Consider the following 57,671-nt stretch of genomic DNA (forward strand, 5'->3'; position numbering starts at 1 on the left):
AAGAGCTTAATCTAGTGGGTGTACCCTTTGGGGAGTGTCCTGAAGAATTGAAGAGTCAAGTTCCAATCCTTCTGAGAGAGAAATTTGAAGTCTTATGGGGAGAGATCGAGGCTGCCTCACTAGAAATTTCGAGACTAGATTTAATGTTAGCGAAAGAAAACTGGTGGCGAAAGTTAAATCGGTGGTGGCAAGCAGAAAGGAAGCACTTTTGGGATAACCCTCAATTAGCTGCAATGAAAATTCATGCTTTGGAATCCTCGGTTAGATTAGAACTTGAAATAGAGGGAAATAAAATCCTCACGTTGACTGGGAAAGTCGATCGTGTAGATGTCGATGATTCTGGCTTTGCGATATATGATTACAAGACCGGGTTTGCTCAAGTTAAGTTAGAAGAAGAGGTGCGAAGTGGCCTTAAGCTTCAATTGCCTCTTTATGCTAGAGCAATGAGAGCGGGATTAACAACTGCTGAGAATGAAATGAGGGCCCATGGTGCTTCCTATATTTCTTTGCGGGAACCAGAAAAAAGAGCAGGTAACGGAATTTGGCATTCAGAACATATTGGTAAAGGATCTAAATTTCTCGTTCATCATTCTTGTAAAAATAAAGAAGATGATCTTGGGGGAGATCCGTTTATGGATACGTATGAATTGAAAGAGAAGGTTGGTCAATTATGGAAGGGGACACGAAGCGAATTTCCAGTTAGACCACTTGATTGTTCAAGTCATTGTCCCTATCAATCAGTCTGTCGAGTAACAGAAGATCAAAAGGAGGGACTATAGGAAAATGGATTTTAATGATGCTCAAAAACGGGCGATTGAAAATGAGCAGTCTTTAGTCGTTATCTCTGCAGGAGCAGGTTCCGGTAAGACACGTGTTCTCACAGAGCGTATGATGTATCTGTTAGAAAAGAACTATCTCGATCAAGAGTCGTCTATAGGTGCAACTATAGAAGAGATTGCCGCGATCACATTTACGGAAAAAGCGGCTCGTGAAATGAAAGATCGTGTCCGTAAGAGACTTTCCGAAAAAGTGGATGAATCTGAAACAGCACATGAAGCTAGCTATTGGAGCGAACAAAAAGAGTTAGTAGAACGGGCGCATATCTCGACCTTTCATAGCTTTTGCCAACAATTATTAGGCCAACATGCAATAGCTGCTAAGTTGCCACCTAAAATTCGTATTATAGATGATCTCGAATCAAGGCAATTAAAGAGAGATGTATTGAAAAAACAGCTCCAAGATGTCGAGTTTACAGCCGTAGCAAAAGAGTTTTTTCATTATATGAGTAAAGATCAATTGATTGTCACAATAGAGGAGATTCACGCCGCTGTTTCAGAGTTAGTAGTGGGGGAAGATGCGATTCTCGAACTACAGCCTGAAGAAATGTTACGTGCTCAAGTGGAAGCAATCCTAAAGAAACAACAGGAAAAAGTACAAGCTTTTCATCAAGTGGCAACTCAGCTTATACAGGAGTTGCCGAGTGGTGAAGGCTTAACAAAAGCTCAATTTGCTCACGTAGAGAGATTACAAGAGGCATTTGCAGCTCCAATGTCCACTGAATCACCTAATGATTATATCAAGTGGTTGCAAGAGGTTATGCCAAAGCGTACGGATAAAAAATGGCAAGACACTCTCCCTTCACTGTTCCAATTATTTGAAGGATACTGGAAGCCTCTAAAAGAAGAATGGAAATCAATTGGTGGGGATGTTGTGGTTGAGGAGAAAGCGGCTCATTTACTTAACCAATTGATGTATCTTCTAGGTAAGTTTCATCTTTCTTATAAAAAAGAAAAAAACTATAGAGGTGTAGTAGATTTTAGCGATCTTCAACAAAAGGCCGTTTCCTTACTTACCAATTCAGCTATTCAAAAAGCCGTACAGAAGCAATTTAGACATATGCTAGTTGATGAGTTTCAAGATACCAATCGATTGCAGCTAGAAATGCTCAATCAAATTCAGCCTCATTATCGATTTATTGTAGGGGATACGAAGCAATCCATTTATCGCTTCCGTGGTGCAAATGTCCGGTTGATGAATGAGCTAGAAGCGGTCGCTAAAGAACAAGAGAATGCAGATGCTATTGATATGAATATCAATTATCGTACGTGCAAACCGATTATAGATGGAATCAATGCCCTCTTTGCTAGTGCGATGACAGATGAAATCACTGAAAGCTATCAAACTCGCTATACTGCACTAGATGCACACAGGCAGCCGGAAATAAGTAACCAAAAGCAAATTGAACTTCTTGTCCTACAAAAAGAAGAAGAAGAAGTAGATTCCTATGATCAATTAGCCAATCGAATAACCGAAATCATTCATACAAAACAACCTAGAGTGTTTAAAGAAGGGTCTTGGCAGGCTCCGGACTTTAAAGACATCGCCGTCTTGATCCCTGCAAGAACAGAACTCTTGCAGTTAGAAAGGGCATTTTTAAAGAAACAGGTTCCATATACCGTTTATGGTGGAGTGGGATTTTATGATCGTCAAGAAGTGGTCGATATCATTACGTTTTTAAAGTGGTTAAATAGACCGTTTGAAGATGTGTATTTACTTTCGATATTAAGAAGTCCTTTAATTGGTCTTACAATGAACGATTTCTTAACAATCTCCGAACAAAAGGAAACCGTTCAAAGTTTTGCTGATTATATCTACAACTGGTCAGAGCAAGATTGGGATGCCCCTACTCCTATTGCTGAAGCACTTCGTAAAATCAAAACATGGTTAGAGCGATGGGTCCCGTTTACTTGGCAAGAATCATGTGCAGTAACGCTTAACGAATTAATTATTGAAACAGGATTTTTAAATAGTTTACTCCTACAATCAAACGGTCTTCAAAAGGTGAAAAACGTAGAAAAAGTGATTCAACTAATTGAGCAATCGATGTCTAATAGCTTGGAAGAGATCGTTGAGCTTATTGATGAGAGAATTGAATTAAGTGATAAAGAAGGAGAAGCAGAAATGGAAAGAACAGAGGGCGATGCTGTTCATATCATGACCGTGCATGCTTCAAAAGGGTTAGAGTTTCCAATCGTTTGTTTATCTCAACTAGAGCGACCTGTACGTGGGGATAAAGGCTCTGTTCGTTTCCATCATCAACTTGGAATTGTGATGAGTCTTGAAGAAGAGGGAGATAATCTAAATACGAAGCCAGAAAAGCAAGTGACACCCGGCTATGATTTGGTTAAGGACGAAACAAGCAAGGAGGCAGAAGAAGAGGCTAAACGTCTTTTTTATGTCGCAGCCACAAGAGCTAAAGACTATTTAGTCATGATTGGTGAGCAGCCGGGAGCAAAAAAATCATGGTTATATCTTGTAGAGGATGCTAAGGCGGAAGGGGAGCTTGAACATTATCTTATTGAGGTAGATGGTGTTTCTGAGCAGCAACCACATAGCCCTTCTATAGAGCACTATACAAAAGCGCCTCTTCATCCAAGAAAAAATGTACCTGTACCTCTTTCTGTTTCTGAAATTATGACGTTTATCCATGATCCTAAAGAGTATTATGAGGATTATGTATTAGGCATGAACCGATTAAAATGGAGAGCAGAAGTAAGAGAGAGTATAGGGAAGGAAGAGAGAAAGCTAGATCCTACAGTAGTGGGGACGATCGTACACAGAGCTTGTGAATTAAGAGATCATGGCTTCTCCTCTAGCGATGCGATTAATGAAGCTCTTTTGCAAATAGAGGATCTTCCTAATACATTGCTCTATCAACAAGAGGTTGAGGGATTAATGGATATGTATAGCGAGGCACAGCAGGAAGAGTTGGGTAAACCTGTAGCAAATGAGTGGTCGTTTGCTGTTGAGCTGTTCGGGGCAGAGGTGATCGGTGAGATTGATAAAGTTGTTCATAGAGATGGAGTGCTCCACCTAATAGACTTTAAAACGAACCGGATCAAAAACTCTGGACAAGAATGGCTCGAAGTCTATGATATTCAATTATACTTGTATAAGATGGCTTATGAAAAAGTAACAGGAGATAAGATCACTTCCATGTCTTTGTATGTATTACGAGATAAAACCCAACCTTTGCATACAATTGTTGCAGACAAAACGAGAGAATTATACATTGTAAAAATGATTGAAAGGCTTGTTTATTTGCGTCAGTCGAATGCAAATCTTGAAGAGTACGTATCTTTAGATTTTTAAATAATGAGTAAAGCGGACAAACTATTAGGGTATGTCCGCTTTATATGATTATACAATTCTTTTTCTGATCATCGCACTTAATGTATCGATGATCGTAACGACGACGACAATCACAAGTAAAATCATCCCTACTTCATCCCAATTACGGTTTTGCATAGCGATTGTGATGAGAGTTCCGATTCCTCCAGCACCAATAATCCCTAAAATAGTAGACGCTCGTACATCAATTTCAAAACGATAAATGGCATAGGATAAAAATTCAGGAATAAATGATTATGGTATAGATGAGGTTGAAGACTATTTATCTGACATGATAGTGCCATGATCCCTGGGACAAACACCATAAATCCCAACAAAAATAACGACAAGTAAGACATCTAGGATGTGGCGTAAGACGTTCATCATGAAGCGAACAGGTTTGTGAATCCATTTATTGGGAAATGAATTAACTACTGATAATTGAAAAATGAGAACACTAAAAATCGCTCCAAAAGTGATGATGATAATATCCATTTGAAGCGTTAGAGAGAAGGCAGCATGAAAGTGGAGATGAAAATGATACGATATAATGGGATATAATTTTGAAATAGAGGAGAGTGTCTCGTGTTCAAACAATATAAATTAGTCATCTTTGACTTAGACGGAACGTTATACGAAGGAACGGATCATTTTGACTATTATGCTGAACACCTAAAGAAGAAGGTCATCGTTCATAAACAATTGGACTTTCAACGGGATTATGAACAAATGAAAGCAGGCAATCATTCTGTGATGATAGGAAAAGCCTATGACATTAAGGAAGATCTCATCCTAACCATTGACCCTATGACACTTTCAGTTACAGAAGCATCTAAGTGGAACGGGGAAACTTTATCAATAGAGGAAGTAAAAAAGAAATACCAAGAGCAGCTATCATTTGATTTTGAAACGATGATTGCTATTGGTGATGGCTGGTGGTTGCCATTTGTCTGTGCGAAGCATTACGGAGTGGAAGATTGCTATAGCAGCTATGTTGCAACGAAAGAATATATGGTATCAGAATCGTTTCAGCTAGAGCCGTTGCCAGGTTTGAATGAGGCACTTGTTGATCTTAAAACTCAGTCTACTATCGTCCTTGTGACAAATAGTGATGCAGATGATGTGAATCGTTTATTGAATGAGTTACAGTTAAGAGGCTTATTTGATAAAGTGATTACTTCAGCTGAAAAACCAACTTACACTTCTAAACTCTTTACAGACCTGCTCGAGGAGTACCAAGCTTCTGCAGATGAAACCCTCTCGATTGGAGACAATTTTATAAATGATGTCGCACCAGCTGTTTTATTAGGGATGGACGGAGTATATATTCATACTGAAAATAATCAAGAAGAACTTCATAAGAATGTACAAATTGTTTCATCTGTTATGGACTGTTTTTCTAAGAGCTGACCTCCTAGGTTGGCTTTTTTTGATCACTATAAGTAGTGGTATAATAGGGATTATAAAAAAAAGATGGAAAATTTTTCTATGAAGCGAGTTGAAACGACTATGGTTTTTGAGCAAGCGAATTCATCCTTTTCCGAGTTAGAGCAAGAATACCGTTCTCTTTTTAATCAGAGCCCATATATGATGATCGTGGTTAATGCAACAGGTCACATTCTTCGTATAAATCATGCTGGCTTGTGTATATGGGGGGTAACAGAAACGGATGCCTTGCAAAAACATTTATGTAGCCTATTCTCTCTTAATGTGGATGACTTCTTACCGCATGTATTGAATGGAAAAGTATGTACTTGTGAGGCTACTATTAATAGAGGAGAAACGCGGATTCAGTTACGGCTAGTTTGGATACCAAGTAGGATAAACGGGGAAGTGGTCGGGGCGATTATTGTGGGTGAACTGAATACCCCATCCGATGCATTGTCCGTTGATGTGAATATGTATCGCCTTGCAAATGAAGATCCTCTTACCAACCTCCCAAACAGGCGCTATTTTATGCATCATTTAGAATCTGAATTACAAAGAGCAAAAAAACAAAAACAAAAGCTTGCAGTCTTGTTTATAGACTTGGATCGATTTAAGTATGTAAATGATACATTAGGCCATTTATTTGGAGATCGTGTACTAGTGAAAATGGCAGAGCGATTATTAGCTAAGCTCCCTAATCAATCGATGATTGCACGTATGGGTGGAGATGAATTTGTCGTACTCATGTCTAATATTTGCTCAAAGGATGAGCCTCTTAAATTAACTGAAAAGCTACTAAAGGTTATTAGAGAATCATTAGTGATGGATGGATATGAGTTTACCTTAACTGGAAGTATTGGAATTGGGCTTTATCCTGAAAGTGGTCGCGATACCGAAGCTATACTCACATCAGCCGATGCAGCTATGTATAGAGCAAAAGCTAGTGGAACGAATCGAGTTGAATTTTACGATAGAAGGGTTAATCAAGAATTTTATGAGTATTTTCATGTTGAGAATGATCTACGAAAAGCACTAGATCGTGGCGAATTTGAATTGTATGTTCAGCCCCAATTTCATACTACGACTGGAGAACTTTGTGGAGAAGAAGTTCTCGTCCGTTGGCAACATCCTACTCAAGGTATGATTGGTCCTTCAAAGTTTATTTCAATTGCTGAGGAAACAGGGCTTATTGTACCAATAGGTGAGTGGGTATTAAGAGAAGCTTGTAAGCTGAAGGCAAAATGGATTAAGGCAGGATTTCCTAAGGTGCCAATGTCAGTCAACCTTTCATTAAAACAATTCCTCCAAAAGAACATTGTTCAAACAATCGAAATGATTTTAAATGAGACAGGCTTACCCCCTGAATATCTTGATTTGGAAGTGACAGAGAGTGTCACTGTTGATCTAGATCGAACTCTTGATGTATTAAATCGTTTAATACAGCTGGGCGTCAGAATTAGCTTGGATGACTTTGGTACAGGTTACAGTTCGCTGCAATATGTCGGGCAACTTCCGATTCATGAATTGAAAATAGACCAATCCTTTGTAAAGAAAATTGGTGATGGCAAACATGGTGAAGCCATTATTTCTATGATTATTCACCTCGGACACTCACTTCAATTAAAGGTGATAGCAGAAGGGGTAGAAACGAAACAACAATTAGCCTTTCTTAAAAACAAAGGTTGCGATTACGTTCAAGGGTACTATTATTCAAAACCTTTGACTGTCGACCAATACAAGCAATTTTTAAGGGTATAAAGAACTATTTTATTAAATGCTACTATCTTGTCTAAAAAAAGCTGTTTATCTGCCTGTTTAGCTATCATTATCCCTATTAATCGCTATATCTCTCTTTTGAGAAGAGGAAACGACGTCTTAAATATATTTAATTTTTACTATGAATAAATGCTTATGTTTTCGTGAAATGTGCTATGATGAAAGAAATAATTTAGTTAACATAAATGTTATGTAGGAACTAAGAGAACGTCGAGGTGAATAAGATCTTGATCAATTCAGAGTATTTAGATGTGTTCCTTGATGAGAGTCAGGAACATATACAATCTATTAATGATCATTTACTAAAATTAGAACAAGCGCCAGAAGACTTATCCATTGTCGGGGAGGTCTTTCGTTCTGCCCATACATTAAAAGGTATGGCAGCAACGATGGGTTTTGAAGACTTAGCTCACCTGACGCATAACATGGAAAATGTTCTAGACCTAATTCGTAATCAAAAGCTAAAGGTGACATCTCAAGTAATGGATGTTGTATTTGCTGCGGTTGATGACCTAGAGGCAATGGTAGAAGATATTGCCGCAGGTGGAGAAGGAAAAAGAGATGTGTCTGAGGTTGTGGGGAAGCTTGAGAAAATTGAAAAGGGCGAAAGTATAGAAGAAACAAGCACGGTAGTACAAGAAACAGCAGCTACAATCGAATCTCCAGAACGGTTAATAGAAGTATATGATGAGTTTGAGCGTACGGTGCTTGAGCAATCATTTGAACAAGGGTACAGCGCCTTTCAAATTGAAGTGACTTTAGACGAACAAGCGATGTTAAAAGCAGCGCGTGTTTTTATGGTTTTTGAAGTATTAGAACAAGTTGGGGAAGTGATCAAGTCTACCCCATCAGCTGACCAGTTAGAAGAAGAGAAGTTTGATGAAACGTTCCTTGTTACAGTCGTCTCTAAAGTGAATGCTGAAGAAGTTAAACAACGTATTTTAAACATATCAGAAATTGTAAATGTAGTTGTTCAACCATTGACTGGGCAAGATTTGATTAGCAAAGAAGATGCAACAAAAATGCCAATAGAAGAGATAGTAGAACAAAAGCCAAAAGTAGTAAAAGCTCCTAAAGTGGAGCAAGCACCTGCTGTGAAACAAAAAGACCCACAACAAACGTCGGTCCAAAAGAAGTCTTCAAGCGATTCACATAAAACCATTCGCGTTAATATTGAACGACTTGATGTATTAATGAATCTCTTTGAAGAGTTAGTTATCGATCGTGGACGTCTCGAACAGATCGCAAGTGAACTTCAAAACAATGAATTAAATGAGACGGTTGAAAGAATGTCACGTATTTCTGGTGATTTACAAGAAATTATCTTAAACATGCGAATGATGCCGGTTGAACAAGTATTTAACCGATTCCCACGTATGGTACGTAGTCTATCTAAAGACTTAAAGAAACAAGTGAACCTTGAGATTATAGGTGCAGATACGGAGTTAGATCGTACAATTATTGATGAAATCGGAGATCCACTTGTGCATCTTTTGAGAAACTCGATTGATCATGGAATTGAGACTCCTGAAGTACGTCGTACCCAAGGAAAGCCAGAAGAGGGAACCGTTAAATTAAAGGCATTCCATAGTGGGAATAACGTATTTATTGAAATTGAAGATGATGGTGCAGGGATTGACCGACATAAAATACTTCAAAAAGCTTTAAATAATGGTGTGGTGACTGAAGAAGAAGCTGAGAAGATGACTGATCAACAAGTGTTCGGACTATTATTTGCTTCAGGATTTAGCACGGCTGAGAAGATTACTGATGTGTCAGGTCGCGGGGTTGGCCTTGATGTGGTTCGGAATACATTTGAGTCACTAGGTGGTATTGTGACGGTTAATTCGATCCTAGGTCGCGGCTCTGTGTTTTCTATTCAGCTACCATTAACCCTATCGATTATTGATGTGATGCTTGTGGAAGTTCAAGATGAGAAATATGCAATCCCTCTTTCTTCAATCGTTGAAACAGCGATTGTTAACAAACAGGATGTATATAGTGCTCACAATCAAAAGGTAATTGATTTCCGCGGGAAAGTGGTTCCTCTTGTGTTCTTAAAGGACATCTTCGAAGTGCCAGGTGATCCACAGAAAGAAGACTTTTATTCTCTTGTGATTATTAATAAAGGTGACAAAGTGGCAGGGCTCGTTGTTGATTCTTTAATTGGTCAGCACGATATCGTGTTAAAGTCTTTAGGCAATTACTTAACAAATGTCTTTGCTATTTCTGGGGCAACTATTTTAGGGAATGGCCAAGTGGCACTTATTGTAGATACAAATGCGCTAATCAAGTAATGACCGAGGAGGCTTAAGACGGTGTCTAACGAAACAGCTACTAAAACTGAGATTAAAGTGATTGTGTTTCAACTGAAAGATGAAGAGTACGCAATTGAAGTTGATTACATCCAATCGATTGAGCGGATGCAGCCAGTAACAAGAATTCCAAGTACATATCCTTTTGTTACGGGTGTAATGAATTTACGTGGGGTCATAACTCCTATTATTAACCTTAGAAAACGTTTTGGGATTGTGGAAAAGGAATTTGATGAAGCAACTCGAATTTTAGTCATATCTAAGGAAGGCATTGAAATCGGTTTTATTGTTGATGGGGCAAACGATGTCATTGACATACCTCTTGAAAAGATTGAACCGACTCCTGAAGTGGTAGGTGGAGTAGAAGCCGAATACTTGCGTGGAGTGGTGAAGCTTAATAAGAGGTTATTCACCCTATTAAACTTAGAAAAAGTTATTCAAGTATCCTAATTACATTCCAACATGCAAATGATGAAGAGGTGATTTTATGGCGTCTGTATTAATAGTAGATGATGCAGCTTTTATGCGTATGATGATTAAAGATATTTTGTCAAAAAATGGGTTTGAAATTGCTGGAGAAGCAGCTAATGGGGCAGAAGCAGTTGACCAATATAAGGAATTAAAGCCTGATTTGGTCACAATGGATATTACAATGCCTGAAATGGATGGTATTCAAGCACTTAAGGCTATTAAAGAAAGCGATTCCGAAGCAAAAGTCATTATGTGCTCAGCGATGGGGCAACAATCGATGGTGATTGATGCGATTCAATCAGGGGCGAAAGACTTTATTGTAAAACCATTCCAAGCAGATCGTGTGTTAGAGTCAATTAATAAAGTACTAGGATAAAGATGAAGTGAAACCATGACCATTTTCTTGCGTCATGGTTTTCTTTTTGCTGTATACTATATTTTTATGACTGAACAGTGAAATACTAATTTAAGGTGGATGAATAACCATGAGAGTTATGTTAATTGCTTTTTGTATTGCCTTGCTTGTTGCCTGTGATGCCACAAGTCAAACCGAGCAAGAAAGAGTTAAAACCGAATTTCAAGAGGGAGAGCTATTGGTCTCTTTCTTAAATGTTGGTCAGGGCGACGCAACTTTGTTACAAACAACGGATACGACGATTTTAATCGATGCGGGCAGACATGACCGAAATGATGTGATTGACCTTCTAGAAGGAGCTGGTGTGAAGGAGGTTGATTTATTTATTGGTACACATCCACATGCTGATCACATTGGACAAGCCGATCAAGTTTTGCTTCACTTTCCGGTAGATGAAGTATGGATGTCTGGCGATTTACATACGACACGAACGTTTGAACGGACAATTCAAGCGATAGCTAGTTCAGGTGCTAGTTATTATGAACCCCGTGCAGGTGAACAATTTAAGATTGGAGCTTTAGAAATAGAAGTATTGAACCCAACTGAGTTAACCGGTGATTTTCATGAGGGGGCAATTGCCTTGCGTGTACAGCATGGAGAGGTTGTTTGGCTCTTTATGTCTGATATTGAAGAAGACGTTGAACGCAAGTTAGTCGATTCTAAAGTAAATATCGAAGCTGATGTTCTACGACTAGGTCACCACGGGTCTTCTACTTCTAGTCATGAAGCTTTTTTGCAGGAAGTAGATCCATCGTATGCTATATACTCATCTGGGGTTGATAATGAATATGGTCATCCCCACCGCGAAGTAATAGAGAGGCTTGATCGACTTGAAATCGAATGGTTTGGGACAGATGTTCATGGTCAAATTGATATGGTGAGTGATGGTCAAGAAATCATAGTGAAATCTGAAAAGGAATTCTCTCAACAATCATCTCCAGATGCGACAGCTTCTACTTGCATTCATCTAAACGAGGCAACGATAGAAGAACTTGTAACCATCGTTCACATTGGAGAAGAGCGAGCAGAGCAAATAGTTGCCATGAGGCCTATTAATCAGATTGAACAACTAACCGATATTCAAGGAATTGGTCAGGGCAGACTTTCAGATATCGTAGCAGAAGAACTAGCGTGTTTAGATGGAGGATCTTAAAATGAAAGCAATACTAGATCGAATCGTAGATGGGGAAAAAGCTGTTTTATTAGTAGGGCCAGATCAGAAAGAAGTTATACTACCTATTTCATCACTCCCACAGGACGCTTTAGAGGGTGACCACTTTCAGGTTACGTTTGTTAATGATCGAGTTGTTTTTATGGAGAAGAATCAAAAAGAAGAACAGGCTACTAAAAAGCGAATAAACAATACTCTAGAGCAATTGCGAGCAAATCAAAAAAGTAAATACAAACGTAAGTAAGGGGTGAGTCATTGATGACTCCCTCTTTTTTGTTAAAATAAAGTTAAGAAGGCTTTCGAAAAGAAGTGAAGCAGGAGGTCACATAATCATGTACTTGATTTTTTAGGTGAGTATTTAAAACTCGGGTCACCCCTTCATAGCCTCTATGGCGATAGTAATATTCACTAAATAAGCCATCGTTTGTTCTGTTATAAATATCAATCTGATGAGCTCGTAAGTATGATTTTAAAGTAGAGAGCTCGTGGCTAATCTGATCAAGTGCAGATTTTGTTAATTCAAGGTATGGTTCAGCCATTTTTAATTTTGCTTGCTCCAAATAAGTGAAATCACGCTCGAGAACTTGCCTAGCTACAAGAAGTAAAATGTAATGGTGAACCGCTTTATATTCATTTCTTGTTAGCGTGGCCATTTTTATTCATCTCCCTAATACGAACTTATGTTCTTATTATATGCGAGCGATTCATGGAATACAACTGGATAATGATAGAAATGATTAACTCCAAAGTCTTTATTAAAAGTTATTAGGGTTTAGGTGAGAGTTTTTCTAACGTTAAAAGTATTACTTTTCTTTTTATATAAGTTAAACTTGATATGAGATAGTTTGAACGAAAACAAAAATTTTTAGAGTGGAAAGAAAGGAGTTAAGAGGAAATGGATAAAGCAATAAAAGACCATTTGAAACAAACATTTTTTCTTACAATAGATCAACTTCATACCGAGGCTATTTATTACTATAGACAAAGAGAACTTGAAAAAGAAACAACGATGAAACAAGTTATTGAAGAGCGTACAACGGCTTTAAAAGGGCGTGACGAGAGGGTAGCAGGAGCGAATATGATGAAGTGGATTGCTTACTTATGTACAGCTCATCAGTATGCCACCTCGATTCACGATCATTGGCTTTCTTATGAGGATGTCGCATTTTTTAAGACTGATGAAGAAGTAGGGTTTACCCTCATTAATAGTGAATGGCAGCCTCTTCCTGAGGGTGGACGTGAACAATATATAACAGAAAAGTGGATACATCTGTATACGCAACTACGTCCAATGGTTGAGAAGGTAGCACTAGCTTCAGGGTTACCAATTCAGCAGACATGGGGACTCCTTTGTAATCCTTTTTATAAGCAACAGGAAGCTTGGATGGTTACGGCTAGTGATACTAGAAAACAGCAAATAAATGAAGACCTTCATGTATTAAGAAATATAAAGAGTGATGTATTCGGTTTAAAGCGGAATCCCTATCAAGTTTCTTTTCGCTATGTAGATAGTTGGTGGGAGCCAGTTGAACCTGTTAGAGTAAAAGCTGCTTGTTGCATGAGTTATGTAAAAGAAAGTGGTAAGAAATGCTATGCTTGTCCAAAGCTAACAAATGAAGAGCGCGAGTTTCGCGGTAAAGAAATAAAAAAAGAAAAAGCACAGTAATAATGAAACAAAGCTTAGATTTTAAAAACTAAGCTTTGTTTTTTTTTTTGACTTAAGGTCATTTCAGTGAAGAAAGATTGTCTTATAGGCAGGAGAAAAGACGGTTCATCAAGAAAGATAAAACCAGCCACTCTTTTCCAAATAAAGGATAATTAAGTCGGTTTGGAAATAGGAAGAGAAGGTATATATAACTAACTCTATTAAGAGAATTACAACTATAAAAGAAAGGCTAGGTGTGTGATATTGCCCACAACTAAACACAACAACAATAGCCACCTAACGCCCCTATCGAATTATATTGTTGGAATCGGCGCTTCGGCAGGAAGCTTAGAAGCTTTGGAGCAATTTTTTGAGCCCTTTCCGCCACATTCCGGAATGACATTTGTTGTTATACAACATTTATCTCCTTCATTTAAAAGTGATATGAAGGAACTATTATCTAAAAAAACAACCATTCCAATTAAGCAATTAGAAGAGGGTATGCCAGCTGAGCCTGATTGTATTTATCTTGCTCCACCCAGAACACTAATAGAAGTAACAGAAGGACTTTTTCACTTAAAGCAAATAAATGAAACAGATGGCATGCATTATCCGATTGATCATTTCCTTAATTCCCTTTCAAAAACGTATAAAAATCGTTGCGCAGCCATCATTCTATCAGGGAAAGGAAAGGATGGATCCAAAGGGATTGCCTCTATTTATGATAGAGGTGGATCCGTCTTTGTACAGCAAGAATCGACGGCAAAGTTTATTGAAATGCCAAATCATGCAGTGGAAACAGGTAAAGTAGATGCAATGTTAGCTCCTGATAAAATGTCTGCTCGTCTAATAAGAGTGAAGAAAAGTATAGATTCGAGCTCCAATACACCAGAGCATTCTAAGGATGTAGATCAGTCAGAAAAAGAAATAATGGATGATATATGTGCATTAATTGAAAGGAAAAGTGGTAGTGATTTTGGAGACTATAAACCGAATAGCTTATTTAGGAGAATAGAGAACAGGGTCTTCATGCATAATCTTCCTTTTAATACGTTACTTGACTATAAAGAATACTTAATCAGACACCCTGAAGAATTAATTGAACTACAAAATGATCTTCTAATTATTGTAACCGAGTTCTTTCGAGATAAAGAAGCATTTGAAGGACTAGCTACACAAGTAATTCCGAATCTAATTCAACAAAAGGTAGAGGCAGGAGAAAAAAGTGTTCGCGTATGGACTGCGGGTTGTTCTACAGGAGAGGAAGCTTATTCAGTTGCGATGTTATTTGCTGAATATCTTGAGGGGGAGCCAGAGTTTGATATCGGTGTCAAGATTTTCGCAACTGATTTAGATAGAGAAGCTCTAGCCAAAGCAAGCAAGGGGTCTTACACGAAACAAGCTTTAAAGAATGTATCAGGAAAAAGAATGCAGCAATTTTTTGATGTGAATGGTGATCACTATCGGGTGAAAAAGTCATTAAGGGAAATGATTATATTCGCTCCCCATAACATTACAAAGGACTCTCCTTTTGTTAATTTAGATTTGATTACTTGTCGTAATATGCTCATTTATTTTCAAGGTAAACTCCAACAAAAGATTCTATCGATGTTTCATTTTGCGTTGCAACCAGAAGGCTATTTGTTTTTAGGACCAAGTGAATCTCTAGGGAAGTTAGTGGATTGGTTTCAACCGGTTAATTCAAAGTGGAAGCAATTTAGTAAAAAAGAAATTGATAAACAAAATGTCATAAACACGATGAGAATGAAAAAATCTATAGATATTAATGTGACAAAGGAAGACAAAAGAGCTCTTCCTTACATGAGTCCATCGCCGCATCTTAATTTGGTGTACGAAACACTGCTTATGGAATACACGAGCCCATGTATTGTAGTAAATGAACTGAACGAAGTGATTGTATCTGCTGGCAGTGTTCATCACTTGATGAAAGTTCCAAATGGGCATATGACGACCAACATATTAAAGATGGTTCCTGCTTCCTTGTCCGTAGCAATCAGTTCGGCTCTTAAGAAGAGCCGAACTGAACATAAAGAAGTGAACTATCAGCAAATAAATTTAGAGATTGCCTCAGAAAAAAGATGGGTTGATTTAACTGTCAAACCTTTTATGTTATCAAACATAGCTGGAGCTGGATTTTCGATTATTATGATTGATGAGGTCAAAGAAGAGGTCGGTCATAATGAATCCGAAGAGATGATCCCCTATGACTTAGAAAGTCAGGTTCATCAATTGATAAATGATCTTGAGAATGAAGTGAACTATACAAAAGATTGTTTACAGGCAACTATTGAGCAGTTAGAAACTTCAAATGAAGAATATCAATCCACAAATGAAGAGCTGATCGCGGCGAATGAAGAATTACAAACTTCAAACGAGGAACTTCAATCAGTCAATGAAGAGTTAGGGAATGTAAATGAAGAACATGAAAAGAAGATTCAAGAATTAATCGAGGTAACGGATGATTTTGATAACTTGTTTATCAGTACAAATATTGCAACCGTGTTTTTAGATGAAGAATTAAGAGTGAAACGGTTTACACCAGCAGTGACAAAATTAATTCATTTAATTCAAATAGATATTGGACGACCTCTCGCTCATTTTTCACATCAACTATACTACACAAACTTAATCGAGGATGCCAAAAAGGTTTTACTTGAACGGAGAAAAAGACAGATTGAAATTTCGAGTAAGGATGGCAATTGGTACAAAGTTTCCTACCATCCATATCGCACAAAGGAAAACCATATAAAAGGTGTAGTCATTACCTTTGTTGATATGACCGAAATGAAGCAGCAAACAGAAAATATGTTAGTGCAATCGTATGCTTTAGAACAAAGTCCTTCTAGCATTTTACTTGCTAATGAAAAAGGCGAGGTTAATTATGTTAATCAATCCTTTGAAGCATATACAGGAGTAGAGAGGCACGATATTTTAGGAGAATCGATCTTTTCGTTATATGGAGATGAAGCAAAAAAACAACTGCATCTAGCTTGGGATCGAGTGAATCGAGGATTACGTTGGGATGGGACATTAACATTTACAGATGGTGTAAACAACCAAAAATGGGAAAAGGTCACGTTTATGCCAATCTTTAATGAGAAGCAACAAATCCTTCAATTTTTAAGGATGGCAGAAGATATTACTGAAAAACATCAAACAGATGAATTACTAAGAAAATCTGAAATGTTATCTGCTCTTGGAGAAATGGCTGCAGGAATTGCTCATGAAATACGCAATCCATTAACAGCCTTAAAGGGTTTCCTGCAACTTATGCAAGCAGAGCGAACAGGCAATGAAAAGTATTTAGACATAATGGCTGGTGAGTTTGACCGAATAGAATTGATTATTAATGAATTATTAGTTTTAGCAAGACCTCATGCTATAAAATATGAGAAAAAGAATCCGACTCTCATTGTAAGGGATGTATTGCTACTGCTAGAAACGCAAGCTCTGATGAATAATATTGTGATAGAAGACGACGTAGATCCATCTCTACCATTGGTTTCATGTGTCGAAAAAGAATTAAAGCAAGTTTTTATCAACATTTTAAAAAATGGTATGGAAGCGATGTCTAGCGGAGGTAAAATCTCTGTATCAACTAAAATAAAATCTCGAAATATCCAAATTATTTTTAAAGATCAAGGAAAAGGGATACCTGAAGAGCGGCTTGAAAAAATGGGGGAGCCATTTTATACCACAAAAGAAAAGGGGACAGGTCTTGGTTTAATGGTAAGCTATAAAATTATTGAAAATCATATGGGCAAAATGGAGTTTGAGAGCAAGGTGGATGTAGGTACAACTGTAACGCTCTCCCTACCAATAGCTGAATAAAAGGAAAGAAGGTTTACCAAATGGGAAGATTTCTTCCTTGCTTACTTAGAAGCTAGATGTTCATCTACAACTGTTAACTCATTATTTTCCCAGCGGTCTCCTATTAATTGCATGGCTTGGGCAATCAAATTATTGTAAATGAAAAAGCTATCATGTTGCTGGTGACCTAATTGATTGGTGATTTGCCAACTTTCATAAAGATCCCCTTGCAGCAAATGGTTACTAAAATCTAGTACTCGTTGGTTCATGGATCAATACCTACTTCTAGTATAGTGAGGTCGATTGTCTCTACAACGTATCATAGTTACCATGTTCTGTCACCAATAGAGCCTAGAAGCGCCAAATGAGGAACACCAAGATAAAATGTGTGAATGGTTTGAATAGAAGAAATAAGGGTATAGTAGAACAAAGAGAAAGCTAAGGAGGGATACGCAATGAATAATCAATTTGCGATGGATAATAACATTTATAGACAGTTGGAAATTATTAAGTCATTACAAAAGCGTACAGAATCTACAGTCCAGTCTCTTTATGCCCAGGCCGTTTTGGAATACTCAAAGTATCACTTTAAGAAATCTCAACTTCTGCAACTGATAGACGAATCATTAGAAGCAGGCGACAAAGAAGCATTCTATCGCCATACACTCGAATATAATAATCACATAAATGACCATATAGATGGGAAAATGATCATAGAAAATGGTTATGAGCTTCATCTAACTTTTGAATAGTAGGGCTACTTGAAAAAGCATCTTATCTAGTAATGGATGATGCTTTTTCAAGCTGTACGAAGCTTTAATAAGCTGCCCTTATAATTTTTTCTGCACCTCTTCTAGCCCCTGAAATATTCCGCGCTACAGGGCCTAATGATAGTTCAGCTAAAGCGCCCATAACGAAAAGTTGATCATCCCATTTGAGTGAATGATCATCTAAAATGGGATAGCCACAAGTATGGCACTGCAAATGTCTGGAGTTGATTGTTTGATTAAGCCAATCCATTCCAGGAGCAGTTGAATGAAACCCTGTTGCTAGAATAATTTGTTTTCCACTCCACACTGTGCCGTCCTTAAATGTGAGGTGTACTAATTCTCCATCAAAATGACTAGTATTTAATTCACTCACAAAAGAATGGACTCTTCCTTCACCTTCAAATCTTCTTATTTTCGCTCTTAATTCAATAGGAATAGAACCACGGTTTCTGGCTTGTTTAATCTTGTCTCGTCTCTTTTCTATCGACTCTTCTTTTATAAAAGCACGCATATATTTAGGTCCTAGCCAACCTGGATGGGAATCGAATTGTTTTGTCCTAAGAGGGTGTCTAGTAGCAAGATGTACTTTTTCTGTAGATTGTTGACTGATCTTCAATGCCACTTGAACAGCACTAATGCCTCCGCCGATTACAATGGATTTATTAAATGTAGTGTTTGTCAGAAAAGACTCTTCAAAAACATGATGAACCTCTGCGCCTTTTTCCTTTAAGTCAGTAGCCCATTCAGGCCATAAAGGATGTTCTCCGAGGCCAATTGCAATAACCACCCGTTTGCTAGTCATTTCTTTTCCGCTTTTTAATTGAACATTCCAACCAAAGGATGTTTTAGATAATCCACATACACGATCTTCTACCCAACTACTCTCTATCTCAAATTTTTCTACAAGTTTATCACTATGTTGATTAAATAAAGAAAGAAGTGGACGGTCATAGGGACGGACAAACGCATCTTCCTTTTTGATCTTTTGCTTTTTTATAAATGCCTCTAAGCCAAAAGCTTGTGGTTCTAAATGATGAATAGAAGGAGACCTTAGATAGTTCATTCCAACATTCTCCGTACAATGTTTCCACATGGTTAAAGGCTTTTTATGTGGGTCGATAATCGTAAGTTGCTTAGCGTGAACTTTTAATGTTTCTTTAAGGTAACATGCAAGAGTTATACCTTGAATGCCTCCGCCGATAATTAGCCATTCTTTCATAGATAGACACCTCTTTAAAACGTAATTATTTCGATTTAGTTTCTTATCATACAGAAATAAGGTTGATTTGCCAAGAGGAAAATGATAGAGTTTAAATCGTAATAATTACGAATTAGGACGTGAAAAGATGAAGAGAAAATTACCAGTGACGGTGTTAAGTGGATATTTAGGAGCAGGAAAAACAACTATATTGAATCATGTTTTACATAATCGCGAAGGTCTAAAACTTGCCGTAATAGTAAATGATTTAAGTGACGTGAACATTGATGCCTCCATGATTAAAGATGGGGGAGGCGTTTCAAGAGTAGATGAAAAGCTAGTTGAAATGTCTAATGGCTGTATTTGCTGTACTTTAAGAGAAGATTTGATGGTGGAAGTGAAAAGGTTAGCACAGGAAGATAAATACGATTATATCTTAATTGAATCAACTGGCATCGGAGAGCCATTACCTGTAGCTCAAACTTTTTCATATGCCGATGATGAGAGTGGTATTGATTTAACAGAAATATGTCAATTGGATACAATGGTTACCGTTGTGGATGCTTATAGATTTTGGCATGATTTTGAATCAGGGGAATCTTTACTCGACCGAGGTCAAGCCGTTAACGAAGAAGATGAACGTGAGATTGTGGATTTATTAATTGATCAAATTGAATTCTGTGACGTCTTACTTTTAAATAAATGTGATTTATTAGATGATAAAGATCTTGATGAAATAGAGAAAGTGCTTCGAACATTGCAACCACAAGCTAAGTTTATCAGAATTTCAGAAGGAAAAGTAAACCCAACGGAGATTATACACACAGGCTTATTTGATTTTGAGCGCTCAAGTCAATCAGCTGGTTGGTTAAAAGAACTTCAAACAGAGCACATTCCAGAAACAGAAGAGTATGGTATTTCTAGTTACGTATATAGAAGCCGTAAACCTTTCCATCCAGAACGATTGATGAACGCTATTCAAGATTGGCCAAGTAATATTGTGCGATCAAAAGGAATTTGTTGGCTTGCGACCAGAAATGATGTTGCTGCGCTGCTTAGCCAAGCTGGTCCATCAATGGTGTTTGAACCTGCAGGCCTTTGGGTTGATGCAATGTCTGAGGACGATAAGAGGGAAGTCCTTGCAGAAGAGCCTGAAATAAGGTCGAAGTGGGATGTACGTCACGGAGACCGTATGACAGAACTTGTAGTTATTGGACTTGAGCTGATTCCAAATGAGATAGATGCTTATTTTAATTCATGTTTATTAACAGATCTTGAAATGAGGAATGAAGATTGGTCAAGCTTTGAAGACCCACTGCCAGAGTGGCCAGAGCTTGAAGAATTAGTTGAAAAATAATTGGAGAAAGTAAGTCGCATCCATATGCGACTGCTTTTTTATGTTTGAAAATAAAATGAGTAGGGAAGTAAAAGAGTAAACATATACTGAGATGAGAAGGAGTGAAGGATGTTATGTGGACGATTCTAATTATTATCTTAATACTATGGCTATTAGGATTCAGTTTCGAAATTGCTGGAAACTTGATTCACATTTTATTAGTTATCGCACTAATTGTCTTTATAGTTCGCATGTTAACAGGTAGGAGGGCTTAGCCAAACCAAACAAGGTGATGGTGAATCTTCTAAACAAAAGGTGGCTGCTGTGCTCAATACAGCAGCCTTTTGTAAACCATAAATTTAGTGAAAGATTAACTATCTTTTGTTTCAATCGTTAGATGATTGTATGCATTTAATAAGATTGGCTCAGACTGTACATATACAAGAAACATATAATGGAGAGCTTCTTCTTCAGTTATCGATTGGCTAATTAACTCATTAAAAGTGGACAATAAAAATCGATCATGTTCTATTAGTTTTTTCATTCGAGTTGTTTGGAATCCCATCGCCCATTTAGCCTCCTTACGTCCTCATTCCTCATTATCATATGAGAAAAGAGGCGTTACGTGCTCTTACATACATTTAAAAATAGTAAAAATTCATATGAAAACAAGAAAGGTGAGAAGTGAATGAACACAACAAGTACAGGTTGCCGCACAGAATATGATCCATTACAGACCGTTTTACTATGTGAACCATTATATATGAAGATTGAGGAGGCAATTAATGATACACAAGAGCACTACAAAGAAGAAAATATTGATGTAGACAAAGCAATTGAACAACACAAAAACCTTGTACATGCATTAAAAGCTGAGGGAGTAGACGTTCATTTATTACAAGCAAAAGAAGTTTTTCCAGAACAAGTTTTCACAAGAGATATTGGATTTACAATAGATAAAACCATTTATGTAGGTGCATTGAAACGTTCTATTCGTCAAGGAGAAGAGAAAGTATTAAAAGAGTTTTTGATGGAAAATGACTATTCATTTAAAGAGATTCGAGGAGGCACAATTGAAGGAGGAGACGTCATCATTGATGGCGCCCATATTTTTGTAGGAGATAGTAGTCGGACTTCCACTCTAACAGTAGATCAGCTTCGAAAAGATCATCCTCATCATCAAATCCATTTAATTCACTTTGATGAAAAATACCTTCACTTAGATTGCGTGTTTAATCCTCTTTCTAGGGATGTAGCACTCATTTATAGAGATGCGATTGAAGCTGAAGCTGTGAAGAAATTAGAACAACAGTATCATTTAATTGATGTTTCAGAAGAAGAGCAATTCACTCTTGCTACAAATGTATTAAGTATCGGGAACAAAAAAATTGTCGCCCTCCCGCTTAATAAACATACCAATCAAAAGATTAAAGAAGCAGGATTTTCTATAATCGAGGTTGATTTATCAGAAATTATTAAATCAGGCGGAGCATTCCGCTGTGTGACAATGCCTTTATATCGTTCATAAAATTGGTGAAAAAAGGGCTATTTCCTCGGAAATAGCCCTTTTTTCAGTTTAGTAGATAAAGAAGAAATAAGAATAATAAAATATATTGCAAGCGATTACAGAAACAATATTGACAATAGTCGGAACGTTTCGTACAATTCTCATAACAGACTGAACAGTCGGTCGAATTTATGGGGAGAGGTGAAGTGCACAAGATGAATGTAAAACCGACAAAAGATCGCATCATAGATGCTGCCTTATTGTTATTTGAAGAGCAAGGATTTCATGCGGTTACTGTTGATAAGATTGTAAAACAGAGCGGAACGTCAAAAGGTGGATTTTATCATAACTTTAAATCAAAGGATGAACTGCTCTACACGATCCATGATTCTTTCATTACATACATCCTAACAAAAGCAGAGGATGCATATGAAAGATATGACACACCAGCTGAACGTTTGTTTGAGACGGTAAAGTCGTTTGTTATGATGTTTGAATTGTATCGTCCCCACGTTACTGTATTTTATCAAGAATCTCTTTATTTAAGTGAGGATTACTTTCAAACGATAAAAGTAAAGCGTGACCGTTATAAGAAAATGATGTTTCGTGTTGTAGAAGAGGGAATTCAGCAAGGGGAATTCAGAAAAGAGATTCCTGTTCCTATTACGTCCATGGCGATATTTGGAATGACCAACTGGACCTATAAATGGTACAAGGATACAGGTGAATATTCGATTAATGATATTGCTTTAATTTATGCTGATCTTGTCATGCACTCAGTGCTTACACCTGAGGCCCTGCAAAAATCAGAAAATCAACGGTTCTTTTTGAAACCGGATTCATTAAAAGGAGATGATCTACATGTATAAAGTTAGTGAAATTAAGGAATTAATTCGTGCACTCGATCGTTCAAATCTTTCTGAGGTTACTGTTAAAGGGGAAGGGAAAACACAGCTTACTTTAAAGAAGAATGAAGGAGTTGCAGAAGAACCAGCAACCAATGTTGCTACCACTACATCAGAACAAATCACTCCCGCTCCTGTAGTCAAAGAAACAACCTCACCCCAAAATGAATCACCAAAAGTGACTGAAGGAAAGAAAGAGAGTGAAGAAACACCAGTTGATGATGTGGAGCATATTCTTTCTCCAATGGTCGGAACATTTTACACGGCTCCATCACCTGACTCAAAACCATATGTTGAGGTTGGAGATGAAGTGAAAGAGGGAGAAGTTGTTTGTATCGTTGAAGCTATGAAGCTTATGAATGAACTAGAAGCGGAGTTAAATGGAAAGGTTGTTGATGTACTAGTTGAAAATGGAGAACTTGTTGAATATGGTCAACCTCTATTCGCACTTCAAGCTAGTAAGTAGTATCTAGTAATTCAACCACAGAAATAGGAGGATGATGATCGATGGATATGCTTGACCATATTAACGAGTTAGAAGAACGAAGAGAAAAAGTGAAATTAGGTGGCGGAGAAGCTAGAATTGATGCCCAACATAATCGAGGGAAGATGACTGCAAGGGAGCGAATTGACCTATTAGTAGATGAAGAGACGTTTGTAGAATTAAACCCATTTATTGAACATCGCGGCTTAGATTATGGCTCAGCTGAAGCACCCGGTGAAGGGGTCGTCACTGGCTATGGGAAAGTAGAAGGAAGATTAATTTTTGTGTTCGCTCAAGATTTCACCGTCTTTGGAGGAGCTCTTGGCGAGATGCATGCCCAAAAAATTGCTAAAGTAATGGATTTAGCTGCTGAAAATGGTGCGCCTATCATCGGTCTTAATGACTCTGGTGGAGCGAGAATTCAAGAGGGTGTCCTTTCGCTTGATGGATATGGACATATCTTTTACCGAAATGCGATTTATTCAGGAGTTGTACCGCAAATCTCTGTGATCATGGGACCATGCGCAGGTGGGGCAGTGTATTCGCCAGCCATTACTGACTTTGTATTCATGGTTGAAAAGACGAGTCAAATGTTTATTACAGGTCCAAAAGTAATTGAGAGTGTAACGGGTGCTAAAATTAACAGTGAAAATCTTGGAGGAGCAAAAGTACATTCAAGTGTAAGTGGAAATGCTCATTTCACGGCAGCCTCTGAGGAACAAGTTCTTAAGGATGTTAGAAAATTAATTGCCTTTCTACCGCAGAATCATAGTGAAAAAACACCAATAAAAAAGCCAAAGCAATCCAAGCCTCTAGATGAGCGTATTGAAGAATTAATTGATATCGTGCCAGTAGACGGCACGAAAGTATACGATGTACGACATGTGATTGAGAAAATTGTTGATGATGAAGATTTCTTAGAAGTGCAACCTAAATTTGCTAAAAATATCGTTTGTGGTTTTGCTCGAATTGAAGGAGAAACGGTAGGAATCGTTGCAAACAATCCTAAAATGATGGCAGGTGGACTTGATATTGATTCATCCGATAAGTGTTCACGTTTCATTCGTTTTTGTGACTGTTACAACATTCCATTGATTACATTTGAAGATGTGAGCGGTTTCATACCGGGCGTGCAACAAGAGCATGGTGGCATTATTCGACACGGTGCGAAAATCCTCTATGCATACTCTGAAGCAACGGTACCTAAAATTACTGTCATTTTAAGAAAAGCATTTGGAGGAGCTTATGTAGCTCTAAATAGTAAAGCGATCGGTGCAGATGTTGTCTATGCATGGCCAAATGCAGAAATAGCTGTAATGGGTCCAGAAGGTGCTGCAAATATTATTTTTGCTAAAGAGATTAAAGAGAGCGATAATCCTGAAGCAACGAGAGCGGCAAAAATTGCTGACTATCGTGAACGTTTTGCCAACCCTTATGTTGCTGCAAGAAATGGAATGGTTGATGATGTCATTGATCCAAGAGATACACGAAAGAGTCTTGCTCAAGCATTAGATATGTTGAGAAATAAGAAGAAAGAATTACCTAAGAAAAAGCACGGAAATATTCCACTATAGAATGGATAAGAAGGGAGTGAGTGGGTGAGCCTTTTACAGGCTCCCTATCGCTATGAAGCATAAGGACCTTGATAAATTCAGTGAATTTCCGATACCAACATATGAAGAATGGCGAGAAGTAGCAGAGCGCTCATTAAAAGGTGGGTCATTTGATAAAAGATTAGTCACACATCTCTATGAAGGCATTGCGATAGAGCCAATGTACCAAGAAAAGGATGTTGATCATTTACCGACCCTTAAAGAGCAACCTGGAGCGTTTCCGTTTACGCGTGGAACAACCCAAAAGCGTGCTAAATGGAAAGTGAGTCAAGAATTAAGTGGAGCGACTCCAGTCATTTTAAACGAACAAGCTCATCATGATCTTAAAAGAGGTCAAGATGTTCTACATATTGTCGCTAATGAAAAAGCAAAAGGAAATAATGTGAATGAAAATGATCGCGGAGTGTCGATTGAAGGTGTTACGGATTTTAAAACAATCTTTGAAGGTATAGACACAGAAAAATACCCGATTCATTTATATACAGGTGTATGGCTTAAGCCTTTGTTAGCAATGGTCATATCTGCAGTTGAAGAGAAGAAAATAAGTGGAATCATTGCAGCAGACCCACTTTTTGAATTAGCGAAAACAGGGGAACTTCCTAGTACACTAGCTACTATTTACGATGATATAGCAGAAGCAACTTTATGGGTTGGGAACCACCAAAGTGGCTTACGTACAATTTTAGTTCAAAGTGCGGCTTATCATGATGGGGGAGCTTCTGCGACGGATGAGTTGGCATGCGTGCTCTCAACGGGAGTAGAATACGTGTCTGAACTGATGGATCGCGGTCTTTCTGCAGACGATGCAGGTAACTCAATTGCCTTTTCATTTTCAATCGGAAGCCAATCATTTGTGGAAATAGCAAAGGTTCGAAGTGCTAGATTGTTGTGGGCAGCCATTATGAAAGAGTTCGGTGCAAGTGAAGCCGGTCAAAAAATGGTTATTCATGCGAGAACTTCCGCATTCACAAAAGCCAAGCTAGACCCATATGTCAACATGCTGCGTAGTACAAGTGAGGCATTCAGTGCAGCAATAGCGGGGGCTGATAGTATTCAAGTAAGTCCGTTTGATGAACCGATTCAACCATCTACGGCTTTTTCAAGACGAATTGCAAGAAACACCTCTTTAATTTTGTTAGAGGAAAGTCATCTAGCGGCCACTCAAGATCCGGCAGGAGGGGCTTGGTATGTTGAACATCTTACAAATGAAATTACGCAAAAAACGTGGAGTCAATTCCAAGTTCTTGAAGCCAATGGTGGCATGAGCCAGGCGTTAACAGCGGGAATTCCTCAAAGTTGGATTAATGAAACATGGAACGCTCGGATAAAAGATGTGGAAACAAGAAAGCAGACGATCGTTGGCGTGAATCAATACGCTAATCTTGATGAAAAGCTACTTCACGAAAACAAACAAACAGATGAGTGGAGAGTAGAAGAGACAAAGTCCGAATTGAAAGCAGTAGAGACCTTACCAACATCATTTAACGAATGGATTCAAGTTTCAAGTGAAGGTTTTTCACTAACGAGCATGTATCGTGTCCTTTCTAAGCTAAATAATCTAGAACCTACAATGATTAAAGAGCCGCTTAGCCGAAGACGTATTTCAATGCCGTATGAACAGATGAGGGATCTAAGCAAGCAATTTGAAAGAGAAACAGGAAAACGTGCTGAGGTAACCTTAATAGGGTTAGGACCATTAGCTAAGTTTAAACCACGTGCTGATTTTGCTGCAGGTTACTTTAGGGCAGGGGGCTTTGAAGTGGGTTCTCCAATCAGTGTTGATGCTCTAGAGCGTGATCAGGTACAAATGGAGTGTTCAAATGTAATCGTCATTTGTGGAACAGATGAAGATGTCCACCAAGAAGGTGCTTCCCTAATAAAAGAATTAAAGAAAGCCAATTCAGAAGAGGTTCGGATCTATGTCGCAGGTAAACAAAAAGGTGAGGTAGCTGATCAATTAAATGAATCTGGAGTCTTTGATTATATCCATATGAAATCGAACCATTATGAACAACTCATGAATTTATGGAATTGGAGGGCAGGAAAATGACAAAACCATCTTTTGATAAAATGACGTTTCCTGCATTTGAACAATCACAAAGCGAAGGTTATCAGCCAGATCCTACGATTGATACAATGGAGAAAATCTCAATCCAATCAACCTATACGAAAAATGACACGAGTGGAATGAAGCACCTTAACTACGTAGCAGGGATCGCACCTTTCTTCCGAGGGCCTTATCCCGCTATGTATAAAACGAGACCATGGACAGTGCGTCAATATGCCGGATTCTCTACAGCTGAAGAGAGTAATGCGTTTTACCGTCGTAATCTTGCAGCAGGGCAGAAGGGTTTATCGATTGCGTTTGATTTAGCGACTCACCGTGGATATGATTCTGATCATGAACGAGTTGTGGGAGATGTTGGAAAAGCAGGTGTTGCTGTAGACTCGATTCTAGATATGAAGATCCTATTTGATAGCATTCCACTTGACCAAATGTCGGTATCAATGACAATGAATGGGGCAGTATTACCAATCTTAGCGTTTTATATTGTAGCGGCCGAAGAGCAAGGTGTGAAGCCAGAACAATTAACAGGTACGATTCAAAATGATATTTTAAAAGAGTACATGGTAAGAAACACATATATTTATCCACCTGAAGCATCAATGAAGGCGATAGCAGATATTTTTGAATACACGTCTAAATACATGCCTAAGTTCAACAGTATTAGTATCTCTGGCTACCATATGCAAGAAGCGGGTGCAACAGCTGACATTGAGCTCGCTTATACACTAGCAGATGGATTAGAGTATGTAAGAACTGGAATGAAAGCAGGACTGGATATTGATTCATTTGCTCCTCGTTTATCCTTCTTCTGGGCAATCGGAATGAATTATTATATGGAAGTTGCTAAAATGCGGGCAGCTCGTTTAATTTGGGCGAAATTAATCAAACCCTTTGATCCGAAAAATGATAAGTCACTTGCTCTTCGTACTCATTCACAAACATCGGGTTGGAGTTTAACCGAACAAGATCCTTATAATAATGTCGTACGAACATGTATTGAAGCGATGGCTGCTTCAATGGGACATACCCAGTCCCTTCATACTAATGCTTTAGATGAAGCAATTGCCTTACCAACAGACTTCTCGGCTCGTATTGCGCGAAATACACAATTATACTTACAAGATGAAACAGGTCTAACGAATGTGCTTGATCCTTGGGGTGGCTCATACTATGTCGAAACCTTAACGGCAGAACTTGTGAGAAAGGCTTGGGCGCATATTGAAGAAATTGAAGAGCTTGGCGGTATGGCTAAGGCTATTGAAACTGGGCTTCCTAAAATGCGAATTGAAGAAGCTGCAGCCAGAAGACAAGCGCATATTGACTCTAAAAAAGAGACGATTATCGGTGTGAATACTCATCGTTTAGAAGAAGAAGAACCGCTAGATATTTTAAATATTGATAATACAGTAGTACGAGAAGCGCAAATTCGTCGTCTAGAAAAGCTACGTGCAGAACGTGATGATACTAGAGTAGAAAAAGCGTTAGCGGCTATTACAGAGGCAGCTGAAACAGGCGAAGGGAATCTTCTGGAGTTAGCAGTAGAAGCTGCTCGTTCTCGTGCAAGCCTAGGTGAAATTTCAATGGCTTATGAAAAAGTGGTAGGAAGACATAAAGCGGTCATCCGCTCGATTAGCGGTGTATACCGTTCTGAGTTTGGAGAGAATGATGAAATGGAAAACATTCGAAAAATGACTGATGAATTTGAAGAGGCAGAAGGACGTAGACCGAGAATTATGATTGCGAAAATGGGTCAAGATGGTCATGACCGAGGAGCGAAAGTGATTTCGACGGCTTTTGCTGATATGGGCTTTGACGTTGATATTGGACCATTATTTCAAACTCCGGCGGAAGCGGCCTTGCAAGCAGTCGAGAATGATGTGCATGTGATTGGAATGAGCTCTTTAGCAGCTGGGCACAAAACATTGCTTCCACAAGTTGTAAATGAGCTTAAAAAGCATGGTCGTGAAGATATTTTAGTGATTATTGGCGGAGTCATTCCAGCTCAGGATTATCAATTCTTAAAAGAAAATGGAGCAGCAGCTATATTTGGACCAGGTACAGTGATCCCTGTAGCAGCAACTCAAATCTTAGAAGAATTAAAAGAGAGACTCGGCTTAGAGGAAGAAGAAGTGGAGTAACACTTCTTCTTTCTTCTTCTCTTAAAAAGAGGCAAGAAGGGAGGGTAAACGCGGTGTCACAATCCCCTAAAAGAAGTAAATTAACAGTAGAAGAGTATGTATTAGGTGTAAAGGAACAAAATCGAGCGATATTGGCCAGAGCGATTACACTTGTGGAAAGTAATGCAAAAAAACATTTGCAACTAGCTCAAGATGTATTAACAGAGCTAATGCCACAGACTGGTCAATCAATCCGTATTGGGTTTTCTGGAGTGCCTGGCGCAGGTAAAAGTACGCTAATTGAAGCGTTTGGGATGATGCTTTGTGAGAAGGGGCATAAAGTGGCGGTGCTTGCAGTTGATCCTTCAAGTTCATTAACTGGAGGCAGCATATTAGGAGATAAAACGAGAATGGAACAACTATCTCGTCATCCTAATGCTTATGTTAGACCATCCCCTGCTGGTGGGACTCTTGGTGGAGTAGCGAGAAAAACGCGTGAAACATTGCTATTATGTGAGGCAGCTGGCTACGACGTCATTATTGTTGAGACGGTCGGAGTAGGACAAAGTGAAGTGGCAGTAAGGTCAATGGTAGACTTCTTCCTCGTTCTTATGCTTACTGGTGCTGGAGATGAACTACAAGGGATGAAAAAAGGAATTATGGAAATGGCAGATGCTATGTTTATAAACAAAGCTGATGGCCCGAATAAACAAGCAGCTGAGCAAGCGCGAGTTGAATTAGACCGAATGCTTCATTTGCTTCCTCCTATTACAGAAGGCTGGTCTACTAAGGCATATACAGTTTCTGCCCTAACCGGTGAAGGTGTCGATCATATTTGGTCTGTTATTCAAGACCATAAAGAACACATGCAGCAAAACAACATCTTCCATAAAAGACGAAACGAACAAGCTTTGCGTTGGTTTCGTGATCTAATTGAGGAACAGGTCTTAGTCGAATTTTATCAAAATGAGAAAGTAAAGACTATTCTCCCACAGATGCAAGAACAAGTATTAACGGGTCAATCATCAGCTACGAAGGCAGCACTTGAAATATTAGAAGTGAAAAATGAAAAGTAAGTTTATGAAAAAGTCATGTTACTAAACATGGCTTTTCTTTTGGAATCAAGTGACCAAATTGAATTAGTACAATACAATACAATAGTAGTGGTTTTAAATAACTATATTAGTGGTATAGTAATCGGTACACCTAATACAAAGGAGGGATTCTTAGTGAATAGTTGTAGGAATTGTGGGTACATACCTGATTTACCCTCAAGTGGGAATTTATTAATGAAACTAAAAGGTCATCCACAATTGGAAAAAATCGAGGAAGTACTCCAACTAGGAGACTTTACATACAGGTTAAATGATAATAATATTTATTCTATCCCTTATCAAAATGAAGAAACTTTAAATAAACTGATTCAGCAACTAGATCCAATTTTACTGACTAATGAGTACACCTATGCAACGTATTCAGTAGAAGAGAGCGAACATTTTGCAAACTTTGTTCGATATGAACAGTTAAGAGAAAGAATTATGAATTGGCCACTTGTTAGAGTGATAAATGAAGGCTTATTTACTCAACATATGCAACCAATTGTTCAGCTTACTACTGAAGAAGTATTTGGATATGAGTTTTTAGTTCGACCTATCCAATCAGAGCTGTCATTTAACCCTGGTACATTATTTTCTTTTTCTCAAAAGGCTGGATTACAATCGGTCTTAGATAGTCAGGCACGAATTTCTTCTATTGAAATCAGCTCCAAGTTATTACGAAATGGAGTGAAAAGATTTATTAACTTCTTACCTTCATCTATTTATGACCCCAATCATTGTTTGAAAAGTACATTATATGCTGTAGAAAAGTATGGTGTGCAACCAGAAGACTTGATTTTTGAAGTAGTGGAAACCGAGAAAATCCATGATATCGATCACTTGAAAAATATCTTTAACGTGTACCAAAAACAAGGAATTCAGGTAGCCCTTGATGACCTTGGTGCGGGGTTTGCGACTGTTGATATATTAAGAGAATTAAAACCTAACTTTGCAAAAATAGACCGAGCCATAATCGATCATTGTGATCAATATACTGAGAAACAAACAAAAATAAAAGAAATAGTAAATGTAGCTGATGCGTATGGAATTAAACTGCTTGCTGAAGGGATAGAAAGAAAAGAAGAAGCCGATTTATGTGCTGAATTAAACATTCCACTTGCCCAAGGCTATTACTTTGGACGTCCAAAAGCAGAGCCGGTTACGAATGTATTTCCGTTTGCAAATTAAAAGAGGAAAGACCTTGATGATGAGGTCTTTCCTCTTTTACATGTAGAATTATTTTTTTACGTTTTTACAATTAAATCCTTGTTGTTCAAGCATATCAGCAATGGAAGAATAATATGGCTTCTCATAAAAACTTGAGACACGTTCTGTCCATGAAGTTGTTTGTTTACCATTCGTACGTTTGTTCATATAGGCACTCATCGTCTCATCATACGTGTCGATGATCGAGGTCTGGTCATGTTGATAACTTTCCTTATGGAAGATTGCTTCTTGTGGAAACCGTGGCTTAGTGCCCGGATCTTCATTTGGATAACCTACACACAACCCAGAAATAGGAATGACGTATTTTGGAAGGTCCAGTAATTCAATGACTTCTAAAGGGTTTTTACGGATTCCCCCTATCGGGACTGTACCGAGATCAAGTGATTCTGCAGCAGTTATAGCATTTGACATAGCTAATCCCACATCGGTTGCTCCAACTAATAGAGCATCCACGTCATCAATTGCTTCAAGTGTTTTTCCGTGTTTTTCACCAGCTATTTGAGCACGGTAAAAATCAGCACAAAAAATAAAAAAGATTGGTGCTTGTGCGACATATGCTTGATTTCCTACTAATTCAGATAACTGTGATTTTCTTTGCTCGTCTGCAACAGCAATAATAGAAACCTGTTGGCCGTTTATCCAAGAGGGGGCTGATTGGGCAGCTGAAATAATAGCGTTAAGTTTTTCTTCCTCGATCGCTTTAGAAGAATAGGAACGATAGGATCGATGTTTATGTTGTGTGTTAATAATAGCATTCATGAAGGATCCTCCTCTTAATTCAGAACTCATTTATTTATTATCACATAATCTAAGGATAAACCCAACCCAAGTGCAAATGAGCCAATGCAAAAGATGCATTGGCTCATTCATTATCGTGGCAATTACTTCATCGTTGATGGCACAAGTGAAGTAGTAAATAAAGAAGTTTGTTGTGACTTAGGGTTAAAGTAAGCAATTAATAATTCATGTTGATCTACGATTGCATCGTCTTCTGTGAAGGAGTCAAGGGAGAATGGTAAGACCTCAATCATTGTGTGTTTGTGCAGGTCTTTTTCATTAAGTTGTAAAGAAGCGAAATCTTCATTTACTCTTTGCGGTTGATCTGCTAACTCACGTAAATAGGAGCTTTGTTGCTCTTTTGAAAGCGAGAAGCCCCACCATGTTTTACGTGGTTTGTGTTTATGATTTTTGAAGTAATCGACCATCATTAAACCTCTAATGATTTGAAGGTTTTGTGTATCTCTAGCTTCTAAAAATTCATAAAGTCTTGTAAAGAGATCTTCAAGTTGATGACCAATTCTTGACCAATCTTTTGATTCCCAATAGTCTCCAAACTCTTGGAAGAAATCAAAAGGAGAAGCAAATTCTTTTTCAACTAAATAGTTAATCGTCATATCCATCCGATGATCATTCCAGTATTTTTCCAAAACATCCTCAACTCGTTTGATTCGAACAATATCTGAGAATGGTAAAATGTTATTACTGAGAATCTCATACGGAGCATGATTCATATATACATATTGATGATCTTCTGCTCGTAAACGCAAACCAGTTCCGCGAAGCATTTTTAAAAATCCGAGCTGAAGTTCTTCAGCCCTAAGTGCAAATACATCATTAAATGTATTGCGGAATGAATGGTAATCTTCTTCAGGAAGACCTGCAATTAAATCTAAGTGTTGGTCAATCTTCCCACCCTCTTTTACCATTGTGACAGTACGGGTGAGCTTTTGGAAGTTTTGACGACGCTGAACTAATTCATTTGTTGCATCATTTGTTGATTGGACACCAATTTCAAAGCGAAAAATCCCTTTTGGTGCATGCTCATTAAGAAATTCAAGGACTTCAGGACGCATAATGTCAGCAGTAATTTCAAATTGGAACACACATTCTTGATGGTTATCAATCAAAAATTGGAAGATCTCAAGTGCGTAATCTCTTTTAATGTTGAATGTCCGGTCGACAAATTTAATTAGTTTCGTACCGTTTTCAATAAGAAACAGGAGGTCACTTTTAACACGATCGATATCAACATAGCGTACACCCACTTCAATAGAAGACAAGCAAAATTGACAACTATAGGGGCAACCTCTGCTCGTTTCAAAATACGTTACTCGTTTGGTGAGCCCGGCTAGATCCTCATCGAATCGATAAGGGGTAGGGATATCATCTAATTTCAATTTAGGACGAGGAGCGTTTATAATAACTTCCTCTCCTTTACGGTAAGCTAAGCCAAATACCATATGGAATTTAGAGGTAGTACTTAATTCTTCAAGTAACTGTTTAAACGTTTCTTCCCCTTCACCGACCACGATGAAGTCAGCATCAGCAGTCGTTTCAAGCCATTCTTTCGTGTCATAGGACACTTCAGGTCCACCTAAGACGATTTTGGTTTCAGGCATGACTTTCCTTAGCATTTCAATTACTTTTAATGTCTCTTCAATATTCCAAATATAGCAACTAAAGCCGATAACATCAGGCTTTCGTTCAAATAAATCGGAAACGATATTCATAATAGGGTCTTTGATCGTATATTCTACCATTTCTATAGGGAACTCTGGCTCAGCATAGGCCTTTAAACAGCGCAAAGCCAAACATGTGTGAATATATTTAGCGTTCAACGTCGTGACGACGGTTTTCATTGGTTTATCCCTCAATTCTCTGTTTTCCTTACGTAGTGTATGATACCATACGTTTAGGCAACATGAGAAATGTGTATACGAAATAATACATTAAATGAGTCACCTTTTTTTATGAGAAAATTGTAAGGGGATACAATATGAATATTCGAAATTTCATCTCTTTCCTCCTATTCCTCTCAGTGATCACAATACCAATGATAATTCACGCAAAAGAGCCGCTGAGAATTTCATACGACCCTAACTTGCCTCCCATTCATATGCAAGAGGAGGGTCAACATCAAGGTTTCTTAATTGATTTAATGGAAGAGTTAAATCGATATTTGGAAAAAGATTTGATCTATTACCCGATGACCCAAGAAGAAGCGTTCCTTGCGCTTGAAGAGGACAAAGTGGACATGGTATTATCTGCTTCTTTTCATGAACAACGAACAGCTACTATGGAGTATACAGATTCGGTCTTACATACTTCTGTTGGGCTAGTCGTTCGGAGCGATAATCAAGAGATTGAAGGTATCTCTCAATTAACAAACGTAAAGACTGCTTTGCAAAAAGAAACAACGGAATATGAGTTCCTTCGTACTATTCGACGAATTCAATATCATGTTGCGAGTAACCAACGAACAGCGATGCAGGTTTTACTGATGGGTCGCTCTGATGCATTTGTAGGGAATATATTAACGGCTGATTATTTAATAGAAGAAACTCAAATGAATAATAATTTCCGAATTGTGGGTAATTACCTCTTACCGATTGATTATGCTATGGCTGTAGCTAGAGACCGTAATGAATTATTAGACGAATTAAATAGAGCGATTAGGACCGTTAAGCAGGAAGGTATATACGCAGATATTCATGAAAAGTGGTTTGGAAATGAAAATCTGTTAACAGAGAGACTGTGGCTAGCAGTTCAAATTACCGTAGGCCTTTTATTGGGTGTTCTTGCGATTACGTTTTTAGCTATTAGGTGGAATCGGCGTTTGCAAGCAGAGGTAGAGAAGAAAACACATGTATTAAAAGAATTAAATGAAACGTTACAAGAGCAAATTACTCAAACGAAAAACAGCGACGAATACCAAAGGCAGATTCTAGATAGTTCACCTCGTGGCATTGTGACGGTAAATGAAGATGGATTAATCACATCAGTAAATACAAAAGCTCTCCTTATAGCAGGTGAAAAAGACGATCTTCTAACAAAACCTTATCAAGACGTTTTGTTATTAACGCAACTTCTTGAGTCGCACTTTGATCAAGTCTTTCAAGAGAAAAAGTCAATTTTAGGAAAAGAAACGATATGGAAGCGTTCAGATAATAAAGAGTATGATCTACGTTATTATGTCTATCCACTCTTTAATATTAAGCATCAATTAATCGGGCTCATCGTGACGTTTGAAGATATTACAGAAGAGAGGAAAATGCGTCTTCAAGTGTTTGAACAAGAAAAAAATCAGGCATTAAGTCGGGTTGTAGCAGGAATCGCTCATGAAATTCGTAATCCTCTTACATCCATCAAAACATTTGCTGAATTAATACCGAAAAAGTTCCATAATGAACGTTTCCAACGTGAGATTTCTACCTATGTTCCAAAAGAAATTGATCGAGTGAGCCAACTTATTGAAGGTTTGATTGATTATGCTAGACCGAGACAACAGGAAAAAGAATCGGTTCACCTAACAGAACTTGTCCAAGATTGTGCCATCTTATTTGAGAGGACACTGCTTAATAAAGGAATCGTATTAACGTTAGATCTCATCAATGATGTATTCATTTACGCTAACCCCAATCAAGTGAAACAAGTCATTATCAATTTAATGATTAATGGAATTGATGCCATTGAGGAAGTAATAGAACATAGAAGTGGCGAACTTGTTTTACGATTATCGAAAAGGGAAACAATGGTTGTCCTAGTAATAGAAGATAACGGGATTGGTATGACGGATAAGCAACAGGAAAAGATATTAGAGCCATTTTATACAACTAAAGCTAAGGGGACAGGACTTGGTTTAGCGATTACTCATCAATATGTACAAGATAATGAGGGGCGGTTGTTGATCGATAGTAAAATAGATAGTGGGACAAAGATGATACTACAATTTAGGAGCGAAAATCATGAAGAAAATCTTAATCATTGATGATGAGGCTTCCATTTGTTCTTCATTAACGTTTGCCTTAGAAGATGACTACTATGTTGAGGCAACAACTGATCCAAGTGAAGGTCAAAAGTTAGTTAAATCCACAAGCCCTGATTTGGTTTTATTAGATCTGAAAATAGGGGCAGTGGATGGTTTAGATGTATTGAAAAGTTTAAAAGAAGAACATCCCGAACTTCTAGTTATTATGATTACCGCATATGGCACGATCTCTTCATCGGTAAAAGCCCTTCAAGTAGGAGCTTACTCCTATTTAACGAAACCAATTAATATGGATGAATTAGAGTCGGTCATTAAGCAAGCTCTACACTTTAAATATTTACATGATCAAGTGGAACATTTAAGTCAAGAACTTGAGAAGAAGTATAGTTACGAGGAATTGATTGGTCAAAGTGAATCAATGCAGCGTGTGTATCGCTTGATTGATAAAGTGAAAGACGTTGATTCGAATGTCTTAATTATGGGGGAGAGTGGAACAGGGAAAGAGTTGGTAGCACGTGCCATTCACTATTCTGGCAAGAGAAAACAACAGCATCTAGAAACGGTCAACTGCGCTGCAATCCCTGAGCACCTTTTAGAGAGTGAACTGTTTGGATATGAAAAGGGAGCATTTACAGGGGCTGTTTCCTCAAAAGATGGAAAGTTTCAATTAGCGAACGGAGGAACCATTTTTCTAGATGAAATTGGGGACATGCCTCTTGCCCTACAAGCGAAACTTTTACGGGTCCTACAACGTAAGGAAGTAACGAAGCTCGGTTCTAATGTGACTCAATCGTTAAATGTACGAGTTATTGCTGCTACAAATAAAGATTTAGAAGAAGCGGTTAGACAAGGAGAGTTTAGGGAAGATCTTTACTTTCGGCTTCATGTTATCCCAATTTTATTACCTCCTCTACGGGAGCGAATTGACGATTTGAAGCTATTGGTATCGCATTTAATCAAATTATTTAATAAGGAAATGAATAGTGAGATCACTGGCATCTCAAAGGAAGCCTATCAAATTTTATCTTCTTATTCTTATCCTGGTAACATTCGTGAACTCGCTAACATCTTAGAATCAGCCATGGTTTTTGCCAATGAAACAACGATAGAAGTAGAAGATTTGCCGCTTCATTTAAGATCAAAGAAAACAATCATACGATCAGAGCAAAATGAGCTTTCATCTTTCGTTGGTCTATCTTTAAAAGAGCTGGAAAGGCAGTTCATTCTAGAAACTCTTGATTATAACGAAGGTCATCGAAAGAGAACTGCAGAAATGTTAGAGATTAGCGAAAGAAGTCTACGAGATAAATTAAAGCTTTACGCGTCTACTTAAATTCATAAAACCGGCAAAAAATGCAACACCGGCATTTTTTGCCGGTGTTCTTTGTGTTTGAGTTGCAAGAAATACTGTAAGCGCTAACAAACTGGCTATTTTAAAAATTGGCACACTACTTGCATTAGTAAATAAGTGTACAAAAACAATTGGGGGGATTATGATGAAAAAATTTATTGCGAGTTTATCCATGGCATCTTTACTAGTGCTTGCGGCATGTGGTGGAGACGATGCGGATACAGACAATGATACAGCAGGTGATAATGCAGATGCTGGTGAGCAAACTGAAGGTGCAGATTTAAGTGACTTATTCGTAACAGTAGCAACTGGTGGAACTTCTGGGGTGTATTATCCTATCGGCGGGGCGATTTCAACGATTCTCGAATCAGAATTAGGAATTGATTCTTCTGTACAAGCAACAGGGGCATCAGTGGAGAACGTTAACTTAATTGATACTGGCCGTGCAGAACTTGCGATTACAATGGCAGATTCAGTTCTTCAAGCATATGAAGGAAGTGGAGAATTTGAAGGGAAAGACCCTATCGAATCGATGGCTGGTCTAGCAGCACTTTATCCTAACTTCGTTCAAGTTGTAACAACAGAAGATACAGGAATTGAAAGTGTGGAAGACTTAAAAGGAAAAAGCGTAGGGGTTGGAGCTCCGAATTCTGGTGTTGAATTAAATGCTCGTATGGTATTAGAAGCCCATGGAATGAGCTATGACGACATTAACGAAGATTATCTTTCTTATAGTGAAGCGATTGACCAAATTAAAAACGGCATGATTGATGCAGCATTCGTAACAAGTGGTGTACCAAACGCAACAGTTATTGATCTAGACACTACTCATAATGCGAAGATCATTCCTATTGAAGGTGAAGCAATGGAATACCTAGAAGAAAATTATCCATTCTTCTCTGCAGAGGCAATTCCTGCAGGTTCATATGATAATGAAGAAGATATTCCAACGGCTGCGATCACAAACTTATTAATTATTTCAAGTGAAATTTCAGAAGATGCAGCTTATGAAATCACAAAAACACTTTTTGAGAACATTGATAAGATTCAAGGATCTCATAATGCGGCTCAAGAAATTACATTAGATACTGTAGATGTAGGTATGCCAATTCCGTTCCACCCAGGAGCAGAACGTTATTTGAAAGAAGTAGGGGCGATTGAGTAATAAATAGTACATGTTATTAGTCTAAGCGCCAAGCTCATAAAGCGTGGCGCTTGGACAATTTGTAAGGTGGATGGTTTATGAATAGAATAATCGCGCTGACACTCATCCTTTTTTTTTCCTTAGTAGCTTGTACACATACAAGTTATACAGGGCATGTGCAAATTCAACGAACAGAAGAAGTGATTCACTCTATTCCTGATATAAATGTCGGGGACCAATGGACGATCAAATGGATTCACTCTGTTGAGAAGACTCCTTGGGAAGAAACGTATGAAGTGAGTGAAGATGGTTCCCTTCGATTAGTGGAAACAGTTTTTTATTCATTTGGTGCAGGAGTACCTCATGAAAAAGGAAGTATGACAATAGAAGATGGAAAAGTTGTCACTCGAGAGATTGATCAAGAAATAGAGGCCTTTCGATGGATTCACTCACATAACGCAGAATTTGCGATCTATTTAAATGATGAAATCCTGTTCCAAACAGAAGATTTGCCTCATCATGAACCATTAGAATTAATCATTGAAAAGAGGTGATGGAGATGGAAAAGCAACAAAATCCACAACCAGAAGAGTTAACAAAAGAGCAAGTTGAGTTATTAGAAAAATATGATGCGGAATCGAGATTTCGTTCATTTAAAAGTAAAATAGTTGCTATTATAGTTTCCCTTTTAGCTATTTCATTATCTGTATATCATTTGTACACATCATATTTTGGGACGCCTGTAACTTTACAGCATCGTTCATTACATGTGGCGGCTATTCTAGCATTAGTCTTTCTGCTTTATCCACCATTTAAAAAGGCAAATCGTACAAAATTACCTTGGTATGATCTCCTATTTGCATTAATGGCATTTTCAACAACGGTCTATATCTTTGTCGATTATGTCGGTATTGTCAATCGCGGTGGTTTACCAAGTCAGCTTGATCTATTGTTTGGCGGAATTCTTGTTGTTCTTGTACTAGAAGCAGCTCGACGTGTAACAGGTTGGGGTTTACCTGTACTTGCCATTTTATTCTTTCTCTATGGTTTGTTTGGAAGAGAGCTTTCAGGAATTTTCCGTCATCGTGGGTATACATGGGATGAACTAGTTAACTTCATGTATGTCACGACTGAAGGAATCTATGGAACGGCCATTGGAGTTTCAGCTACGTATATTTTCTTATTTATTTTGTTTGGTGCCTTCCTCTCTAAGTCTGGAATGGGGCAATTCTTTAACGACATGGCACTAGCCATTGCAGGTCAAACTAGAGGGGGACCTGCAAAAGTAGCGGTAATAGCTAGTGGATTTTTAGGAAGCATAAACGGTGCTGCAGTGGCTAACGTCGTAACGACTGGTTCATTTACGATTCCATTGATGAAAAAAATCGGTTATCATCGTAACTTTGCTGGAGCAGTAGAAGCTGCGGCATCGGTTGGGGGACAGATCTTACCACCGATCATGGGGGCTGCGGCTTTTATTATGGCAGAGATGTTAGGGGTTCCTTATAGTCAGATTGCTCTAGCAGCGCTTCTACCAGCATTATTGTTCTATTTAGGAATTATTGTACAAATTCATCTTCGTGCAACAAAAGAAGGCTTAAAAGGAATCTCAAAAGAAAACCTACCACAAGTGATGGAAGTATTAAAAGAAAGAGGGCATTTGTTAATACCTTTATTCTTTCTTTTATACATGTTGTTCTTTAGTGGACGTACGATTATCTATTCTGCATTCTTAACGATTTTGGTTACAATCGTTGTAGCTATGATTAGAAAAACAACTCGCATGAGTATGAAAGATATCGTGGAGGCTCTTGAATCCGGTGCAAGAACAGCTGTTGGTGTAGCGGTTGCGTGTGCAACGGTTGGAATTGTTGTAGGGGTAGCGACGATGACTGGGTTTGGCTTAAAGCTTGCAAACGGAATTGTAACTCTTGGTGGAGATAGTCTACTTTTAACTCTTATTTTTACAATGATTGCTTGTATTGTATTAGGAATGGGACTGCCAAGTATTCCGACTTATATTATCACAGCAACAATGGCCGCACCTGCCTTAATCTCATATGGCATAGAACCGTTAGTTGCTCATCTATTTGTATTCTACTTTGGTTTATTTGCAAATATCACACCACCAGTTGCGCTTGCTGCCTTTGCAGCGGCAGGGATATCTGGAGGGGATCAGATGAGGACCGGCTTTATCTCAATGAAACTAGCAATTGCTGGCTTTATCGTTCCATTTATGTTTGTTTATAACGATGCACTCCTTCTTATGAATACCACATTTGTAGAAGGAGCAGCTGTAACGATTACGGCGATAGCTGGAGTCGTAATGCTCGGAACAGCAGCTGAAGGATACTTATTTAGCACAATTCATTGGGTGTTGCGCGTTATCTTATTCGGAGGAGCGATTCTATTTATGAACCCGAACATGATTCAAGACATCATTGGTCTTGCGATCATTTTAGTGGTTGTTGTATGGCAATGGAGAAAAGCAAAGAACTCTACGGTCACGGATACAAATATTGCACAATAAGGTGAAAGCAAGGAGGGTCTAGTATGGATATAGGTTTAAAAGGAAAATCTGTTATTGTTTTAGCTTCTAGTAAAGGGCTAGGGAGGGCTTGTGCTGAGTTATATGTGAAAGAAGGCGCACAGGTGCTTCTTTCAAGTCGGAATGAAGTGGAACTTGAGAACACGGTTGCTGAGATTGAAGAAGCAACAGGTGTAAGGCCTCCCTATATTACATGCGATATTTCTAAACCAGATGATATAAAAAGATTAATTGAAACGGCAACAGCTTTACACGGTGGAATTGATGTACTCATTAATAACGCTGGAGGACCGCCAGCCGGTGGATTTAATGCTTTTGAAGATGCTGATTGGCAAGGGGCATTTGAGCTTAATTTACTAAGTTTTATTAGAGCCATCCGTGCCGTTTTACCATCGATGCGTGAAAGAGGGGCAGGTCGTATTGTAAATATTGCCTCGTCTTCGATCAAAGAGCCCGTAGAAGGATTGATTTTATCCAATACATTCCGCACGGCTATCGTCGGACTTTCTAAAAGTCTAGCAAAAGAGTTAGGTGGGGAGAATATCTTAATTAATACAGTTGGACCTGGCCGCATAGCAACTGACCGGGTAGAAGCTTTGGATCATATTCGCGCCGCTAAACTTGGGTTAGAATATGAGGAAGCGAAAGATCAATTGACCGCTGCCATTCCATTAGGTAGATATGGGACACCTGATGAATTTGCCAGAACTATTGTCTTCTTAGGGTCATATGCGAATACGTATGTGACAGGACAATCAATGGTTGTTGACGGTGGAGCAACAAAAGCATACTAATAAGGATCAAAGAAGGCTTGAGGACATTCCTCAAGCCTTCTTATTATTAAGGGACTATCACGGTGGTAGGTAACATAAAGGTCCATACTTTTTCCTCGATTTTGTGGCGTCTTATCGTTAAATCAAATGGTTCTTCTATGGCTTGGGTAAATTCGAATACCCCTTGTAATTGATTTATTTCTTCATTGTAAGTTGTCGTTGTATAAGTTGGATGGATTCGTTCATTGTTGATTAATAATGCTACATTCACACCTTTTAAGTTATGCACATCAGAAGCTGTTAATAAAAGCTGGTGTCCTTCCACATCAATTGAAGAAATTCGAAAGTCATTCTTCTCTATTTGCTTGGTATCATGCGACAAGCCTTCAAATGTAATATTTTGCTCATAATAAAGCGGCTTTACATAAAACGGAATGTTTAGAAGATGCTCACCCTGTTTGAGTGTTTCGTTAAAGAATTGTCTTATTAATACCTGATTAAATTCAAGAAGAGTGCCTTCTTTTGTATGGCTCAGAGTCTCTATAGATGTGGCTTCATGCATAAGGTCAGGAGAGCTAGAGATAAAGCGATCCATTGTATACGAAAAGTCGTCCCCTACATCATAGGAAGGATGAAGGGAAGTTACTAAAACATCAACATAGAAGCCGGAAGAATCGCTGGGATCATTTGCTTTAATATCAATTAGTTCTATTTTAATATGCCTGTTTTGATCATGAGCAGTTGAAAGGGCTATTTGATCGTAATCTGGAGCAGCTAATTGACAACTTGTTAAATAAAAAACGCTAAAAAAAAGAAAAAGATACCCCTTCATTCATGTTCACCTCGCAGTTATTCTACTATTTTAGCATGGAAAACTTTAGCTGCTCAAAAGAAAATGAATCATTTTTGAAAAATTAGAGCTTTAAAAAATTAGAGTAAATCGGTATAATGAAATAAATATTTCAAATTAAATTATAATGAATTATATATTTCTTGATGAGGAGTGAGTGAAAACAATGATTACTGATACGATGGATGGTGACCAACTGTATAAAAATCAAACAAGGCACTCTCAACTATTTATGGAAAAAGCGTCAACTGTTATGCCAGGTGGAGTAACAGCAAATATTAAGTATTTCCAACCTAATCCAATTGTGATGCAAAAAGCTAATGGGGCTTATTTGTATGATGTCGATGGGAATGAATATATCGATTATTTACTTTCCTATGGTGCTCTTATGCTTGGTCATGGGAACAAAACGATTAAGGAAGCCATCTTTGAACAGATGAATAATGATGGAACGCTATTATTTGGAACGCCACACAGACACGAAATTGAAATGGCTCACCGTATTCAATCGCTCTATCCAAGTATGAAGAAGCTACGTTATACAAACTCAGGTACAGAAGCAACGTTACTTGCTCTACGTTTGGCTAAAGCCTATACTCAAAAAGATGGGTTAGCTAAATTTGAAGGGCATTATCATGGGGGATATGACGAGGTATTAGTCAGTGTCAATCCATCCTTAAACCAAGCAGGACCTAAAGAAGAGCCATACTCAGTTCTAGAGTCTAAAGGTATGGCTTCAAGCCATACGCAGAAGACGGTAATTCTTCCTTTTAATGATTTAGAAAACTGTGAAAAAATATTACGTAAAAAACAAAAGGACATTGGCGCTCTCATCATTGAACCACTGCAAGGTGGGTTTATTAGAGCTGAACAGCCATTTATTGAGGGGTTACGTAAGCTAACAAAAGAATTAGGCATCGTTTTTATATTTGATGAGGTGAAAACAGGGTTTAGAGTAGCCTTAGGTGGCGCACAAGAACTATATGGAATTGAACCTGATCTTACTGCATTAGGAAAAGTGATAGGGGGAGGGTTTCCTGTGGGGATTGTTGGTGGTCTTGATGACATTATGGATCTGAGTGCTCCACGTCAATCAGCAGATGTGTTTGATCCTAGTCAAAGTCAAAAGTCCGATGCAGCAGATGTTTTGTTTCATAGTGGTACCTACAATGGGCACCCAACAATATTAGCAGCAGGCTTAGCTACGATGGATGTGCTGACAAAAGAGAGTAGTAACGTTTTTGAATTGACGAATGAATTAAAAGAACAACTGACTCATCTTTTTAAAACTAAATCAATAGCAATGAAAGCTGTTGGTGAAGGATCCATTTTCAATATTGTACTAACAAACAAAAAAAAGATACTGGATTATCGAGAACTACAATCAAGTGATTTATACATGCGTAGAAAAATTGACCTTAGGTTAATGACAGAAGGTATTTATACGAAGCCTCTAAATCGTTATAGTTTATCAACAGCTCATACAGAAAAAGAGGTTGAGAAAACAATTGCTGCATTTGAACGAGTGCTAGATGGCCTTTAAAAGGGAGTTTATTTATGTTGAAGAGTGAAGTTTACCAACGAATGATTAATAAGCAAGGAGAGATGAGTAAGTCTCAAAAAAAAATTGCGAGTTACTTATTAAAACATACGGAAACAGGACCTTTTCTTACAGCCTCTAAATTAGCTAAGTTAACAGATGTAGGTGAGGCAACGGTGGTTAGATTTGCAGTATCAATGGGGTATAGCGGGTATCCAGAATTACAAAGAGCCCTTCAAAGTGCATTGCAAATGAAGATGACTTCAGCAGAAATGTTCGCACAAACAATGCCTTCCATAAAAGAACCAACGAATCCTCTTGCAGAGCTCGTTCAAGGTGATATAACCAACCTTCAGTTGACATTTTCTCAAATCGATCAACAAGTGTTTGATGAAGCGGTAGAAGAGATGATAAAGGCAAAAAGAATTTATATTTTGGCCTATCGTAGTGCAGTGAGCTTAGGGAAGTTCTTAAGTTTTTATCTAGACCTTGTTCTACAAAATACTGAGCTTATCGAACAGGCAGATGGTATGAGTGAACATCTCTTAGATATTAAAGAAGGCGACTTGGTAATTGCTTTTGGTTTTGCTAGGTATACAAAAAGAACGATAGAAGCATTGAATTATGTGAAGCAAAAAAAAGTGAAAACCATCGTAATTACTGATCATCCGTTATCCCCTTTAGTACCATATGGAGACTTGAATTTCCACACGTCTACTGAAATCAACTCATTTATCGATTCGTTTACAGCGCCCATATGTTTAGTTAATGCTCTTATTACAGCTGTTACACGAAATGAGCATATAAAAGTAGAGAAGCGTTTACAAGAGCTTGAGAAACTTTGGGATACTTTTGATATCTTCTATAATTAAAATAAGAGGCTTGCACGAATGCAAGCCCCAAAGCTCATTAAGAAGTAGCTAATCCTTTACCTGGATCATTTTTGCGATTACGCAAGAAGTGGATACCTGCAATAATAATAAAAATGCCAAGACCAGATAACGAAATCACTAAGTTGTTTGGATAAATAAGGGCAAGACCTGAAGCGAATAGTAAGATACGCTCAATGATTAAAGGTTTTGCTAGGAAATAATTCATTAGAGATGCACTAACGGCAGCCATACCGAGTAATGCTGTAATAAGTGCCGGAATTAAAGTAGCCCATGTCCAATCTTGTAGTAAGAGTACAGGATTGGATACAAATGCATACGGAATGATAAACGCTGCAATGGCGAGCTTAAAGGCAGTAATCCCTGCTTTCATTGGATTCGCCTTGGCTATCCCTGCTCCGGCGTAGGCGGCTAGACAAACAGGCGGTGTGATGTCCGCTACAATCCCAAAGTAAAATACAAAGAAGTGAGCAGCTATAATGGGAACATCAAAAGCAATAAGTGCAGGTGCTGCCATCGAAGCTGTTACTACATAGTTCGCAGTTGTAGGTAGACCCATTCCTAGTAGAATACACGCAATCATTGTAAAGAACAGAACAAGGAAAAAGATTCCGCCAGCTAAGTCAATAATTCCCCCGGCAATCTTCCCTCCAAGCCCTGTCATCGTTACAATTCCAGCGATAATACCAGCTGAAGCACAGGCAGCAATTACAGGAAGAGCAACACGTGCACCTTGTTCTAAGGCATCTAAAATATCACGCGGGCCCATTCTTGTATCTTTACGGAATAAGCTAACAAAGAATGCGGCACCGATTCCCCATAAGGCAGCTGTGGTGGCTGTATAACCAAGGTAAAGCATAGCGATAATTGTAATAAGAGGTGCTAATAAGTCAAGGCGCTTAGCGATTCCACCGAACGTTGGCAACTGTTCTTTAGGCAAACCAAGAATACCTTGTTTCTTGGCCTCAAAGTGTGTTCCCATAAATACACCTGCAAAATAAAGAAGGGCTGGAATAATCGCAATTAAAATAATTTCACGATAAGGGACACCTGTGTTACTTGCCATGATGAAGGCCGCCGCCCCCATGATTGGTGGCATAATTTGCCCACCTGTAGAGGCTGATGCTTCTGCAGCTGCTGAAAATTCTGGTTTAAATCCTGCACGTTTCATCATTGGGATTGTAAAGGAACCAGAACTAACAGTATTGGCAACAGAAGAACCTGTAACCATCCCTTGTAATCCACTTGCTGTAACAGCTGCTTTCGCTGTACCACCAGTCATTCGACCAGTCGCGCCGAATGCTAAGTCATTAAAGAATTTTCCGATTCCTGTTTTCGTTAACATAACTCCAAAGAAGAGGAAGAGGAAAATAAATGTAGATGAAATTCGAATTGGCGTTCCAAAAATTGCTTCTGTATTGAAGAACATGCTTGTCATTAGACGATCAAAGGTAAAGCCGGAGTGTTGGAATGCTGGGATTGGAAAAACATTTCCTAAATAACCGTAGGCAAGTGCCACTAATGCAATTATAACAATTGGTAAACCAACTGCTCGTCTTGTGGCTTCAAGAACTAATGCAACCCCAAGAGTTGCAACAATGATGTCCAACGTAGAATAACCTAAAATCGTCACTTGATTACTAACTAAACGTCTATATTCAAAGACAATATAAAAGTTCACTCCAAGTGCTAGTAATGCTAATACTCCGTCATACCAAGGAACGCCTCTTTTCTTTAAAAAGGTGCGTTTGGCTGGATACAAAATAAAAATTAGAGATAGGCCACCTGCTAAATGAATGGCACCTTGAATGAGCGTAACGTATGGACCACGAAATGAAGTGTATAGTTGGAAAACTGTTAAGGAAATAGCTAAGATTGTAACGATCCATGTCCATTTTTGTAAGTCGGTACGATACGCAGATTCTTTATCATATTTAGCTAATAATTCTTGATTTTTGTTGTCTGCTGTTTCTGTCATATTCCTTTTCACCACCTAGAGAAAAATTGAAATCTCGAAGAAAAAGTACACGTCAATAAAGTATAGTTTGACAAAGTGTCTAATACTGCATTCACGTATTTCGGTAATAAATGATTTTGTCTGTTCGTTTCTCTAGACTATCGTATCGTGCTTACCCTTTCTTCGGGCTTCATTCTAGAAGTTGGGTATCCTAATTAGCAACGTCCGCATGTCGTGAGTAGAGTAGCAGATCTATGCTTGTACAACTCCGAAATTCGTTCATGATTGACTAAAAAAAGGGCTGGACAGATTAGATGCCCAGTCCCTGCGTTCATCTTACTTATTAGTTAAGAATACCTTGCTCCTGGAAGTATTTCTCAGCACCAGGGTGGAAAGGAAGACCATCAGAACCATTTAAGATATTCTCAGGATCTAAATGCACACCTTGTGGATGAGAGATACTATCTACATTTTCGTAAAGACCTTTTACGATCTCATAGCCAAGCTCTTCGCTAATTTGGTTAGTTGAACCAACTAAAATTGCGTATGCAGTAATCGCATCAACTGGTCCATCTAAGAACTCATATGTGTCAGCAGGAATTTCTAAATGACCATAGTCACTATTTTCAAGAATCGTGTCAAGTGCTTCGCCTTCAACAGGAAGTAAAACAACATCACGTTGGAAAGCTAGTTCTTCGATGTTACTTGCTGGAAGACCAAGTAAACCAAATGAAGCATCTAATTGACCATCTTGCAAACGAGCAGCAGCGTCCCCAAAACCTTCTTCAAATGCTTGATAGTCACCATCTTCAAGACCATATGCACTTAAGATTAGTTTTGCAGCAGACTGTGTTCCACTACCAGCAGGACCAATTGCTACACGCTTACCTTCAAGGTCAGCAATTGAAGTGATTCCAGTGTTTTCAGTGGTCACAACTTGCATAACCTCTGGGTAGATATGACCCATGAATCCAAAGTTATCAACTTCGGCTCCCTCAAAGTCAGCTTCACCATTAAGAGCTTCTAGGGCAGGGATGTGAACAGTCATACCTAGTTGCATCGTTCCTTGATAAATACCACCAAGGTTCTCAACAGAGGCACCAGACGCTACAGCACTAACATTAAAATCTTCAAAATCAACATTGTCATTCATGACATTTGCCATTTCTTGACCTAATGGATAGTACGTACCACCTGTACTACCAGTACCCATTTGCAAGTCCGTTTTGAAGTCCTCGTCCCCACCTGCACCATCAGATCCACAGGCACCAAGAAGCATTCCTACAGATAGCAATGCAGCTGATAAAAAAGCAAATTTCTTTTTCATCGAATTTCCCCCTTATTTATGTAGTTATCAGTATGAAGGCGTGTTCATACCATATTATCATTTAATCAAAAATCTAAAACAATGTCAAAGCAAAACAAATAATCTCTTTGTAAGGACTTCTAACTATGTAAAACGACATAACTTTAAAGGACAAAAAAAGTCGTCCACTAAATAGGACGACCCCGTAAGATTATTCAGCTGCTGATATATCTTCTACATTACCAGCTTCAATTGCAGAACTTGTGTCAATATGTCCAAACATTTCCGGATGCTCTTCACCGTCAATTAGCACTTTAGTTGAAGAGAAACCAAATTGTTTCATGGTTAATGCAATTTGTTGCAATAGCATTTCTTCAGTACCAGAACCAAGTTGAGCATCTAATAGGTCCGATGAGAAGGATACATGAGCAACTCCCTCTTGTTCTTCAACCGATTGAACTTCCACATTATTAGGAATGAGGGATACTAGGTTGTCACTTTCAGGGCCTTGAACCCAAGCTTCAAAAGTGGCTTTAAATAAATCCTCATCTACCGCTACAATTGAACGCTCTTCCTTGTATATGTCCATCACTTGATCGTCTGCAAAGAATAGATAAACGGGTGTGTTCGTTGCTTCATCCGTTACTGGTTCTTCAGTAGAATCTTCCTCAGTCGTTTCCTCTTCGGATGCTTCTTCTTCAACGATCTCTTCTGTCGAATCATCGTTTTCAGTCGCTTCCTCTACAGCAGTGTCTTCTTCAACTGCATCCTCATTCTCTTCTGATTCGATGTTACCAGTTGATTCATTTGAATCGATTGTATTCTCGCCTTGCCCACATGCCGCTAAGAAAACGATTAATAGAAGTGCAAGTAGCATCAAAGTTATCTTTTTCATTTTTTCTCCCCCTCGTTATGTAAATACATACAAGATTGTTAGATGATCTTTCCTATAATGGTAGAACAACCCTGCTAGTTAAATTTTACAACATAACGAATGAATTTCAATCATTAATTAAGATCTAGTCTTTTGACCTAGAATTATTTACATGGATTTTGAGCGCTTGTCTGGATCAACAAAGGACATTTCACGCCATTGTCCCTGACGCCAACGCCATAACATGAGCACACCCCTTAACCATTCATCCGCAATAAAACCAATCCATACACCAATTAGACCAAGCCCAAGATGGACTCCAAAGAAATAAGCAACTGGAATACTAACACCCCACATCGACAAGATCCCAAGATAAACGGGGAACTTAACGTCTCCTGCAGCACGAAGGCAGTTAATAACAACAAGATTGAAGGCTCTTCCAGGTTCTAAAATAATCGTAAGGAGTAAAAGTATGCTACCAGCAACGATGATCTGTTCATTATCTGTAAAGATTGAGAGAAGCGGGCGACTAAAAAGATAGCCAACAATGGCCATTGAGGTAGAGACAAAGATGGCTATCTTTAAACTGCGGATACAACGTTTATAAGCTTGATCCAATTCTCTAGCTCCGACTTGATGTCCTATAATAATTTGAGTTCCTTGTCCAATAGCAATAGCAAATAGCAAAACAAACATCATAATGTTTTGTGTATATACTTTTGTCGTCAGGGCCTCGGTCCCCATCATGACAATAAAAAAGGTGATAACTAATTGGGAACCATTATAAGACAAATGCTCTCCAGCTGAAGGGATCCCGATCTTTAATAGGTTTTTTAATTCATATTTAGGAAAGGTATGGTGAATAAAGGTGAACGGTAATTGTCCTTTTAAGCGGTAAAGAAGCACCACTATAATGACAAATAAGCCTAATGTTCGACTGATGGTTGTTGCAATGGCTACACCGGTAACTCCTAATACTGGAATGCCAAATGGCCCGAATATAAATAAGTAGTTCCCAATGACATTTAAAATGTTCATTCCAATGGTTATATACATGACATCTTTTGTGAATCGATGACTTCGTAGTACAGCTCCAATTGTCATCAAGATGGACTGAATAAATGAAAATCCACCAACAATTTGTAGATAAAGGGTTGCTTCTCTAAGCAGTTCTTCTGGTAACCCCATGATTAATAACAGGGAGGGACCTATGAAAAATAGCGCTATACTAAGAAGAACTCCGAAAAGAAGGTTAGCGATGATCGAAACAACGGCGATTTTGCCAGCATCTTCTTTTTGATCGGCTCCTAGATGTTGGGCTACTAATACACTTGTTCCAGTAGCAATAAATCCAAACATGACAATAATCACCATAAGAAGTTGATTTGAAACTCCTACAGCAGCAACCGCATCATCAGAATATTGGCTTAGCATTAAAGTATCCGCATTCCCCATAAGCATATGTAGAAGAATTTCAATAAAAATCGGCCACGTTAAAGCAAACAATGTAGCATTTCGTGCGGTTTTTTCCTTATTTGACAAATTGATCCCCACCTATTATGTAGAGCATGTACCACTACAAAGAAAGAAGAACGGTACTTAACCGCTCTTCTATATATCTTCAAATCAAAAATACTTTAGCTTGGTTAGCTTCTATTGTAATCGATTGTGAAGGGTCATGCTCTGTGTATGTTAATAACTCTTTTTTGTTTTGACTATTGAACTCTTCAGGTAAATGGTATTTTTCGTCTGTATCATGGGGATTCAGAATGAATAGAAGCTGCTGTGACTCGGTATATTTCAAAAATACGAGCAAAGGAGAGTCACTTTGAGTAGGAATAAATCGTAATTCCCCACGAGCCCCAAAAGCTTCATATTTAGTACGTAAAGAAATAATATGTTGCATATAGGCAAACAAGTCTTTGTCTTGTTTGTCATCTTCCCAAATCATGCACTCTCTACACCCAGGATCGCCATCACCTTGCATCCCGATCTCATCTCCATAATAAACGCATGGTGTACCTGGCATAGCAAATTGTAGCAGGACTTGCAATTTCACTCGATATTTTTGATCGTCTGATAACGTTAGGATGCGAGGGGTATCATGGCTGCCTAAAAGGTTGAAGGCTACTTCTTGAACAGGTTTTGGATACAGATGAAGCAATTTTGTTGTCTGTTCAATGAATGTTTGTTTATCCATCGATTTCTTCCCTATATAATCCACAATTGCTGATGTAATAGGGTAATTCATAACAGCGTCAAATTGGTCACCTACTAGCCATGGCATGGAGTCGTGCCAAATTTCTCCTAATATATAAGCATCAGGTTTAATGGCTTTAACTTCTTTTCTAAAGTCTCTCCAAAATGCATGGTCAATTTCATTAGCTACATCTAAGCGCCAGCCATCTATATCAAACTCTTTAATCCAGTAGGTGGCTACCTTAAGTAAATATGTCTTCACCTCAGAATGCTCAGTGTTTAATTTTGGCATCGAAGGAACAAAAGCAAATGCATCATAATTCGGTCGCTCATCTACCTTTAATGGGAATTCGTGAATATGAAACCAATCACGATAGGATGATTCCGCACCATGCTCTACCACATCTTGAAAGGGAGCAAAATAGAAGCCTGAATGATTAAAGACGGCATCTAGCATGATACGAATACCTTTTGCATGGCAACGTTCAACAAATAATTTGAACGTTTTCTTATCACCAAACTGGGGGTCAATCTCCATGTAATCAATTGTATCGTATTTATGATTAGAGTGGGCTTTGAAAATAGGTGTCAAGTAAATGCCGGTAATTCCTAGGCTCTTTAAATAATCAAGGTGGTCTTCAATTCCTTTAAGATCTCCTCCAAAGAAATTGGTAGGAGTCGGTTCACAGCTTCCCCATGGAAGAGTATCTTTAGGGTTGGTAGAAGGGTCTCCATTTGCAAATCTTTCTGGGAAGATTTGATACCACACAGTATCCTTTACCCATTCTGGAGGGTGAAAAATATCTGCCTCATTTAAAAAAGGGAAACAAAAGTAGAAACCAGGATCACGAGGGGAGTCATTGAAGAAACCTCGTTCTGTATAAGTTAATTCCTCTTCATTAGAACGTAAGTTAAAGCCATATCTTAACCTTCTAAAAGGGGGGATGACTTCTTGGAACCAATAATCAAATAAATCATCACTGCCCGTTTTTCTCATTCTTTCTTTTTGGAATATCCATCCTGTTTCGTCGCTCCACTCATAAGGGTCTCCATGTATCAGTTCAACATCATCGATGTCATCTTTTTTGGTTCTTAACCGAATATGTAATGTTTTGTCATCATAGGCATAGGCAAACTCATTTTTAGGTCGGTGAAATACAGCTTCTTTAAACATCAAACCCCTCCTGTTAACTGAACAATCGTTTACACTAAGCGTATGAAAACGATTTAATGATGTCAAGACGGGAATGCAAACGTTTGTCAATCGCATAAAAAATACGAAAAATTAAAATGAAAACGGTTGCCTAAATCTATGATTCTATGTATAATTACCTAAAAGCATACATGAAAGCGATTGCATATTTTTTTATTGGATTGTGCAAACGATTGCTCTGATTATGGCATAAAGGATGTGACTCAAAAGATGAGCAAACAGTGGTGGAAAGAAAGCGTAGTCTATCAAATTTACCCTCGCAGTTTTGCAGATAGTAATGGAGATGGAATTGGAGATATCCAAGGGATTATCAGTAAATTAGATTATTTAAAGTGGTTAGGAATTGATGTGATTTGGTTAAGTCCAGTCTATGATTCACCTAATGATGATAACGGTTACGATATTAGAGATTACTATGCAATCATGAAAGAATTTGGAACCATGGATGATTGGGAGAAAATGCTTGATGAAATTCATCAGCGTGATATGAAATTGATCATGGATTTGGTTGTAAATCATTCGAGTGATGAATGTGAATGGTTTGTAAAGTCGGCATCTTCTAAAACAAGCCCATATCGGGACTATTACATATGGAGACCTGCGAAAGAGGGAGGGGAGCCAAACAACTGGGAATCACATTTTAGTGGATCAGCTTGGCAATATCACGAAAAAACGAATGAATACTTTCTCCATTTGTTTTCTAAAAAACAACCAGATTTCAATTGGGAAAATGCTTCTTTACGTCAAGAAATGTATAAAATGATGAGCTGGTGGTTAGATAAAGGGATCGATGGCTTTAGGATGGATGTTATCAACATGATCTCAAAAGCCGAGGGATTACCTAACGCAGAAATATCTAAAGAGTCACCTTATCAACCTGCAGGTAGTCAATTCTTGAATGGTCCAAATGTTCATACGTATTTACAAGAGATGAATGAGCAAGTTCTATCTAATTATGACATTATGACGGTCGGGGAGACACCCGGTGTAACTCCTGATGATGCAGCATTATTCACTGGGGGAGATCGAAATGAATTGAATATGGTTTTTCAATTTGATCATATGGATGTTGATTCTGGCCCGGGTGGAAAGTGGGACATAAAACCTTGGAGTTTGAGGGAATTAAAACGCATTTTAGATGGCTGGCAACTGGGGTTACAAGGTAGAGGGTGGAATAGTCTTTACCTGAACAATCATGATCAACCTCGAATGGTTTCTCGTTTTGGAGACGATAAGAAGTACCGAGAGAAATCGGCAAAAATGCTTGCGACTTTTCTTCATACATTGCAAGGCACTCCTTACATTTACCAAGGCGAAGAGATTGGGATGACAAATGTTCAATTCAACTCAATTGAAGACTATCAAGATATTGAAACATTGAATATGTATCAAGAAGCAACCGAGGGTAGAGGTTTAGCACATGAAGAGGTAATGAGGCAGATCTTTATGAAAGGGCGTGACAATGCTAGAACGCCGATGCAATGGGATACATCGAGCCATGGGGGCTTTACAACAGGGACACCTTGGCTACAAGTTAACCCTAATTACAAGCAGATAAACGTAGACCAAGCTAAAGAAAACCCTGATTCAATTTTACATTATTATCGTAACCTCATAAAACTTCGTAGGGAACACCCTATCATGGTTTATGGAGTGTATAGTCCACTTGATATAGAAAATGATTCAATTTATAGCTACACAAGAGAGTGGCAAGGTAAAAAAATACTAGTTATTTTGAACTTCACAAAAGAAGAACAACCTTATGAAGTCCCAAAAGAGTGGGTAAGTGAAAGCGTTAAATTATTCATTAGTAATCAATCTAATAGTCAAGATCAACTTGAAGACCAAAAGATCCACTTAACTCCTTATGAAGCTCGTGTTTATTTCATGTAGGGGAGATTTAATTTGTTGAAGGAGGTGATGTAAGAAAGAGCAAGGATCTATCATTCGTAACGAACTTAAAACAATTGAAAAAGGTTAAGGGGGAAGAAAAATGAAATTGCGTTCATTCTTATTATTAGTAGTAATGGGATTAGCTCTAGCTTTATTAGTAGCATGTGGTCCTGATCGTGAAGAAGAAGCAGCACCTGCACCAGCTGAAGGTGAAGGGGAAACAGAAGGTGAAGTAACAGAGGCAGAAAAGCCAGATACATTAACAATGTGGGTAAATGACGAAGATGCACAACTTGATGCATACGAAGAAATCACAGGTCGTTTTACAGAAGAAACTGGTATTAATGTAGATATTACTCCATTCTCTATGCTTGACCAAACAGATGCTCTTTCACTAGATGCAGCATCAGGTGGCGGACCGGATTTATTCTTCCAACCAAATGATCGTATGGGTGATATTTATCTTCAAGGGTTAGCAGCAGAACTTGAATTAACTGAAGAGCAACTAGAAGGATACCCAGAAGGTGCAATCACAGCATTAAGCTATGAAGGGGCACAACTTGGAATTCCAGCAGTTATCGAAACATACGGCTTAATGTACAACACTGAGTTAATTCCTGAAGCTCCAGAAACAATTGAAGAATTAGAGCAAATTGCAGCTGATCTTACAGATGCTTCTGCAGATGAATACGGTTTCTTAATGGAAGGAACTAACTTCTACTTCTTATATCCTTTCTTAGAAGCTTATGGTGGTTATGTGTTCAATCAAGATGCTGACGGTGCATATGACACAGAAGATATTGGTCTTGCAAATGAAGGTGCAGTAGAAGGTGCAGAACTTATTCAATCTTGGTTTGAAGCTGGATACTTACCACAAGGTATTACTGGTGACATCATGAATGGTTTGTTTGAAGATGGAAAAGTTGGAGCAGTTGTAACAGGTCCTTGGAGTATTGCAGCATATTCTGAAGCACTTGGTGACAACTTAGCGGTAGCACCACTTCCAACAATCGACGGAGAAAACCTTGCTTCATTCTCAGGTGTTAAAGGCTGGCTTGTAAATGAGTATAGTGAAAACATCGAATGGGCAACTGAATTAGCATTATTTATCACAAATCCTGAAAATGCAGTAACGTACTTTGAAGTAGCTGGTGAGCTTCCTGCACGTACAGATGTTGAAATTGATGATGAATTACGTGCTGGTCTAGTGGAACAAGCTGAATATGCAGTTCCAATGCCAAACATTCCTGCAATGTCTCAAGTATGGGATCCAATGGCTGATGCATTTGAGTTTATTTCTCAAGGTCAAGACGCACAAGAAGTATTAGAGGAAGCAGTAGATCAAATTAAAGAGCAAATTCAATTATCTGAAGGTGCTAATTAATCTCTGACTGCCTAATAGGTTGGAGAAGGGTTGATTCATTAATACCCTTCTCCTCATCCTAGCATTAGAGGAGGAAAAAAATGATGAAAAATACCAATAGTGAACCACGTTCGCACAACCCGAATCTTGCCACGATCCTTTCAGTTGTGCCTGGTTTAGGGCAATTTTATAATCGCCGTTATGCAAAAGGATCGGCCTTCTTTATTCTCTTTGCAGCCTTCTTTGGCGTATTCTACAACTTTTTGAACATAGGCTTTTGGGGCTTATTCACGTTAGGGACTATTCCACGGGTTGATGATTCAAGATTATTATTGGCGCAAGGAATTATGTCTTTAATTCTCACCACATTTGCCATTTTGTTTTATGTTATCAACATAATCGATGCACGCAAGGATGCAAAGAGAATCCAAAAAGGCTGGGCTGCTCCAAGTTTTCGTGAAGGATTTCGTCATGCCTATGACAAAAGCTTTCCATATCTATTAACTGCACCTGGTTTATTGCTTTTAATTTTCACTGTTGTTTTTCCATTAATGTATATGGTTGGTCTAGCATTTACAAACTACGGATTATATAACGCACCCCCAAGAAATTTATTAGAATGGATTGGGTTTAAGAACTTTATTGATCTTGTTACTGTTCCGATTTGGCGAGATACATTCTTTTCTGTATTATCTTGGACGCTAGTTTGGACATTTGTAGCTACAACCTTGCAAATTATATTAGCTCTGTTTTTAGCTTTACTTGTTAATGATCCTCGTATTAAAGGAAAAAAATTAATTCGTACCGTCTTAATTTTACCTTGGGCAGTACCTGGTTTTGTAACAATCTTAATTTTCTCAGCAATGTTTAATGATAATTTTGGAACGATTAACCGTGATATTATTATCCCATTATTTGGTTCGGGTATTCCGTGGTTAAGTGATCCTTTCTGGGCAAAAACAGCTTTAATTATGATTCAAGTATGGCTAGGGTTCCCATTTGTGTTTGCTTTATTTACCGGTGTCTTAACGAGTATTTCAAGTGATTGGTATGAAGCTGCAGATATGGACGGAGCGAATCGACTTCAAAAGTTTCGTTTTATTACCCTGCCGCATGTATTGTTTGCAACGGCTCCATTACTCATCATGCAGTATTCGTTTAACTTCAATAACTTTAACATTATTTATTTATTTAACCAGGGTGGACCTGCAGTGAGGGGACAAAATGCTGGTGGAACAGATATTTTGATTTCGTGGGTGTACGGTCTTACATTTGAGACGAATCAGTACGGTATGGCTGCTGCGATCTCTATTATTATCGGTATGATGGTAGCTGGATTTGCCTTCTTCCAATTCCGTCGTAGTCGTTCCTTTAAAGAGGAGGGAAGCGTATAATGAACAGTAAATTAAAATCGAACTTAGAAGTAGCTGGTATATACGGGGTTCTGTTAATTATGTT

46 protein-coding genes and 1 pseudogene (2 of these 47 only partly in view) are annotated in these 57,671 nt (G+C 38.3%); 34 read left to right on the forward strand and 13 right to left on the reverse strand.

The window, feature by feature from the left end; all coding sequences use genetic code 11:
* Positions 1-779: the end of a PD-(D/E)XK nuclease family protein gene (locus tag RYX56_RS11210; protein ID WP_317122141.1), read on the forward strand. 2,095 nt of this gene lie to the left of the window's left edge; only the last 779 of its 2,874 coding nucleotides appear in the window; its start codon lies off the left edge, out of view; its stop codon occupies positions 777-779.
* 4 nt (positions 780-783) lie between these two features.
* Complete coding sequence (locus RYX56_RS11215) at positions 784-4,152, forward strand: UvrD-helicase domain-containing protein (RefSeq protein ID WP_317122142.1); 3,369 nt, start codon at positions 784-786, stop codon at positions 4,150-4,152.
* 48 nt (positions 4,153-4,200) lie between these two features.
* Here RYX56_RS11215 and RYX56_RS11220 read toward each other — a convergent pair.
* Positions 4,201-4,419, reverse strand: a pseudogene (locus RYX56_RS11220) (phosphonate ABC transporter, permease protein PhnE); the annotation flags it as partial.
* 336 nt (positions 4,420-4,755) lie between these two features.
* Here RYX56_RS11220 and RYX56_RS11225 point away from each other — a divergent pair.
* The 7 genes from RYX56_RS11225 to RYX56_RS11255 all read left to right on the forward strand — a co-directional run bounded on the left by RYX56_RS11225 (position 4,756) and on the right by RYX56_RS11255 (position 11,990).
* Positions 4,756-5,580 carry an HAD family hydrolase gene (locus RYX56_RS11225; protein ID WP_317122143.1) on the forward strand — a complete coding sequence of 275 codons (825 nt, stop codon included), beginning with the start codon at positions 4,756-4,758 and terminating at the stop codon, positions 5,578-5,580.
* Positions 5,581-5,658: 78 nt separating this feature from the next.
* Complete coding sequence (locus RYX56_RS11230) at positions 5,659-7,356, forward strand: EAL domain-containing protein (RefSeq protein ID WP_317122144.1); 1,698 nt, start codon at positions 5,659-5,661, stop codon at positions 7,354-7,356.
* A 245-nt stretch (positions 7,357-7,601) separates the two neighbouring features.
* On the forward strand, positions 7,602-9,671 hold the full coding sequence (locus tag RYX56_RS11235; protein WP_317122381.1) for a chemotaxis protein CheW: 2,070 nt from the start codon (positions 7,602-7,604) through the stop codon (positions 9,669-9,671).
* A gap of 21 nt (positions 9,672-9,692) precedes the next feature.
* Positions 9,693-10,139 carry a chemotaxis protein CheW gene (locus RYX56_RS11240; RefSeq protein WP_317122145.1) on the forward strand — a complete coding sequence of 149 codons (447 nt, stop codon included), beginning with the start codon at positions 9,693-9,695 and terminating at the stop codon, positions 10,137-10,139.
* A gap of 37 nt (positions 10,140-10,176) precedes the next feature.
* Positions 10,177-10,536, forward strand: coding sequence for a response regulator (locus RYX56_RS11245; RefSeq protein ID WP_317122146.1), 360 nt, complete (start codon positions 10,177-10,179; stop codon positions 10,534-10,536).
* Between the two features lie 109 nt (positions 10,537-10,645).
* A complete protein-coding gene (locus RYX56_RS11250) occupies positions 10,646-11,728 on the forward strand; it encodes an MBL fold metallo-hydrolase (protein WP_317122147.1) in 1,083 nt (360 codons plus the stop codon).
* 1 nt (position 11,729) lies between these two features.
* A complete protein-coding gene (locus RYX56_RS11255) occupies positions 11,730-11,990 on the forward strand; it encodes a DUF3006 domain-containing protein (protein ID WP_317122148.1) in 261 nt (86 codons plus the stop codon).
* Between the two features lie 43 nt (positions 11,991-12,033).
* Here the strand turns inward: RYX56_RS11255 and RYX56_RS11260 are convergent, their stop codons facing one another.
* A complete protein-coding gene (locus RYX56_RS11260) occupies positions 12,034-12,399 on the reverse strand; it encodes a YhjD family protein (protein WP_317122149.1) in 366 nt (121 codons plus the stop codon).
* 242 nt (positions 12,400-12,641) lie between these two features.
* Here RYX56_RS11260 and RYX56_RS11265 point away from each other — a divergent pair, with 242 nt between their 5' ends.
* Entirely contained in the window at positions 12,642-13,412 is a 771-nt protein-coding gene (locus tag RYX56_RS11265; protein WP_317122150.1) for a hypothetical protein, read from the forward strand.
* A 243-nt stretch (positions 13,413-13,655) separates the two neighbouring features.
* Positions 13,656-17,243 (forward strand): CheR family methyltransferase, encoded by a 3,588-nt coding sequence (locus RYX56_RS11270; protein ID WP_317122151.1) that lies wholly within the window; start codon positions 13,656-13,658, stop codon positions 17,241-17,243.
* A 41-nt stretch (positions 17,244-17,284) separates the two neighbouring features.
* Here the strand turns inward: RYX56_RS11270 and RYX56_RS11275 are convergent, their stop codons facing one another.
* Complete coding sequence (locus RYX56_RS11275; RefSeq protein WP_317122152.1) at positions 17,285-17,491, reverse strand: B12-binding domain-containing protein; 207 nt, start codon at positions 17,489-17,491, stop codon at positions 17,285-17,287.
* Between the two features lie 186 nt (positions 17,492-17,677).
* Between RYX56_RS11275 and RYX56_RS11280 the strand changes: the two genes are divergently transcribed.
* Positions 17,678-17,974 carry an IDEAL domain-containing protein gene (locus RYX56_RS11280; RefSeq protein WP_317122153.1) on the forward strand — a complete coding sequence of 99 codons (297 nt, stop codon included), beginning with the start codon at positions 17,678-17,680 and terminating at the stop codon, positions 17,972-17,974.
* A 64-nt stretch (positions 17,975-18,038) separates the two neighbouring features.
* On the opposite strand, the gene RYX56_RS11285 is transcribed toward RYX56_RS11280, so the two are convergent.
* Positions 18,039-19,211: an NAD(P)-binding domain-containing protein gene (locus RYX56_RS11285; protein ID WP_317122154.1), complete on the reverse strand. Its 1,173-nt coding sequence runs from the start codon at positions 19,209-19,211 to the stop codon at positions 18,039-18,041.
* A gap of 127 nt (positions 19,212-19,338) precedes the next feature.
* On the opposite strand from RYX56_RS11285, the gene RYX56_RS11290 reads away from it, so the two are divergent.
* Together RYX56_RS11290 and RYX56_RS11295 are read left to right on the forward strand one after the other, a co-directional pair.
* Positions 19,339-20,547 (forward strand): GTP-binding protein, encoded by a 1,209-nt coding sequence (locus RYX56_RS11290; RefSeq protein WP_317122155.1) that lies wholly within the window; start codon positions 19,339-19,341, stop codon positions 20,545-20,547.
* A gap of 113 nt (positions 20,548-20,660) precedes the next feature.
* Positions 20,661-20,801 carry a lmo0937 family membrane protein gene (locus tag RYX56_RS11295; RefSeq protein WP_012959840.1) on the forward strand — a complete coding sequence of 47 codons (141 nt, stop codon included), beginning with the start codon at positions 20,661-20,663 and terminating at the stop codon, positions 20,799-20,801.
* A gap of 95 nt (positions 20,802-20,896) precedes the next feature.
* Here the strand turns inward: RYX56_RS11295 and RYX56_RS11300 are convergent, their stop codons facing one another.
* On the reverse strand, positions 20,897-21,091 hold the full coding sequence (locus RYX56_RS11300; protein WP_317122156.1) for a hypothetical protein: 195 nt from the start codon (positions 21,089-21,091) through the stop codon (positions 20,897-20,899).
* A gap of 123 nt (positions 21,092-21,214) precedes the next feature.
* Here RYX56_RS11300 and RYX56_RS11305 point away from each other — a divergent pair, with 123 nt between their 5' ends.
* The 8 genes from RYX56_RS11305 (at position 21,215) to RYX56_RS11340 (ending at position 31,505) form a co-directional block, all read left to right on the forward strand.
* Positions 21,215-22,054, forward strand: coding sequence for a dimethylarginine dimethylaminohydrolase family protein (locus RYX56_RS11305; protein ID WP_317122157.1), 840 nt, complete (start codon positions 21,215-21,217; stop codon positions 22,052-22,054).
* A 194-nt stretch (positions 22,055-22,248) separates the two neighbouring features.
* Positions 22,249-22,902 (forward strand): TetR/AcrR family transcriptional regulator, encoded by a 654-nt coding sequence (locus RYX56_RS11310; protein WP_317122158.1) that lies wholly within the window; start codon positions 22,249-22,251, stop codon positions 22,900-22,902.
* Positions 22,895-23,404 carry an acetyl-CoA carboxylase biotin carboxyl carrier protein gene (gene accB / locus RYX56_RS11315; protein WP_317122159.1) on the forward strand — a complete coding sequence of 170 codons (510 nt, stop codon included), beginning with the start codon at positions 22,895-22,897 and terminating at the stop codon, positions 23,402-23,404. Before RYX56_RS11310 ends, accB begins: the two co-directional genes overlap by 8 nt.
* A 41-nt stretch (positions 23,405-23,445) precedes the next feature.
* Positions 23,446-24,996, forward strand: coding sequence for an acyl-CoA carboxylase subunit beta (locus RYX56_RS11320; protein WP_317122160.1), 1,551 nt, complete (start codon positions 23,446-23,448; stop codon positions 24,994-24,996).
* Between the two features lie 52 nt (positions 24,997-25,048).
* Positions 25,049-27,085, forward strand: coding sequence for a methylmalonyl-CoA mutase family protein (locus tag RYX56_RS11325; protein WP_317122161.1), 2,037 nt, complete (start codon positions 25,049-25,051; stop codon positions 27,083-27,085).
* 20 nt (positions 27,086-27,105) lie between these two features.
* Positions 27,106-29,241, forward strand: a complete 2,136-nt coding sequence (gene scpA / locus RYX56_RS11330; protein ID WP_439108489.1) for a methylmalonyl-CoA mutase — start codon at positions 27,106-27,108, stop codon at positions 29,239-29,241.
* A gap of 53 nt (positions 29,242-29,294) precedes the next feature.
* Positions 29,295-30,296 (forward strand): methylmalonyl Co-A mutase-associated GTPase MeaB, encoded by a 1,002-nt coding sequence (meaB, locus tag RYX56_RS11335; protein ID WP_317122163.1) that lies wholly within the window; start codon positions 29,295-29,297, stop codon positions 30,294-30,296.
* A gap of 153 nt (positions 30,297-30,449) precedes the next feature.
* Positions 30,450-31,505 carry an EAL domain-containing protein gene (locus RYX56_RS11340; RefSeq protein WP_317122164.1) on the forward strand — a complete coding sequence of 352 codons (1,056 nt, stop codon included), beginning with the start codon at positions 30,450-30,452 and terminating at the stop codon, positions 31,503-31,505.
* A gap of 48 nt (positions 31,506-31,553) precedes the next feature.
* Here RYX56_RS11340 and nfsA read toward each other — a convergent pair whose 3' ends face one another.
* Complete coding sequence (gene nfsA, locus RYX56_RS11345; protein WP_317122165.1) at positions 31,554-32,303, reverse strand: oxygen-insensitive NADPH nitroreductase; 750 nt, start codon at positions 32,301-32,303, stop codon at positions 31,554-31,556.
* A 122-nt stretch (positions 32,304-32,425) separates the two neighbouring features.
* Positions 32,426-34,183 carry a B12-binding domain-containing radical SAM protein gene (locus tag RYX56_RS11350; RefSeq protein ID WP_317122166.1) on the reverse strand — a complete coding sequence of 586 codons (1,758 nt, stop codon included), beginning with the start codon at positions 34,181-34,183 and terminating at the stop codon, positions 32,426-32,428.
* Between the two features lie 137 nt (positions 34,184-34,320).
* Here RYX56_RS11350 and RYX56_RS11355 point away from each other — a divergent pair, with 137 nt between their 5' ends.
* The 6 genes from RYX56_RS11355 (at position 34,321) to RYX56_RS11380 (ending at position 42,149) form a co-directional block, all read left to right on the forward strand.
* Positions 34,321-36,312 (forward strand): transporter substrate-binding domain-containing protein, encoded by a 1,992-nt coding sequence (locus tag RYX56_RS11355; protein ID WP_317122167.1) that lies wholly within the window; start codon positions 34,321-34,323, stop codon positions 36,310-36,312.
* The gene (locus RYX56_RS11360) at positions 36,290-37,645 is read left to right on the forward strand and encodes a sigma-54-dependent transcriptional regulator (RefSeq protein WP_317122168.1); all 1,356 of its coding nucleotides are present in this window, start codon (positions 36,290-36,292) and stop codon (positions 37,643-37,645) included. Before RYX56_RS11355 ends, RYX56_RS11360 begins: the two co-directional genes overlap by 23 nt.
* Positions 37,646-37,805: 160 nt before the next feature.
* Positions 37,806-38,828, forward strand: coding sequence for a TAXI family TRAP transporter solute-binding subunit (locus RYX56_RS11365; protein ID WP_439108485.1), 1,023 nt, complete (start codon positions 37,806-37,808; stop codon positions 38,826-38,828).
* 77 nt (positions 38,829-38,905) lie between these two features.
* Positions 38,906-39,361 carry a DUF1850 domain-containing protein gene (locus RYX56_RS11370; protein ID WP_317122169.1) on the forward strand — a complete coding sequence of 152 codons (456 nt, stop codon included), beginning with the start codon at positions 38,906-38,908 and terminating at the stop codon, positions 39,359-39,361.
* Between the two features lie 5 nt (positions 39,362-39,366).
* Complete coding sequence (locus tag RYX56_RS11375; protein WP_317122170.1) at positions 39,367-41,337, forward strand: TRAP transporter permease; 1,971 nt, start codon at positions 39,367-39,369, stop codon at positions 41,335-41,337.
* A 23-nt stretch (positions 41,338-41,360) separates the two neighbouring features.
* Positions 41,361-42,149, forward strand: coding sequence for an SDR family oxidoreductase (locus RYX56_RS11380; RefSeq protein ID WP_317122171.1), 789 nt, complete (start codon positions 41,361-41,363; stop codon positions 42,147-42,149).
* A gap of 46 nt (positions 42,150-42,195) precedes the next feature.
* Here the strand turns inward: RYX56_RS11380 and RYX56_RS11385 are convergent, their stop codons facing one another.
* Positions 42,196-42,960 carry a hypothetical protein gene (locus tag RYX56_RS11385; RefSeq protein WP_317122172.1) on the reverse strand — a complete coding sequence of 255 codons (765 nt, stop codon included), beginning with the start codon at positions 42,958-42,960 and terminating at the stop codon, positions 42,196-42,198.
* A gap of 184 nt (positions 42,961-43,144) precedes the next feature.
* On the opposite strand from RYX56_RS11385, the gene RYX56_RS11390 reads away from it, so the two are divergent.
* Together RYX56_RS11390 and RYX56_RS11395 are read left to right on the forward strand one after the other, a co-directional pair.
* Positions 43,145-44,521: an aspartate aminotransferase family protein gene (locus tag RYX56_RS11390; protein ID WP_317122383.1), complete on the forward strand. Its 1,377-nt coding sequence runs from the start codon at positions 43,145-43,147 to the stop codon at positions 44,519-44,521.
* A 14-nt stretch (positions 44,522-44,535) separates the two neighbouring features.
* Complete coding sequence (locus tag RYX56_RS11395; RefSeq protein ID WP_317122173.1) at positions 44,536-45,390, forward strand: MurR/RpiR family transcriptional regulator; 855 nt, start codon at positions 44,536-44,538, stop codon at positions 45,388-45,390.
* A 37-nt stretch (positions 45,391-45,427) separates the two neighbouring features.
* On the opposite strand, the gene RYX56_RS11400 is transcribed toward RYX56_RS11395, so the two are convergent.
* The 5 genes from RYX56_RS11400 to RYX56_RS11420 form a co-directional block, all read right to left on the reverse strand.
* Complete coding sequence (locus tag RYX56_RS11400) at positions 45,428-47,386, reverse strand: TRAP transporter permease (RefSeq protein WP_317122174.1); 1,959 nt, start codon at positions 47,384-47,386, stop codon at positions 45,428-45,430.
* A 322-nt stretch (positions 47,387-47,708) separates the two neighbouring features.
* The gene (locus RYX56_RS11405) at positions 47,709-48,692 is read right to left on the reverse strand and encodes a TAXI family TRAP transporter solute-binding subunit (protein ID WP_317122175.1); all 984 of its coding nucleotides are present in this window, start codon (positions 48,690-48,692) and stop codon (positions 47,709-47,711) included.
* A 190-nt stretch (positions 48,693-48,882) separates the two neighbouring features.
* Positions 48,883-49,566 (reverse strand): GerMN domain-containing protein, encoded by a 684-nt coding sequence (locus tag RYX56_RS11410; RefSeq protein ID WP_317122176.1) that lies wholly within the window; start codon positions 49,564-49,566, stop codon positions 48,883-48,885.
* 147 nt (positions 49,567-49,713) lie between these two features.
* Entirely contained in the window at positions 49,714-51,087 is a 1,374-nt protein-coding gene (locus tag RYX56_RS11415) for an MATE family efflux transporter (RefSeq protein ID WP_317122177.1), read from the reverse strand.
* Between the two features lie 79 nt (positions 51,088-51,166).
* Positions 51,167-52,918: a glycoside hydrolase family 13 protein gene (locus tag RYX56_RS11420; RefSeq protein ID WP_317122178.1), complete on the reverse strand. Its 1,752-nt coding sequence runs from the start codon at positions 52,916-52,918 to the stop codon at positions 51,167-51,169.
* 249 nt (positions 52,919-53,167) lie between these two features.
* On the opposite strand from RYX56_RS11420, the gene RYX56_RS11425 reads away from it, so the two are divergent.
* From RYX56_RS11425 to RYX56_RS11440, 4 genes are all read left to right on the forward strand, one after another.
* Positions 53,168-54,850 carry a glycoside hydrolase family 13 protein gene (locus RYX56_RS11425; protein ID WP_317122179.1) on the forward strand — a complete coding sequence of 561 codons (1,683 nt, stop codon included), beginning with the start codon at positions 53,168-53,170 and terminating at the stop codon, positions 54,848-54,850.
* Positions 54,851-54,950: 100 nt separating this feature from the next.
* The gene (locus RYX56_RS11430) at positions 54,951-56,234 is read left to right on the forward strand and encodes an extracellular solute-binding protein (RefSeq protein WP_317122180.1); all 1,284 of its coding nucleotides are present in this window, start codon (positions 54,951-54,953) and stop codon (positions 56,232-56,234) included.
* An 83-nt stretch (positions 56,235-56,317) separates the two neighbouring features.
* On the forward strand, positions 56,318-57,607 hold the full coding sequence (locus RYX56_RS11435; protein ID WP_317122384.1) for a sugar ABC transporter permease: 1,290 nt from the start codon (positions 56,318-56,320) through the stop codon (positions 57,605-57,607).
* Positions 57,607-57,671: the start of a sugar ABC transporter permease gene (locus RYX56_RS11440; RefSeq protein WP_317122181.1), read on the forward strand. The gene runs 778 nt beyond the window's last position; 65 of the gene's 843 nt are visible here — the first part of the coding sequence; its start codon is at positions 57,607-57,609; the stop codon falls past the right edge of the window. The genes RYX56_RS11435 and RYX56_RS11440 overlap by 1 nt, the downstream gene beginning before the upstream one ends.

It is taken from the genome of Alkalihalophilus lindianensis (genome assembly GCF_032843265.1).
GTDB lineage: Bacteria > Bacillota > Bacilli > Bacillales > Bacillaceae_D > Alkalihalophilus > Alkalihalophilus lindianensis.

What these genes read in the sequence shown, in the direction of transcription:
- RYX56_RS11310 (WP_317122158.1), top strand. Translation starts at nt 22,249, where the DNA reads ATGAATGTAAAACCGACAAAAGATCGCATCATAGATGCTGCCTTATTG.
- RYX56_RS11350 (WP_317122166.1), bottom strand. Translation starts at nt 34,183, where the DNA reads ATGAAAACCGTCGTCACGACGTTGAACGCTAAATATATTCACACATGT.
- RYX56_RS11430 (WP_317122180.1), top strand. Translation starts at nt 54,951, where the DNA reads ATGAAATTGCGTTCATTCTTATTATTAGTAGTAATGGGATTAGCTCTA.
- RYX56_RS11385 (WP_317122172.1), bottom strand. Translation starts at nt 42,960, where the DNA reads ATGAAGGGGTATCTTTTTCTTTTTTTTAGCGTTTTTTATTTAACAAGT.
- RYX56_RS11275 (WP_317122152.1), bottom strand. Translation starts at nt 17,491, where the DNA reads ATGAACCAACGAGTACTAGATTTTAGTAACCATTTGCTGCAAGGGGAT.
- RYX56_RS11390 (WP_317122383.1), top strand. Translation starts at nt 43,145, where the DNA reads ATGATTACTGATACGATGGATGGTGACCAACTGTATAAAAATCAAACA.
- RYX56_RS11365 (WP_439108485.1), top strand. Translation starts at nt 37,806, where the DNA reads ATGATGAAAAAATTTATTGCGAGTTTATCCATGGCATCTTTACTAGTG.
- RYX56_RS11355 (WP_317122167.1), top strand. Translation starts at nt 34,321, where the DNA reads ATGAATATTCGAAATTTCATCTCTTTCCTCCTATTCCTCTCAGTGATC.
- RYX56_RS11295 (WP_012959840.1), top strand. Translation starts at nt 20,661, where the DNA reads ATGTGGACGATTCTAATTATTATCTTAATACTATGGCTATTAGGATTC.
- RYX56_RS11265 (WP_317122150.1), top strand. Translation starts at nt 12,642, where the DNA reads ATGGATAAAGCAATAAAAGACCATTTGAAACAAACATTTTTTCTTACA.
- RYX56_RS11285 (WP_317122154.1), bottom strand. Translation starts at nt 19,211, where the DNA reads ATGAAAGAATGGCTAATTATCGGCGGAGGCATTCAAGGTATAACTCTT.
- scpA (WP_439108489.1), top strand. Translation starts at nt 27,106, where the DNA reads ATGACGTTTCCTGCATTTGAACAATCACAAAGCGAAGGTTATCAGCCA.
- RYX56_RS11435 (WP_317122384.1), top strand. Translation starts at nt 56,318, where the DNA reads ATGAAAAATACCAATAGTGAACCACGTTCGCACAACCCGAATCTTGCC.
- RYX56_RS11360 (WP_317122168.1), top strand. Translation starts at nt 36,290, where the DNA reads ATGAAGAAAATCTTAATCATTGATGATGAGGCTTCCATTTGTTCTTCA.
- RYX56_RS11370 (WP_317122169.1), top strand. Translation starts at nt 38,906, where the DNA reads ATGAATAGAATAATCGCGCTGACACTCATCCTTTTTTTTTCCTTAGTA.
- accB (WP_317122159.1), top strand. Translation starts at nt 22,895, where the DNA reads ATGTATAAAGTTAGTGAAATTAAGGAATTAATTCGTGCACTCGATCGT.
- RYX56_RS11320 (WP_317122160.1), top strand. Translation starts at nt 23,446, where the DNA reads ATGGATATGCTTGACCATATTAACGAGTTAGAAGAACGAAGAGAAAAA.
- RYX56_RS11215 (WP_317122142.1), top strand. Translation starts at nt 784, where the DNA reads ATGGATTTTAATGATGCTCAAAAACGGGCGATTGAAAATGAGCAGTCT.
- RYX56_RS11325 (WP_317122161.1), top strand. Translation starts at nt 25,049, where the DNA reads ATGAAGCATAAGGACCTTGATAAATTCAGTGAATTTCCGATACCAACA.
- RYX56_RS11260 (WP_317122149.1), bottom strand. Translation starts at nt 12,399, where the DNA reads ATGGCCACGCTAACAAGAAATGAATATAAAGCGGTTCACCATTACATT.
- RYX56_RS11380 (WP_317122171.1), top strand. Translation starts at nt 41,361, where the DNA reads ATGGATATAGGTTTAAAAGGAAAATCTGTTATTGTTTTAGCTTCTAGT.
- RYX56_RS11230 (WP_317122144.1), top strand. Translation starts at nt 5,659, where the DNA reads ATGAAGCGAGTTGAAACGACTATGGTTTTTGAGCAAGCGAATTCATCC.
- RYX56_RS11410 (WP_317122176.1), bottom strand. Translation starts at nt 49,566, where the DNA reads ATGAAAAAGATAACTTTGATGCTACTTGCACTTCTATTAATCGTTTTC.
- RYX56_RS11400 (WP_317122174.1), bottom strand. Translation starts at nt 47,386, where the DNA reads ATGACAGAAACAGCAGACAACAAAAATCAAGAATTATTAGCTAAATAT.
- RYX56_RS11300 (WP_317122156.1), bottom strand. Translation starts at nt 21,091, where the DNA reads ATGGGATTCCAAACAACTCGAATGAAAAAACTAATAGAACATGATCGA.
- nfsA (WP_317122165.1), bottom strand. Translation starts at nt 32,303, where the DNA reads ATGAATGCTATTATTAACACACAACATAAACATCGATCCTATCGTTCC.
- RYX56_RS11395 (WP_317122173.1), top strand. Translation starts at nt 44,536, where the DNA reads ATGTTGAAGAGTGAAGTTTACCAACGAATGATTAATAAGCAAGGAGAG.
- RYX56_RS11255 (WP_317122148.1), top strand. Translation starts at nt 11,730, where the DNA reads ATGAAAGCAATACTAGATCGAATCGTAGATGGGGAAAAAGCTGTTTTA.
- RYX56_RS11280 (WP_317122153.1), top strand. Translation starts at nt 17,678, where the DNA reads ATGAATAATCAATTTGCGATGGATAATAACATTTATAGACAGTTGGAA.
- RYX56_RS11290 (WP_317122155.1), top strand. Translation starts at nt 19,339, where the DNA reads ATGAAGAGAAAATTACCAGTGACGGTGTTAAGTGGATATTTAGGAGCA.
- RYX56_RS11425 (WP_317122179.1), top strand. Translation starts at nt 53,168, where the DNA reads ATGAGCAAACAGTGGTGGAAAGAAAGCGTAGTCTATCAAATTTACCCT.
- RYX56_RS11375 (WP_317122170.1), top strand. Translation starts at nt 39,367, where the DNA reads ATGGAAAAGCAACAAAATCCACAACCAGAAGAGTTAACAAAAGAGCAA.
- RYX56_RS11305 (WP_317122157.1), top strand. Translation starts at nt 21,215, where the DNA reads ATGAACACAACAAGTACAGGTTGCCGCACAGAATATGATCCATTACAG.
- RYX56_RS11405 (WP_317122175.1), bottom strand. Translation starts at nt 48,692, where the DNA reads ATGAAAAAGAAATTTGCTTTTTTATCAGCTGCATTGCTATCTGTAGGA.
- RYX56_RS11420 (WP_317122178.1), bottom strand. Translation starts at nt 52,918, where the DNA reads ATGTTTAAAGAAGCTGTATTTCACCGACCTAAAAATGAGTTTGCCTAT.
- RYX56_RS11250 (WP_317122147.1), top strand. Translation starts at nt 10,646, where the DNA reads ATGAGAGTTATGTTAATTGCTTTTTGTATTGCCTTGCTTGTTGCCTGT.
- RYX56_RS11245 (WP_317122146.1), top strand. Translation starts at nt 10,177, where the DNA reads ATGGCGTCTGTATTAATAGTAGATGATGCAGCTTTTATGCGTATGATG.